This window comes from Devosia honganensis (assembly GCF_042648785.1).
Lineage (GTDB): Bacteria > Pseudomonadota > Alphaproteobacteria > Rhizobiales > Devosiaceae > Devosia > Devosia honganensis.
Genome location: NZ_JBHRYD010000001.1, coordinates 563,015 through 620,188, shown reverse-complemented (window position 1 = coordinate 620,188; position 57,174 = coordinate 563,015). Strand labels below are relative to the sequence as shown.

Below are 57,174 nucleotides of genomic sequence, written 5' to 3'. Positions count from 1 at the left end.
CCGCTGTGGTTCGGCGACAATATCGTGCAGAACTACCGCAATATCGAAGCGGTGTTCCCGCCCTTCCGGCCCATCGTCAATTCGCTGCTGGTGGCCGTGCCCAAGACCGTCGGGCTGGTGCTGGTCAGCGCCATGGCCGGTTATGGGCTGTCGCGCTATGTGCGGGCGACGGGCCATAAATTCATCCTGGTCGCCACCTTCGCCACCCTGTTCTTCCCGCCTTCGCTGGCGCTCATTCCCTTCTTCCTGCAGATGAACGCCTTTGGCTGGCTCAACACCTATTGGCCGCTCATCCTGCCGGCCATGGCCTCGGGCTTCGGGGTGGTCTGGATGTACACCTATATCGGCTCGACCGTGCCGGCCGAGCTTTACGAAGCGGCCGAGATGGATGGGGCCAAAGGCATCGCCACCTTCTTTTTCGTGGTGCTGCCCATCATCCGCCCCGGGCTCGCCGCGCTTGCCGTGTGGACCCTCATCAGCACCTGGAACGATTTTCAGATTCCGCTGGTGGTGCTCAGCGACGGCTCGAAGTTCACCGTGCCGCTGGCGCTCACCACGCTCTCGACCACGCATTATTCCGACATGCCGGCCGTCATGCTCGCCACCCTCATGGGGCTGGTGCCGGTGTTCATCCTGTTCGGGCTTCTGAGCCGCCAGTTCATCGCCGGCCTCACCGCCGGTTCCGTCAAATGACGTATTGCCGGCGCGACCGGCAGGAACACGCAAATGGAGGATTTGCAATGAAGACCATATTGAAGGGCCTTGCCGCCCTGGCGCTGGCCGGCGCCGCCATCACGCCCGTTCTGGCGCAGGAGGCGCCCGACAGTTCGGTCTCGGGCACGATCAACGTGCTGACCTGGCCCAATAACGACCGCACCTTCCAGGCGCTGCTGCCCGCCTTCAACGCCGCCTATCCCGATATCACCGTCAATATCCAGGGCATTCCCACCGCCAATAACGGCTATCTCAACGCCGTGCAGCGCGCCATGCTGGCAGGCGGTGGCACCGATGTGGCGATGATCGAGATCAACATGATGGCCCTGCTGCGCGACAAGCCGCAATGGGTGGATCTGGGGCAGGCCCCCTATAATGCCGGTGAGCTGCTGGAGGATTTCGCGCCCTTCACCGTCGCCAATGTGACCCTGCCGGACGGCAAGATCTCGGCCCTGCCCAAGCATACCGGGCCGGGCGGCATGTTCTACCGCTCCGACATCTTCGCGGAGGCCGGGTTGCCGACCGATCCGGCGGAAGTGAGCGCGCTGTTCGCCGACTGGGATGCCTTCCTTTCCGAAGGCCAGAAGCTGGTGGTGCCCAATCAGCGTTGGGTCATCGGCAATGGCGAGGAGATCGTGCGCGCCATGATGGCGCAGAAGGGCGTCAGCTATTTCGACGCGGAAGGCAATTTCCAGATCGACGATCCGGTGTTCCGCACTGCCTTCGAAACGGTGAAGAAGGCGGCCGATGCGGGCATGATCTCGCCCTTCACCGCCTGGAGCCCGGAATGGCAGGGCGCCTTCGGGCGCGGGCAGCTGGCCACCGTGCTCTATGGAAACTGGTTCGGGGGCCTGCTCAAGCGCGCCTATGCCGCCGATCAGGACGGCAAATGGGCCGTGGCCACGGCGCCGGGCGTCGAGGGCAACCGCTCCTTCAACTCGGGCGGCGACTATATCGGCATCCTGGAGGGCTCGCAGAACAAGGAAGCGGCCTGGGCCTTCGTCAAATGGGTGGTCTCCGATGACGAGAGCCTGAAACAGCAATATCAGAACGACGACCTCTATCCGGCCTATACGCCGGCGGGGCAGGCGGAGTGGATGAATTTCGAGGACCCCTATTATGGCGGCCAGAACGTCAACGAGGTCTTCGCGCCGGTGCAGGCCGAGATGATCCCCTTCACCCTGCATCCGCTCGATCCGGTCGCCGCCACCGCCATGAGCACGGCCGTCAACAATGTCGCCCGGGGCGTGCAGAGCGTTGATGAGGCGCTCGAGGCGGTGCGGGCCGAGGTCGAGGCGCAGATGTAGCCCAGGGCATTGGGGGCGCCCGCCGAGGCGCGCCCCCTTTTCCGTCCCGCGCCACCCCAAAACAAAAAAATTCAGAGGCCAGACATGCTCACCTCCATCCCGCTCGAAGGCGAATGGGCCTTCGCCCTCGATCCCGATAGCCGGGGCGAGGCCGAGCAATGGTTCGCGACCGACCTGCCCGACACGATCAGCCTGCCGGGCAGCGTCGACGAGGCGAAAAAGACCCCGCTCTCGACCGGCAGCACCATGGCCCATCTCAGCCGCCGCCATCCCTATGTCGGCAAGGCCTGGTATGCCCGCAGCTTCGATATCCCCGAGGGCATGGAGGACCATTATTTTCATCTGGCGCTGGAGCGGCCGCATGGGGAGGTCAATGTCTGGATAGACGGCTACAAGCTGGGGCGCGACGAGAGCATGTCCACCGCCGTGCGCATGCTGATCGGCCAGCTCTCCCCCGGCCCGCACCGTCTGGTGATGATGATCGACAATGCCCGCTTCGAGGCGGTGGGCGAGGCCATCATCCGCAGCCATGCGCGCATGGGCGACGTCGCCCATTCCAAGACCGACCACACCCAGACCAACTGGAACGGGGTGGTGGGCTATCTGCGCATCGAGGCGGCCCGCGCCTCCATCGCCCGCCTCGACGTCCATGCCCCCTCGCGCGACATCACCGTCGAGGTGGAGCTGGAAGCCTTCGACCCCGATATCCGCTTCCCCATCTTCTGGACCGGCGAGCACGCTGACGAACTGGTGTTCAATGTGCACGTGGCGGGCACGGATGCAGTGGTCAGTGCTAACGATGTGCTGACGTTCGACAGTGCTTTTGCCAGGATTTTCCGGCGAATCAGCCTGCCGCCCTCCGCGGCGCTATGGGACGAGTTCGATCCCGTGCTGCACCGCCTGAGCGTCGAATGGCGCCGCGACGGGGTGGTGCTGGATCGTCTCGAAACCGATTTCGGCATCCGCTCCTTCGTCCGCGAGGGGCGGCATCTCAAGCTCAATGGGCGAACGGTTTTCCTGCGCGGAACGCTCGATTGCGCCATCTTCCCGCTGACCGGCTATCCGCCGACCGACCATGAAGGATGGGAAAAAGTCTTCGGTACGGCAAAGGCTTACGGCCTCAACCATATCCGCTACCATTCCTGGTGCCCGCCCAAGGCGGCCTTCGAGGTCGCCGACCGGATGGGCCTGCTGCTGCATGTGGAAACCCCGGTCTGGCCGGTTCTCGGCGCCGATCCGGCACTCGACCGCTATATCCATGCCGAGGCCGAGCGCATCGTGCGCGACTATGGCAATCATCCCAGCTTCGTCATGCTCTGCGTCGGCAATGAAGTGCATGGTAACGGCCTGCACGGCTTTCTCGAGCGCTTTCTCGAAAAGTGGAAAAACCAAGACGATAGAAGGGTTTACACGGGCGGTTCCGGTTGGCCAACGGTCAAGCGCGCCGACTATATCTCCAAGCCCGAACCTCGTAACCAGCGCTGGGGCGAGGGGCTGGAAGGCCGCCTCAACGCCCGCGCGCTGGAGACCCGGACCGACTGGACCGAATGGGTCGAGGCGGTGCCGATGGCGCTGGTCAGCCATGAGATCGGCCAGTGGTGCGTCTATCCGGACCTGGCGGAAATCGCCAAATATACCGGCGTGCTGGAAGCACGTAACTTGCTGATGATAAAGGAAGATCTGGACGCCAAGGGGCTGGGCCACCTGGCGCGCGACTATCTCATGGCCAGCGGAGCGCTCCAGACCCAGCTCTATAAGGAGGAGATGGAGGCCGCCCTGCGCACCCCCGACATGGCGGGCGTGCAACTGCTTGGCCTGCAAGACTTTTCCGGGCAAGGCACGGCCCTGGTGGGCGTGGTCGATGCGTTCTGGGACGAGAAGCCCTACGTCACCCCCGCCCGGTTCCGCGAATTCTGCGCCCCGGTGGTGCCGCTCCTGCGTGCCGACCGTTTCGTTCTGGTGGCGGGCGAGACCTTCACCGCCGAGCTGCAGCTTGCCGTGTTCACCGCGCATAATATTGAAAATGCTCGGCTTTCCTGGAGCCTGCGCGATGGCGGCAACACCGTTCTACGCTCCGGCGACCTGGTCTGCGATGGCCTGGCGACGGGCCGCCTTCACGAAGTGGGCGGCATCGCGATCGATACCACGGGGCTTCTCCCTGCGGCGCGCCACGAACTGGTGGTGACGGTGGAGGGCACCGATTATCGCAATCGCTGGGGGGTGTGGGTCATGCCAGAACTGGCGCAACCCATTGACCTGCCAATGGTTTCCGAGCTCGACGGCGCCGCGCTCGATCGCCTCCAGGCGGGCGAGACGCTGATCCTGGCGCCGCCGCCCGACAGGCTCGCGCCCAATGCCGTCCTGGGTCACACCGCCGCCTTCTGGAACACGCTGTGGACCGATGGCCAGGCGCCGCACACAATGGGCTTGCTGATCGATGAGGAGCATCCGCTCTTTGCCCATTTCCCCAGCGCCTCCTACTCGGACTGGCACTGGTGGGAGCTCACCCATCATCGCCGGGCCTTCGACGTCAACGGCTTGAATCAAAAGGCGATTGTGCGGGTCATCGACGACTGGAACAGCAATCGGGACCTGGTCCTTTGTGCCGAATTGCAGGTGGGCCGAGGCCGGCTCGTGCTGCTCGGTTTCGATCTCGAAAAGCTCGAGAATCGGCCGGTCGCCGCAGCGTTCCGGCAGGCGCTCGGCGCCTATCTGGGCAGCGGGAAACAGGTCCGGGCGCCCGAGGCGACGCGGTCCGAACTCGAAAGCTGGTGGCAAGGAGTTGCACGGTGAGCGCCATCGAATTGCGCGGGGTGGAAAAGACCTATGGCAGCACCAGGGTCATCCACGGCATCGACCTGGCGGTCGAGAAGGGCGAATTCGTCGTGTTCGTGGGCCCTTCGGGCTGCGGCAAGTCCACCCTGCTGCGCATGATCGCCGGATTGGAGGACATCACCTCCGGCGAAATCGCGCTCGATGGCGATGTGGTCAACGACGTGGAACCGGCGCGGCGCGGGCTGTCCATGGTGTTCCAGTCCTATGCGCTCTACCCGCACATGACGGTGGCGGGCAATATGAGTTTCGGCCTGCGCATGACCGGCACCTCCAGGGTCGAGACGGAGCGGCGCGTTGCCGAGGCGGCGGAGATTCTGCAACTGGCGCCGCTGCTCAAGCGCAAGCCGAGCCAGCTTTCGGGCGGTCAGCGCCAGCGCGTCGCCATTGGCCGGGCCATTGTACGCCAGCCTCGAGCCTTCCTTTTCGACGAGCCGCTTTCCAATCTCGATGCCGAATTGCGCGTCGCCATGCGGGTTGAAATTTCCAAGCTGCACCAGCAACTTGGCACGACAATGATCTATGTCACCCACGATCAGGTGGAGGCCATGACCCTGGCCGACCGCATCGTGGTGCTGCGCGCCGGGCGCATCGAGCAGGTCGGCACGCCAGCCCGGCTTTATGCCGATCCGGACAATGTCTTCGTCGCCGGGTTCATCGGTTCGCCCCGCATGAACCTGCTGAGAGCGACAAGCGATGGCGAGACCGTAACCCTTGCCGGAATCGGTTTCCGCCCCCGCCTCGCCGCCTTGCCGCAGGGCGCCGTCACGCTGGGCTTGCGCCCGGAGCAGTTCTTCCAGCCGGAAGGCGAAACCGCTTCTCTGGCCGTCGAGGTCGATGTGGTCGAAAATCTGGGGGCCAGCACCATCGCCCATGGGCGCCTCGCCGACGGCCAGCCCATTCTGGTGGAGCGGCGCGGCAAGGACCGTGCTTCCGGCGCAAAACGCCTCGAGGTGCGCTTCGCCCTCGCCGACGCATTGATTTTCGATGCGGACGGGCAGCGGCTGCGGTGAGCCCTACATGCTGTCGTACTCCTTGAAGACCCCTTCGAGCCGCTCGCTGCGCGGCGGGCCGGTATAGCTGCCGCTGAGCCGGTCGATCAGCATCTGCACGGCCCGATGCGCCTGGGTGGCGGGCGGGACGCCGATGCGGGTCAGGCGAGGGCGGAGATAATCCATCTGCGGCTGGTCGCCATAGACGGCGACCGCCATATCCTTCGGGATCGACAGGCCGCGGTCGAACAGGGCCGGAAGCCCGCCCTGCGCCATCAGATGATTGCCGAAGAACAGGGCGCTGGGCAGGTTCTGCCCTTGCGTATCCAAGAGGAAGTTGACGCCGTCGGTGCCCGAGGGGCCGAGGAAGCTCCCCTCGTAGTCGAGGATGTTTTCGGGAGTGACGCCGCCTGAGAGCAGGCCGTCGCGAAACCCGCGGGCGCGGGCCATCGCCTCGGGAAAATAGGCGGGGCCGGTGATCTGCGCCACGCGGCGATGGCCGCGTCCGGCCACATATCGCCCCATGGCGTGGCAGGCGCTTTCGTCGTCGACCCAGACATTGTCGACCGCGCCATTGGGCAGTTTGCCGATAAAAACGGTGGGGATGTCGATGTCCAGCAGGGCGTCGTGCAGGCCGAACAGGGCGAAATCGCCCACGATGAGCCCGTCGACGCGCCGGTTGCGGATGTGGCGCAGATAATCCCGGCCCAATTGCTGGGAATGGCCGCCCGGCACGTCGGTATTGAAGATCAGTGTGTCGCGTCCGGCGGCCTCGAGGTCGGATTGCACCGTCTTGACCAGTTCGGGATAGAAGGGGTTGCGAATGTCCGGGATAAGAACCGCCACCATATTGGTGCGGCCCGTGCGCAGGCTCTGGGCTTGCGGGTTGGGGACATAGCCGAGCTCGGCAATGGCTGCCATCACTCGCTCGCGCAGATGTGGCGACACCCTCTCCGCGTGGTTGAGCACGTGGGACACGGTGGTACGGGACACGCCAGCGCGTTCGGCAACCTTGGAAATCGTCGTCATGGCAATTGGCTAGCACCGCTGTTCCGGCTTGGCAAATTGATTTGTGAATTGATTTGCAAATGCATTCAAAGTGGATATGGTGCGTATGTCGACCGGCAGGAATCGCCGGCGGCCAATGACGAACCATCCATGACGGGCAGCTGCGGGGAGGCAGATGTGAACGTTTTCGACAGTCCGGCCTGAGTCCCGACCCTTTACCCCTTCATGCGGCCCGCCTTGCGGCAGGCGGTGCGACCTTCTTTTTTGCTGTCGATCGGCGCGCCGCCTCATGGCGCGAACGGCGCAGCCCGGCCAATCTGGAGTTTTCATGACCGTCGCTTTTTCCGGCCTCGATCTCAATCTGGGCAATCTCTATCGCCTGTCGAATGCCAGGACCCGTTCCATTTCCCCGGAGAATTTTACCGGCGAGAAGGGCAAGGGCGGCATGGCCACCGAGGGCACGGGCGCCGAATGCGCGCGCGGTCTGGGCCAGGGCTGGAAGATTTCGCCATCGATCCGTATCGAGGCGAACGAGACGCGGGTGCTTGCCGATATCGAAGGCCCGGGGGCCATACAGCAGATCTGGCTGACCAGCGCCAATCTGCGCTGGCGCGATCTGATCCTGAGGATTTATTGGGATGACGAGCAGCATCCCTCGGTCGAGGCGCCGATCGGCGATTTCTTCTGTTCGGGCTGGAACCGGTTCGCCCAGGTGACCTCGCTCGCCGTCTGCGTCAATCCGGGCCGAGCCTTCAATTGCTATTGGCAGATGCCGTTCCGCAAGCGGGCGCGGATCACCATCGAAAACCGCGATCCGGACGATTTCGGCATCATCTATTATCAGGTCAACTACGCGCTGGCCGACGTGCCGGAAGACGCGGCCTATTTCCACGCGCAGTTCCGCCGGACCAATCCGCTGCCGTTCAAGACGGACTACACCATTCTCGATGGAGTGTCCGGCCGCGGTCATTTCGTCGGCACCTACATGGCCTGGGGCGTCAACAATGCCGGCTGGTGGGGCGAGGGCGAAATCAAGTTCTTCATGGATGGGGACGATGCCTTCCCCACCATTTGCGGCACCGGCACCGAAGACTATTTCTGCGGCGCCTATAATTTCGATGGCGGGGTGGTCGACGCCACCATGGAGAACCGCTACCGCGAATTCAACACGCCCTATGCCGGCCTGCCGCAGGTGCTGCGGCCCGACGGCGTCTATCAGAGCCAAATGCGCTTCGGCATGTATCGCTGGCACGTTCACGATCCGATCCGGTTCGAATCCGATCTGCGGGTGACCATGCAGGCGCTGGGCTGGCGAACGGAGAAGCAGAATCGCCGCTATCTGCCGCTGCAGGACGACATCGCCTCGGTCGCCTTCTGGTACCAGACCCTGCCGGCGGCGCCGTTCCCGCAACTGCCCGACCGCGACTATCTCGAGATCATCTGATCATGAATCTGCTCCGCTTCATCGCCGGGCGGCTCGTCGTTTATGCGTTGGTGATCGTCTTTGCGCTCACCGTGCTGTTCTTCGTGCCGCGGCTCGGCCCCACCGATCCGGTGGAGGCCATGCTGGCCAAGGTCGCTTCGCAGGGTGCCTATATGGAGGCGGCGCAGGTGGATGCGCTGCGCCAATCGCTGTCCGACACGTTCGGGCTCAGCGGTTCGCTGCTCGAGCAATATTGGGCCTTTATCAAGCGCATCGTGGTCACGGCGGATTTCGGCCCCTCGCTCTCGATGTATCCGACGCCGGTGATGGAGCTGATCTGGAACGCGCTGCCCTGGACCTTCGGGCTGCTGCTGACCTCGACGCTGATCGCCTGGGTCCTGGGCAATTTCGTCGGCCTGGCGTCGGGGTGGAAGCCCGAGAGCCCGTCGAGCCGCATCATGGAGGGGATCGCCATCTGCCTCTATCCGATCCCCTACTACATTCTGGCGCTCGTGCTCTCGATCCTGTTTTCCTATGTCTGGAAGATCTTTCCGCTTACCACCACCATCCGCGGCGCGCCCTGGAGCTGGGACCTGATCACCAGCATCGTGTGGAATTCGTTCCTGCCGGCGATGTCGATCGTCATCGTGGTGTTCGGCTGGTGGGTCATCAGCGTCAAGGCGCAGACGGCGACCCTCAAGGAAGAAGAATTCATCCGCTATGCGCGGCTCAAGGGATTGGGCGATGGCCGCATTTTGAGCCGCTACGTGCTGCCCAACGCCATCCTGCCGCAGATCACTTTCCTCGCCCTACAGATCGGGCTGATGTTCAATGGCTCGCTGATCACCGAAATCCTCTTCGACTATCCGGGATTGGGCCTGCTGATCTATTCGGCGGTGCTGCAGGGCGATTTCAACCTGCTGATGGGCACGATCAGCCTGTCGGTCATCGCCGTGGCGACAGCCACCATGGTGATCGATCTCATCTATCCCCTTCTCGATCCCCGCATCCGGCACAGGTAGATCCATGCGCAGCTTCTTCGCCCATGCGCCGTTCCGGCTCTATCTCGGCATCCTGCTGGTCGTGCTCTTCATCGTGCTGGGCGGGATCATGCCGTGGTTCGCGCCCACCGATCCGCTGACGTGGTACACGGCGCCACGCAACCAGAATCCAGGTGCCGCCTATTGGCTGGGCACGACCAGCCTCGGCCAGGACGTCTTCTGGCTGCTCACCTATGCCTTGCGCAATTCCCTCATCCTCGGCCTGATCGTTGCGGGACTGTCGACCATTATCGGTGTCTTCCTGGGCCTCGCCGCCGGATATGCGGGGGGATGGCTCGACCGGGTGCTGAGCTTTTTCATGGATGCGCTGCTGTGCATCCCCGTTCTGCCCATCCTCATCCTGATGGCCGCATTGTTTGGCGGGCAATTGGCGCTGCCGATCGTGGGACTGTTGCTGGTGATCTTCAACTGGCCCTATCCGGCGCGACAGGTCCGGGCCGTGGCCCTGACCATGCGGGAGCGCGAATTCATCAATGTCGCCTGGTTCTCGGGGGAATCGAGCGTGCGCATCCTAGTGCGCCACATCTTCCCCTATATCGCCGGCTGGTCGGCTGCCAATTTCATCAACACCGTGCTGGTGGGCATTTCCACTGAAAGTGCGCTGGCGGTGATCGGCCTGTCCAGCGCGCAGCAGGCGACGTTGGGCACCATGATCTACTGGGCCATCAACTATCAGGCGCTGCTGGCGGGCAGATATGTGTGGATCGGCTCGCCGGTCCTGGCCATCGTCCTGCTCTTTATCGGCCTGTTTCTCGTGTCTTCGGGACTGTCCATGCAATCCGCCGCCCGGAGAATGAGCGTATGATCACCATCGACAATGTCACGGTCGGCTATGGCACGGCGGGCTTCATCAAGGCGGTGGACGAGGTCAGCCTCACCATCAACGACAATGAAATCCTGGGCATTGCCGGGGAGTCGGGGTCGGGCAAGTCGACGCTGATGCGCGCGGTCTATGGCGATTTCTCCACCGGCCTGCGCATTCAGAGCGGCAGCGTGACCGGGCGTTTCACCGATGCAAGGACCGGGCGGAGCATCGAGGCGCCCTCGAGCCAGTTCCGCCAATTGTGGTGGGATCAGATCAGCTATATCCCGCAGGGCTCGATGAGCGTTCTCAACCCGCTCATGCGGATCGAAAAACAGGTGGTGGACGGGCTGCCCAGGCGCGAGCGGCGGGGGAGCAGGGCGGAGTTGCGGGGACGGATCGCCCGCTTTTTCGCCGGCTTCGGGCTGGCCGAAAATGTGCTCGACGCCTATCCGCACCAGCTTTCGGGGGGCATGCGCCAGCGCGTGCTGGTGGCGATTGCCGCCTTCGTCAACCCGCGGCTGATCCTCGCGGACGAGCCGACCACGGCGCTCGACGTCGTGGTACAGAAAAAAATCCTGCTGATGATGGTGGAAATCCAGCGCCGTCAGCGCAATTCGCTGGTCCTGGTCAGTCACGATCTGGGGGTGCATTACCAGATCACGGACCGGCTGATCGTCATGCATCGCGGCAAGATCGTGGAGGCGGGCCCGACGGCGGAAATCTTCGCCAATCCCCGGCACGACTACACCAGGAACCTCATCGCTTCGCTGCCGCGCCTCCACGGCAGGCGTGCTGCCGACACCTTGGGAGAAACGGCGTGACCGATACCGCTCCCCTGCTCGAAATGCGCAATGTCAGCCGCACCTATCGCAAGGGCGGCCCGTTTGCCGGGGTGCCGTTCAAGGCGGTGGACGAGGTCTCGTTCACCCTGCCGGCGCACCCGCAGGTCTTTTCCATCGTCGGCGAATCCGGTTCAGGCAAGACCACGCTGGCGCGCATGGTGCTGCGGCTGGTGGAGCCGAGTGCGGGCGAGATCACCCTTCTGGGACGGGCACTGCACGGCAAGGGCAGGGACCGGATCGACAATCTGGAGTTCCGCCGCCTGGTCCAGCCCATCTTCCAGAATCCCTTCGAGGCGTTCAGCGCTTATCTGCCGATCGAGGACTATCTCAAGTCCACCGCGCTCAATCTGAAGGTGGCCGGCAGCAACGCGGAAGCGGAGGCACTGGCGGACCGGACGCTGCGCTCGGTCGGGCTCAGCCTCGAGCGTATAAAGGGCAAATATATCCGTCAGTTCTCGGGCGGCGAATTGCAGCGCATCAGCGTGGCGCGCGCGCTTATCCCGCGTCCGCGGCTCATCGTGGCCGATGAACCGGTATCGATGGTGGATGCCAGCCTGCGCATGAGCATCGTCAATCTGTTTCGTCAGATCGTGGTCGAGCAGGGCGTTTCCTTCATCTACATCACTCACGACCTCTCGACGGCCTACTACCTGTCGGACCAGGTTTCGATCATGAATGCCGGCCGGATCATCGAAAGCGGCGCGCCGACAAAAATCCTCGATCATCCCAGCCAGGACTACACGCGCGAACTGATGGCGGCGATCCCCGGCGTCGATGAGCGCTGGAGCGAACTCGCCGATATCGACCGGCAATATGCCCACCCAAATCCACGGCAAGAGAGTGCGTCAAAACACCTGCCGGGCACCATTTGACAGCAGAAGGAGGAGAACCCATGACCAGATTGTTTCCACGCCGCACGCTCATGGCGCTAGGCACAGCGATGGCGCTGGGCGGCACCATGCTCACCAGTACGGCAGTGCCAGCCTGGGCCCAGCAGATGACGGATGTGGGCACGCCGCGCGCCGAGACCCTGATCGTCGACATGCTCAATGCCCGGGTCGGCAATCCGACCAATATGAACATGTATCAGCAGGGCGTGACCATCAACCACGGCTATCACCAGATGGCCGGGGCGCTGCTCTACGACATCGACACCGCCAAGGGCGTGCAGATACCCGATCTGGCGGCCGAAATGCCGGTCGCCAACGAAGACTTCACCGTCTTCCAGGTGGCGTTGCGGGAAGGCCTGACCTGGAGCGACGGCGAACCCTTCACCGCCGACGACGTGATTTTCACCGATAACATGATCCGCGACACGCCAGCCCTAGGCTATAGCGCCGCCTATGCCGCCCAGATCGCCTCGATGACCAAGATCGACGATCATACGGTGGAGGTGACGACCACCAAGCCCACGCCGCGCCTCGCGATCGTCCTGGGTTCGGTGATCTATGGCAATCCTTTCCATGTCGTGCCCAAGCATGTCTGGGAAAAGGAAGATCCCGCCACCTTCTCGAATTTCCCGCCCGTCAGCATCAGCGCCTATAAATTCAAGGACTACGATCCGAACGGCACCTGGTTCCTGTGGGAGAAGCGGGAGGACTGGCAGAATACCGATGTCGGCCAGATGATCGGCGAACCCAAGCCCCAATATGTGCTGTTCCGCAGCTACGGCACCGAGGAGCGGCGGGTTCTGGCGATGGCCGCCAACGACATGGATATTCTTACCGACATCTCGCCCGAGAGCCTGGATATCCTGCGCGGACAAAATCCCAATGTGCGCGCCTGGTTCTCCGGTTTCCCCTATGCCAATCTCGACGACCCCTGTGAGCGCGGCATCCACTTCAACACCTCCAAGGCGCCCTATGACGATGCCAGGACGCGCTGGGCGCTGGCGCTCGCCATCAATGCCGAGCGGGCCAGCATCGCTACGTTCTCGGGTATGATGCGGGCCTCGCCGCTGGGCATCCCGCCCACGACGGTGCTGATGGACACCTATCACCAGCCGATGGCCGAATGGCTGGGCGAATTCGCCCTCGAGGACGGCTACAAGCCGTTCGATCCGGACTATGCGGTGCGTCTCGGGGAGCGGCTGCGCTCGGAGGGCGTGACGGATATCCCCGAGGACCCCGAGGCGCTGCGTGAGCTTCTGGGCGTGGGCTGGTGGAAGCACGATCCCGACCAGGCGACCAAATTGCTCCTCGATGCCGGCTTCACCAATGACGGCGGCGAATGGAAGAAGCCGGACGGGACGCCCTTCACCATCAACATCCTGGCGCCCGCCGACTTCGAAGTGCAGTCGCAGCGCCTCGCTTTTGCCGTTGCCAATGAATGGAACGAGTTCGGCATTCCCACCCAGGTGCAGCAGATGCAGGCGGGCGCGTTCTTCACCGCCGAAAATACCGGGGACTACGAAACCGGCTCCTATTGGGGTTCTTCCTGCGCCATCACGCCTGACCTGTTCGTGCGCATGGAAGGATGGCACAAGGATTATGTGCGCGAGAACGGGGTGCCTGCCTCGTCCAATCAAGGGCGTTATGTCGATGACGAGCTGAGCGCTCTCATCGATACGCTGCGTGCCGTTCCCGCCGACGATCCGCAGATCGTGTCGCTGGGAACCGATATCCTGAAGGAGCTGGTGGAAGGCCTGCCGGTCATCGAAATGTTCGGCACGTCCAAATTCGTGCCGGTCAACGAGACCTATTGGACCAATTATCCCTCGGCGGACAATTATTACGAGGGTCCCTGGTGGTGGTGGACGAACTTCAAGTTCATCGCCGCACAACTCGAACCCGTGCAGCAGTAACGCGATAAAGAGGCGGGCCGCTCAGGTCCGCCTCGATGCCTGGCACAGGCCCCAAGGTCTTTGCGAAAATGCGTTCCCCGGATTGAATCGCGATGGAAATCGCGCGACGCTGGCATGGCGGGCAGCAAGAAAGCCGCCGGCCTTGTTGTCTCGAGGAGCCGCCATGCCCTTCAACGATCGTTCCAAACATGTCACCCAGGGCGTCGCGCGCTCTCCCAATCGCGCCATGTATTATGCGCTCGGCTATGAGAAGGCCGATTTCGACAAGCCGATGATCGGCATCGCCAACAGCCAGTCCACCATCACGCCCTGCAATGCCGGCTTGCAGCCCCTCGCCGATGCCGCCGCCGCTTCCATCAAATCCGCCGGCGCCAATCCGCAGATGTTCGGGACGCCCACGATCTCGGACGGTATGTCGATGGGCACGGAGGGAATGAAATATTCGCTGATCTCGCGCGAGGTGATCGCCGATTGCATTGAAACCTGCGTGCAGGGCCAATGGATGGATGGCGTGCTGGCCATTGGCGGGTGCGACAAGAACATGCCCGGCGGTATGATCGGCATTCTGCGCGCCAATGCGCCGGCGATCTACGTCTATGGCGGCACCATTAAGCCGGGTAGCTGGAAGGGGCAGGATCTGTCCATCGTCTCCGCCTTCGAGGCGGTGGGGGCCTATATGGCCGGCACTATGAGCGAGGAAGATTTCGAGGGCATCGAGCAAAATGCCTGTCCCTGTAACGGCTCGTGCGGGGGCATGTACACGGCCAATACGATGAGCTCCTCCTTCGAGGCGCTGGGCATGTCCTTGATGTATTCCTCGACCATGGCCAATCCGGATGCGCAAAAGGTCGAAAATGCCGCCGAGGCGGGTCGAGTGCTCGTCGAGGCGGTGAAGAAGAACCTCAAGCCGCGCGACATCGTCACGCGCCGCTCGATCGAGAATGCCGTGGCACTCATCATGGCAGTGGGCGGCTCGACCAATGCGGTGCTGCACTACCTGGCCATTGCCCATGCGGCAGAGATCGACTGGACGCTGGAGGATTTCGAGCGGGTGCGGCGCAAGGTGCCGGTGCTGTGCGACCTCAAGCCCTCGGGGCGGTATATGGCCGTGGACCTGCATGAAGCGGGGGGCGTGCCGCAGGTGCTGAAAATTCTGCTCAATGCGGGATTGCTGCATGGCGACTGCCTCACCATAACCGGCCGCACGCTGGCGGAAGAGCTGGAACACGTGCCCGATGAGCCGGATGCCGGACAGGACGTGATCATGCCGGTGGAAAAGGCCCTTTACCGCGAGGGGCATCTTGCCATCCTCAGAGGCAATCTGGCCGAAGACGGGGCAGTGGCCAAGATCACCGGTCTCAAGAGCCCGGTCATTTCCGGACCCGCCCGGGTGTTCGACGACGAGCAATCGGCCATGGACGCCATTCTGGCGGATCGGATCAGGCCGGGCGATGTGGTCGTTCTTCGCTATCTCGGGCCCAAGGGCGGCCCGGGCATGCCCGAGATGCTGGCACCGACCTCGGCGCTGGTGGGACGGGGTCTGGGAGAGAGCGTGGGGCTGATCACCGATGGCCGGTTTTCCGGCGGCACCTGGGGCATGGTGGTCGGACACGTCGCTCCGGAGGCCTATGTGGGCGGCAATATCGCCCTGATCGAGGATGGCGATATCGTGACCATCGACGCGCACAGGCTGTTATTGCAATTGGAGGTGGACGATGAGGAACTGGCCCGCCGGCGCGCTGCCTGGGCCCCGCCTCCGCCACGTTATACGCGCGGCGTGTTGTCCAAATTCGCCGCCTTGGCTCGCCCCGCCAATGAAGGGGCCGTAACCGGATAGGCGCCACTGTCGCGGTATTCCGGGATCGACCAGGCCTTCCTCGAATGGACCGGGGCGCCAAATCATGGCTCGCGACGAGGTTTTTGCGTGGGTATGCCTTTTCCCCTTTATTTCGTATAGTTCATTCAATAGATACTGAACGAACTGAACAGGAGAATTGAAGATATCGTCGGTGGATCGCTTTATCGAGGAAATGGGCCTGATTGCCCAGGAAGCCGGCGAATCGAGGATTTCCGGCCGCATCGTAGGATTGCTTATCGTTGAAGATCGGGAATTCAGCCTGGCCCAGATCAGCGAGAGGCTGGGAATCAGCCGGGCGAGCGTCAGCACGAATGCTCGCATGCTGGCACGTAGAGGCGTTATTCGCCGGACCGCCCATGCAGGCGACAGGCAGGACTATTACGAGCTTTCGGCGCTTCCTTTTGCCGATAGGCTCGAGGAGATCGCCGGGCAATTCGCCCGGCATGCCCGCACCATCGGCAATTGTCTCGAAGGCATGCGGCATGAAAACACGGCGATGACCGACCGCGTGAAGTCGGTGCAAAGTTTTTTTGAGCAATCCTCGCATATCCTCAAGGGATGGGCGAATTCCCTTGAACATGAAACCGCGTCACGAGAGGACGGCCAATGACCGCTGCGCATGAAAAGCCGGAATGGGCGCAGAGCAAACGTGAAAAAGACAATGCTCAGCGTGTTGCCCAGGGCCTGAAGCCCCGGCGGCGCATTCTGCCGTGGATCGTATTGATCGCAATCGTGCTGGCGGTGGCGGCCTTCTTGCTTTTCCGGCCCGAACCGCCGCCGGCGGAGGAAACGGTCGAGGAAACCGCAGTGGTCCGGCAGATCCGGCAGGCGGAAACCGTCCAGATCGCTCCGGCGACACTGAAGGAAACCGTCAAGGTGACGGGTACGCTGGTGCCGGGCCATCAATCCGACGTGGCTTCGCAGGCCTCGGGGCGCGTCATGGCCGTGCTGGTGCGGCCCGGCGATCCGATCAAGGAGGGCGACGTCTTGGCGCAGATCGATCGCGCGCCGCTGGAATTGCAGCTCAACCAGCAGCGCGCGACCGCCGAGGCCACGCGCGTCCAGCTCCAGTCGTCCCGGCAGCAATTGGAACGGACCGAGCAACTGGCCAGCCAGGGTTTGGCCAGTCCCTCGACCCTGGAGCAGGCGAGATCCTCGACCGCGGCGCTGGAAGCCAATCTGAACGCGCTGGAAATCGCCGTGGAAACGGCGGAACTGGCGCTTGCCAATGCCACGGTTAAATCGCCGCTTACCGGCGTGGTGGCGTCCCGTTCCGTCGAGCCGGGGCAGACCATTTCCGCCGGCACGCCGCTTTTCACCATCGTCAATCTGGAGCAGATGCAGTTCGACGCCGCCGCCTCGGTGAGCTCGAGCGCCATGGTCGCACCGGGCCAGGCTGCCGTCATCACGGTGGCGGGGCTGGAAGGGCAAACCTTCACCGGCGAGGTCACGCGGGTCAATCCGGTCGCCATAAGCGGCACGCGGACCGTGCCCATCTATATTGCCATGGACAATCCGGGCAATGCGTTGCGCGGCGGCATGTTCGCGACCGGCCACATAACCGTGACCGAAAAGCCGGATGCGCATGCCGTGCCGGCCTCAGCCCTGCGCGAGGATCTGGAAGGCCCCTATGTCCTGGCGCTCGAGGATGGCGTATTGGTGCGCCGGGGCGTCGAAATTGTCCGGGAATGGGACCGCGGGCGTCTTGTCGAGGTCTCCGGTCTCGATGACGGCATGCAGATCGTTGCGGCGCCGCTTGTCGAGCTGGAGCCCGATCAGGCCTATTCCCTGGTGGAGGGCTGACCATGTTTCTAACGCGGATCAGCGTCAACCATCCGGTCTTCGCGACCATGATCATGATCGCGATCATGGTCTTTGGCATCTACTCCTATCAAAGGTTGCCGATCGAGCAGTTGCCGGACGTGGATTTCCCCGTCGTCGCGGTCGTCGTCAGCTACCCCGGCGCGTCACCCGAGGCCGTCGAGGCGGATGTGGTCGAGCCGATAGAGGAGGCGGTCAACACCATTGCCGGGCTCGACACCATCCAGTCGACCGCCCAGGCGGGTCAGGCGATGGTGCTGATGATCTTCAACCTAGAGGCGGATTCTCAGCAAAAGGCCCAGGATGTCCGCGACAAGATCGACCCGATCAAGGCTTCGCTGCCGGATGGCGCCGCTGAGCCGCGCGTCCTGCGCTTCGACCCCAGCGCCCTGCCGGTGCTGTCGCTGGCGGTCAGCTCCGACACACTGTCGGCGCGGGACCTCACGGCACTGACCGAGGACGTCATCGTCAAGAGAATCTCCAATATCGATGGGGTGGGCAGTGCAGCCGTCGTCGGCGGCGTGCCCCGTCAGCTCAATATTGAGATCGATCCGGATCGCCTCGCGGCGTTCAATGTCAGTCCCGGCGCCGTGGTGCAGGCGCTGCAGGCCGCCAACAAGGATCTCGCCGCCGGTTCGATCACCGAAGGCAGTATCGTCCAGTCGATCCAGGTGCTGGGCCGGTTGGAGGATGAGCAGGATTTCTATGATGTCACCGTCGGCAATCAGGGAGGGCAGCCGGTTACGCTGCGGGACGTCGCCACCATTGTGGACGGAACAGGTGAAGCGAACAGTCTCGCCATCCTCAACGGAGAGCGGGCGCTCGCCATCGATATCCTCAAGACGCAGGGCGCCAATACGGTCGGCGTCGCCGCGCAGATACGCGCCGCGATAGACAGGCTGCTGGCCAATGAACTGCCGCAGGGGCAGGTCAATATCGAGGTGGTGGTGGACAACGCCAAGCCGGTGGAGAACTCCTTCCACGCCGTGCAGAACATGTTGGTCGAGGGCGCCCTGCTCGCCGTCGTGATCGTGTTCCTCTTCCTCAACTCCTGGCGCTCGACGGTCATCACCGGCCTGACGCTGCCGATCTCCATCATCGGCACCATGGTGGCGCTGAACTTTCTCGGCTTCACCCTCAATATGATGACCTTGCTGGCCCTGTCGCTGGCGGTAGGCATTCTGATCGATGACGCCATCGTGGTCCGCGAGAATATCACCCGCCATCTGCATATGGGCAAATCGCACCGGCAGGCGGCCCTCGACGGCACCAACGAGATTGGCCTCGCCGTCATGGCCACGACGCTGTCCATCGTCGCGGTGTTCCTGCCCGTTGCCTTCATGGATGGCATCATGGGCAGGTTTTTCCTGCAATTCGGCGTGACGGTCTCAGTCGCCGTGCTGATCTCGCTGTTCGTCGCCTTCACACTCGATCCGATGATGTCCAGCGTGTGGTACGATCCGGCGGCGCATCCAGGCGCCAAGCGCGGGCCGATCGGGCGGGTCGTCAATCAGTTCGACCGCTTCTTCGTGTGGGTGACGGGCGGCTACCGGCACCTCATCCGTTGGGGGCTGAAGCACCGCAAGACCGTGTTGTTCATCGCGCTGCTTTCCTTCGTCGGAACCTTTTTCCTCTTTCCTCACGTCGGCGTGGAATTCATTCCAGCCACGGATAACGGCATTTTCACCGTCTCGGCGGAAACGCCTGCCGGTTCGTCCAAGGAAGCCACCGCCGCCAAATTGCGCCAGGCCGAGAACATCATCCGCAGCTTCCCCGAGGTCGAGACCACCTATTCGACGGTGGCGGGCGGGCTGGCGGCGAGCGGCGCCAATAGCGGGACGATGACGGTTACGCTGGTCGACAAGGATAGGCGCGACGTGACGCCCGAAGAGCTCATGCCGCGGGTGCGCCAAGCACTCCAGGCGGTGCCGGGGGCGGAATTCCAGGTTTCGGCCGCATCGGGCCTCGGCACCGGCAGCGCGCCCGTGTCCATCACTCTATATGGCGACAGTTTCGCCGTTCTCGAGCGCCTGGCGCGGCAATTGGAGAGCGAGCTGGGCGCAATTGCCGGCCTCATCAATATTTCCTCGAGCCTCGACGAAGCCCAGCCGGTGGTGGGAGTTCGGATCAATCAGGATCTGGCCGACAATCTGGGCGTGTCGATGAGCCAGATCGCGGCGACGCTGGGTCCGCTTATCAGCGGAGAGGACGTGGCGGACTGGACGGCGCAGAACGGCCAGGTTTATTCGGTGGTCGTGCGGCTGCCTGAATCGCTGCGCAACGATGTGGATGCGATCGGCAACCTGCCCATCGCCCAGTCCGGTGTGACGGGCTCGAGCCAGATGATCACGCTGAGCCAGGTGGCCGAAGTCGTGCAAAGCACGGGGCCGGCGACGATCAACCGGCAGGACCTGCAGCGCGGCGTCACCGTGGAAGCCTATCTCGAAGGGATCGAGCTGGGGGCGGTGACCGCGCAATTGCAGCAGGCCGTCGACCGGCTGGATTTTCCCACCGGCTATAGCAGCAGCTTCGGCGGCGAAGTCGAGCAGATCGCGGAGACGATGGGAGCCGTGGGGTCCGCCCTGCTGCTGGCCGTCATCTTCATCTATCTGGTGCTGGCCAGCCAGTTCGGCAGCTTCCTGCAGCCGATCGCCATCATGGGATCCTTGCCTCTGGCGCTGATCGGCGTGATGGTCGGGCTTCTGGTGGGCGGCTCGTCCCTCAACATGTTCTCGGCCATCGGCTTCATCATGCTGATGGGTCTCGTGGTGAAGAACGCCATTCTCCTGGTCGACAATGCCAACCAGCATGTGCGGGAAGGATGGAATCTCTACGACGCGCTGGTGGAGGCGGGAGAAACCCGGTTCAGGCCGATCATCATGACGACGCTGGCGATGATTTTCGGCATGTTGCCGCTGGCGCTCAACCTGCACGAAGGCAGCGGTGAAAATGCGCCCATGGCGCATGCGGTGATCGGCGGCCTGATCAGCTCGACCATCCTGACCCTGCTGGTCGTGCCGGTGCTGCTCACCTATATCGACGGGTTTAGCCGGTTCACCCGGCGCTTCCTGCCGAAATCGCCGGACGACATGGAGCAGGCCGCGGCCAGCCAAGGTGGTCAATAGCGTCCTATGCTGGCAAGCGCAGACAAGAAAGGCCGGGATTGTACCCGGCCTTTCTCTGTTTATCTCGTGGCGGGAACTCAGCCAGCGGCGCGGGCGGCCTCGAGCCAGCCATCGACAGCGGCGCGGTTGTCCTCGATCCACTGGGCGGCCTGGGCCTCGATATCGTCATCGCCCTCGTTCATCGCCGCATTCTGAGCGTAGATGTCGGTGAGGGGAATTTCGACTTCCTCGAGCAGCGTGCGGACAGCCGGGTTTTCATCGGCGAATGCCGAGTTGATCACCGGAACAATGTCGTTGGCGGGAAAGCCCAGCATGCACGGATCGTTGACGCAGCCCTCGACGCCTTCGAGCGTCGCGGCGTCGGCCAGATCCATCAGGTCTTCGGGCAGGTTGACCTCCGGCACTTCGATCCACATCACGTCCTCGCCCGGAACGAGCTCGTTGACCGTCCAGTTCGGGGTCCAAGTGTAGAACAGGATGTGCTCGCCGGCTTCATAGGCCGCGACGGCATCGGCCATCGAGGCGGAATAGCCGGCCTTGATGAGATTGATATGATCGTGCAGATCATAGGCGTTCATGTGGTGGTCGATATTGATCTCGCAGCCCCAACCCGGCGGGCAGGCGACCATGTCGGCGAGCCCGTCGCCATTGCGGTCGAAGGCGGCCTTCACATCGTCGCGCTTGAAGTCCTCGAGCGAGGTGATGCCGAATTCCTCGACGGCCGCCTTGTCGACCAGATAGCCTTCGAGCGCGCCGCCGCGGGCGACCGCGCCGACGATCTCAGCGCCTTCGCTGAAGACGTTCTCATAGGTGTTGTGCAGCGGAAACCAGCCATCGACCCACAGGGTCACGTCGCCCTGGGCGACCGACTGGTAGAAGGGCGGGTTATCCAGCGTGATGGCCGGAGCGACCTCGTAGCCGAGCTCCTGGAACAACTGACGGTAGATTTCGGTGTGGAACCATCCGGTATCCCAGGTCGGCTGCGCCATGATGATCGAAACGCCTTCGCCGGGATTGTCCTGGGCGAGGGCCGCGACTGGCGCGACGCTTACAAGGGCGGCAGCAGACAGGGTTGCAAGGATGCTTTTGAGACTGAACATGACGTTTTTGTCTCCTTTTCTTCTGGTTCTCAGATGGACGGGACGGACCCGCCATGCGAAGGCCGGCGCGAATAGGCGCGGGCGACAGAAGCGGCGGCAGGTTGCCGCCGCGTCATTGGTATGGGCGGATCAGCCCGCCTTGCGGATCTCGCCTACGGGCTGATGGCTACCCTTTAGACGCAGGAGATTGAGCAGCACCGCGCGCAGCGAGACCGTCTCGGCCTGGTTCTGCTCTCCCAGCCCCTGGGTGATCCGGTCGAGCACGATGGCAAGGATCACGATGCCGACACCGCCGGCGGTCGCGCCGCCCACGTCGAGCCGCCCCAGTCCGGTATTGACCACGAGTCCCAGCCCCCCTGCACCGATCAGCGCGGCGATCACCACCATCGAGAGCGCCAGCATCAGGGTCTGGTTGAGCCCGGCCATGATGGTGCGCAGGGCGAGCGGGATCTGCAGATCGGTCAGCATCTGCCAGCCGGTCGAGCCGAAGGCCTGCGCCGCCTCGATCAAGTCCCCCCGCACATTGCGGATGCCCAGATTGGTCAGCCGGACGATCGGGGGCAGGGCGAAGATGATCGTCGCGATGATCCCCGGTGCCATGCCGACGCCAAACAGCATCACGATGGGCACGAGATAAACGAAGGAGGGGATGGTCTGCATGATGTCGAGGACGGGCCGCAGTACCTTCCATACCATGTCGCTGCGCGCCGCGATGATCCCCGAGGGAATGCCGATCACGGCACAGAACAGCACCGAGGTGATGATCATGGCCAAAGTGGTCATGGTGTGCGGCCACAACCCGATCATGTCGATGAAGGCGAAGCCGATCAGGGTGAAGATGGCCATGGAGCGTCCAGCCCATTTCCAGGCGGCCAGCGCAAACACGCCGGTTGTCAGCAGCATGGGCAAGGCGTTGAAGAAATGGTCCAGCCAGTTGAGGACCAGGGTGATCGGCACTTGCGCCGCGCGGAAGGCGGGGCGGAAATTGGGCACCAGCCAGCCGCGAACGAAATCGTTGACCCAGTCGTCAAAGGGGATGACGAGGAGGTCGCCGGGACTAAGCATGCGCGCTCTCCTTGGATTTGATGGTCTCTCCGGCGGGGGCCGCTGCATCGGTCGTGCCTTCCTCGCCGTTCTCGCTGTCGCCAGAGAGCTGAGCGAAGACCGCTTCGGGCTCGACGACGCCGACCAGCCGGTCGCGCTCGTCGGTGACGGCAATGGGCAACCCGCCGCTCGCCGCTCCATAAAGGGCGTTGAGCTGAGCGTCGGCGTCGACGGTGGGGAACTCGGTAATCAACACCTCCTCGAGCACCGGATTGGGCGTCGCTTCGTCCAGCGTGGCGGCGGCCAGATTCTGATAGGTTACGACGCCGGCGATCTTGTCCTTCTCGTCCACCACGTAAAGTGCGTTGCGGTTGAGGTCTTCCATGGTGCGCATGGCGTCTTCGGAATTGTCGACACCCAGCTTGATGGCGGCTGGATCGTTGGAAACGTCCTTGGCGGTAAAGACCCGGCCCCGGTCGATATCGGCGACGAAGGCCGCCACGTAATCGTCGGCGGGATTGGAGACGATCTCCTGCGCGGTGCCCACCTGCACGAAGCGACCATCCTTCATGATGGCGATCTTGTCGCCGAGCAGCAGGGCTTCGTTGAGGTCGTGGGTGATGAAGATGATGGTCTTCTTAAGCGATTTTTGCAGGATCAGCAGTTCATCCTGCATTTCGCGCCGGATCAGCGGATCGAGGGCGCCGAAGGGCTCGTCCATGAGCAGAACTTCTGGTTCGGTTGCAAGGCCCCGGGCGAGGCCGACACGTTGCTGCATGCCACCCGAAAGCTCGGCCGGCAGACTGTCGGCCCAGGCGGTGAGGCCCACCTGATCGAGCGCCTTGAGCGCCCGTTCGCGTCGTTCGGCGGCTTTTACCCCTTTGACCCGCAATCCATAGGCTGCGTTCTCGGCTACCGTCCAATGCGGGAACAGGGCAAAATGCTGGAACACCATGGCGATCTTCTCGCGCCGGATGTTCCGCAACTGCCGATTTCCGCAACTGGCTACGTCCGTCCCATCGATAAGGATGGAGCCGGAGGTGGGCGCGATCAACCCGTTGAGCATGCGCACCAGGGTGGATTTCCCGGATCCCGAGAGTCCCATGACGACGAAGATTTCACCTTCGCCGACATCGAAGCTCGCATCCTGGACGCCCACCGTGGCGCCTGTGACTTCGAGAATTTCTTCCTTGGTCCGGCCCTGGGCGAGCAGCTTAAGCGCTTCGTCCGTCCTTTCACCGAAGACCTTGAAGACATTTCGTACCGTTAACTTGGCAGGCATGAGCCCCTTTCTTGTCTATTTATCCCCGAACACTGGTAAATATTCTTCAGTATTGAAGAAAAGATAACGGGGCATAAAGCCACCCGCTACGAATTCGTGGTCGAATCCGATCGAGAATGGCTGAATCGTGGCTTGTTGACGCGAGATAATAGGGCGGTGAAGCGCGAAGATCAACCGCCGAAGAGAAAATGGTATCTGTTCTGGGGATTAAATACCGTTTCAGCGACCCGCCATATGCTATGAAGTTGATATGAGGTCGCTGGAAATCACACGCCTTGTATTGGCGGGGACGGTGCGGGGTGAACGCCACTTCGCCCGACAGCCCGGCTTTGCGGAACGGCTGCCGGGTGAGCGGAGTTCTTCCGGCAGGAGAAGACGATGGCCAAGTTCAAGGTCGGTGATCACGTGCGCTGGAATTCCGAGGCGGGTTGGGTGTCGGGAAGGATCGCCAGAATCCATACCGAGGACTTCACCTATAAGGGACATGCCCGGCATGCCTCGAAGGAGAGCCCGCAATATGAGATCGAAAGCGACAAGACCGATCACGTAGCGGCGCATAAAGAGAGCGCGCTTGAAAGAATATGAGTGCGCGCGCGGGCCCTTTATTCACGATCGGGCATTCCAATAGGAGCCTCGAGAGTGTCATTTCGATGCTGCGTGACGCCGGGGCCGATATGGTCGTCGATGTCCGCCGCTTTCCGCTTTCGCGCACCAATCCGCAATTCAACAGCGATGTCCTGCGGACGGAACTGCCAAGTCGACAGATCGGCTATGAGCACTGGCCGGATCTCGGCGGCCGTCGCAAGGCGCAAGCGCAGATCGCGGAAGCAACCAATGCCTATTGGCAGAACCGCAGCTTTCACAACTATGCCGATTACGCCCTGACGGCGCCGTTCCAAGCGGCTATCGCGGATCTTGTCGAATTGGCGCGGGACCGCGCTCCCGCGCTCATGTGCTCCGAGGCGGTCTGGTGGCGGTGCCATCGCCGCATCATTGCCGACTACCTATTGGCGCGGCAGATCGAGGTTCGCCATATCCTGGACTTCGGAAAGATCAGCCCTGCGGGGATGACTCCGGGCGCCAAACCGCTCGCTGACGGCTCGGTGCTCTATCCCGGGGTTGAGGACTGCATGTTCCCCTCGCACCCTGGATCAGGGGGCGGCATGGCCTAATATGAGTAGCTCGAGTCTCTCTTCATCCAGGGGAGAAGCGAAATTGAGTGTTACTTCGCGCTCGGATTCTGCCGGGACGTAATCGAGGGTGACATGACGTATCACCGGGTCCCCATCGATCACGCCAGCCACTTCCACGTCGGCGGCGGTGGCATGTCCGGCATTGCGCACGGCGATCACCACGGCACTGGATTGTTCTTGTTCCACCACGCGAAGTACCTGCAGGCTCAGCACGGGCTCGCTTCCGGTCTTCGTCAGAGCTTCATGGGTGAGAAAGCCGGCCAAGCCGAGGACGATGAGAGTTGAAATGCCGCCCAGCACCCATTCGATGAAATGGGTTTGCCCGTTTTTGCCATTGTTCGACGCCGAGTCCTTTTCCGACATTTTCGTCCCTAAAGAATGAGCCTGGCGGCAGCGGCGCCGACCGAGGCGGGAAAGCCCAGCACGATGACGGCGCCTACCACCTGCCCGAAGGAGAGGCCGTCGAGACGTGAAAAGGTCCAAAGCGCGTAGAGCGAGATGCACAGGCCCAAGACGTAACCGACAAGGGTGAAGCGCAGCAGCAGATGCCACAATGGCGTGCCCCGGGGAACGGCGCTGCTTCCCTTGAATTCGGTGGCATAGACGAAGCCGTGCATGACGAGGATGGAGAGAGCCAAAAGCAGCATGCTCTGCCAGGCCGTCATGCGGTGGGAGATCAGCACCATCTCTTCGGTCGGCGCTATGTTGAGACTGAGAAACAGGGCGCCAACCGCCATGACGCCGAGTTCGCCGCCATAACCTTCATCGGATTGGTCTTTTCCGCTTTCCTGCCCCAACTGACTGCGCGCCAGAAGGGCGCCAAGGGCAGCCGGCACGGCCTGCAGGGCCAGCTTGCCGACAATCTCGGATGGGGACATGCCCGGCTGCAGGATGCTGAGCAGCAGCATCACGACCGTGCTGGCGACCAGCGCTATTCCATAGGCGACCCCGACATCGCGCAAGTCTTCCCGCCATCCCCAGGTACGCTCGAACCCCGAATAATGGGACAGGAACATCAGTGTCGGGAAGCTTAAAAACAGCAGGAGCAGCAGCCGCCAGCGGTCCATGTAAAGGCCAAGTTCCCACATTTCCATGGTCATGAGCATGGGAAGAGAGAAAATCAGGGCACCGGCAAAGGCACGGCCCAGATCGATGGCAAGGGAACGAAGGGTCGAGGCCGCTACCGCCGACATGGTTCACCAAAATTCCGCGTTGCCGGGATATGATTGCGATGGGCATTTCCGGCTTTTTGATTGCCTGTCCTGAACGCACAATGTGCCGGTTTGGCTCCCTTGCGCCTCGGCAACGCACACCGCCTATGCAACGAACGCCCCGCCTCTTTGTCGACAGGACTCCTCGATTTGAGTAGGGTGCGTTTCCTCAGACCTGTCAGGAGATATTCATGTCAGATCAAGGCCCCAACAATTCTCGGGCCCACGGCTCCACTACCGGCGCGGGCGCTCCCGCGCCCAGCGATCGCAATTCGCTGACGATCGGTCCGGATGGTCCGATCCTGCTGCACGATGTGCATTTCCTCGAGCAGATGGCGCATTTCAATCGGGAAAAAGTGCCCGAGCGGCAGCCGCATGCCAAGGGCGCCGGAGCGTTCGGCGTGTTCGAGACCACCGAGGACGTTTCGGCCTATACCAAGGCGGCGCTGTTCCAGAAAGGGGCGTCCACCGAAATGCTGGCGCGGTTCTCCACCGTCGCCGGTGAGATGGGCAGCCCCGATACCTGGCGCGACGTGCGCGGCTTTTCGCTCAAATTCTATACCACTGAGGGCAATTACGACCTCGTGGGCAACAATACGCCGATCTTTTTCGTGCGTGATCCGATGAAGTTCCCCCATTTCATCCGCAGCCAGAAGCGGCTTCCCGATTCGGGCCTGCGCGATAATCACATGCAGTGGGATTTCTGGACCAACAATCCGGAATCCGCGCATCAGGTGACCTATCTGATGGGCGCACGCGGCCTTCCGCGCACCTGGCGGCACATGAATGGCTATGGCTCGCACACCTATATGTGGGTCAACGCCAAGGGTAAAAAGTTCTGGGTCAAGTATCACTTCCACACCGACCAGGGCATGGAATTCTTCAGCAATGCGGAAGCCACTGCCATGTCCGGCACCGACGCCGACTTCCACCGGCGCGACCTGTTCGATGCCATCGAGCGAGGCGAACATCCCAGTTGGACGCTTTCGGTGCAGGTCATGCCCTATGAGGAAGCCAGGACCTACCGGTTCAACCCGTTCGACCTGACCAAGACCTGGCCGCACAAGGACTATCCGCTGATCCGAGTGGGCAAGATGACGCTCAATCGCAATCCGGAGAACTTCTTCGCCCAGATCGAGCAGGCGGCCTTCTCGCCCGGCAATACCGTGCCCGGCATCGGCCTGTCGCCGGACAAGATGCTGCTGGGCCGTGCGTTCGCCTATAACGATGCGCAGCGCAACCGCATCGGCACCAATTTCCATCAGTTGCCGGTGAACCAGCCCAAGGTGCCGACGAACACTTATATGTTCGATGGCAACATGGCCTATCATCACAGCGGCAATGCTCCCGTCTATGCGCCCAACAGCGGCAACCGCCCCTGGGCCGACGAGACCGGGCCGGTCGATGACGGCTGGGAAGCCGATGGCGCGATGGTGCGCAGCGCCTACACGCTGCGTAGCGATGACGACGATTTCATCCAGCCCGGCATTCTCGTCCGCGAGGTGTTCAACGAGCAGCAGCGCTCGGATCTGGTGGATACGGTCGCCGGCAGTCTTCTGGGCGGGGTGCGCGAACCGGTCCTGGGCCGCGCCATCGACTATTGGAAGAGCGTCGATGCGGATGTTGGACGCAGGATCGAAGAGAAGGTCCGCTCGGGCAGCGCCCCGAGGCCGGCCGAAGGCATGGGCGAAGCCTAGCCCTACCGCATATTGCGCGGAAAGAGCACTATATCTTTCCATACAAGACCCCGCCGAGCTATCTCGGCGGGGTCTTTCTATTTCGGCTCCACTCGTGGACATGGCGCACAAGGGTGCGGCATCCTGAGCTGAAACGAATGCGCGGCGATCTAAAGCATGAAGTCGGCCAGATCCGCTTCGCTTTCGGCTATATCCGTAACGCGAGGTGGCGCCGCCTGAGGAAAGAGCTCATCGTGTAGGCGGCGTTCGGCTTCCATGGTGTAATGCTTGCGCAGGTCGGCGAGGATGCTCGGAAGCGTTTCGGACGGCGCTCCTGAATCGGGGGCAGGAGCGAGGGCGGTGAGGGTCAGGGCCAGATCGTCGAGGGTCTCGGCAAGGGCCGATTGACCCGACAGGCCGCGGGCAGCCGTCTCCAAAAGCCCTATTCCCCTTGGACCATCGGTATTGAGGCGCGCAAGTGCGGCGGCGATCCGCTGATCGAGGTCGCCCAGGATATCGAGCGCCAGATTGGCCTGGGTTTCCAACTCGCCGATCTGTCCCACGCCGCTGCCGGAGGCGGCTGCGCCGAAAGCGCCGGCGAGGGTGGAGGATTGGTCGAGTTGAGCCATGGCCGCTTCGGCAGCGATGACGGTCTCGCTGGTCAGTTCGCGCAATTGGGTAGCAATGACGGTAAGCGAGGCGCCTCGCGGGCCGAGCTGGGCGCAGCGGACCGCGGCGTTGAGGCTGACAAGGCGCATATTGGCCTCGATTTCCTGTACTGCCCCCACATGTTCGAGCAGCACCCGCACCGTGTCCTGCACGGCAGTGGCGACTGCTTCCAGCTTGGCCCGCTCGGTCTCGAAATCCTTCAGAATGGCGATGGCCGCCCGTAATTTCCGGCCCAGATCGGCGATAGAAGAACCCTTGCCGTTCCCGCCGGCGTGGAAATCGCGCGCATGGGCCATGATGGTCCTGGCGTCGCTCGCCAGTGCCGCCAAGTCTTGCTCGGCCTGTTCCACCTCCTGAGAAAAAGTGGCAGCGGTTTGGCTGAGCTGGGCCCGCTGGAGATCGGCTATTGCGGCCACGATCATAAGACGTTCTTCGGCCGGGACAATCCTTTCGAACACCCTTTCGCCGGCGACGATGGCCGCGAGACAGGCCAGGCCCGTTTCGACATGCTCGATACGCTGCCGTGTGGCGTCTCCCGCCTGCAAGGCGATTACCGCGCTCCCGATCCTGTTGACGATCTGGCGTGAGACGCGTCCGGTCTCGGCGCTACTTTCCAGCGCCGCCGCCTGTTGCTCTCGTAGCGCTGCGATAGTGCCGGCGAGGCTGCGGGCGAGGTCGGACAGGGTTTGGGCATGAGCCGCTTCGAAACGACTCCGCTGGTTGGCTGCCCGCTCGACCTCCGTGGTGAGCTGACGGTAGACCCGTGCGAAATCCTGGATGGTGCGGTTGGCCGAATCCGACAGGGCGGCGATATCGGTGGTGAAGACATCGAAATCGTCGCTGTCCCCCACAATGCCGGCTGCGGTGACGCGGGCATTGACCGAAACGATCCCCATCATTTTGACGGTGCGCCGGAGATCGGAGATGGGTGCATTGGCGGCTGCGACCACGTCGACGAGCCGAGCCAGGTCGGCCTTTTCCTGCGCAAATGTCTGCGACAGCTCCACGGCTCGGGCGGCGACCGCGTTCAGATGGGCGCTGGCCGCTTCCGCCTCGGCTCCCTGCAGCGCCTCGGGCAGGGCTTCGAACAGCTTGCTCAGGGAATTGAGCAGGGCGGCACCTTCGGTCAGGCGGGTGCCGGCCGCTACGAATGCAGCCTCGATCTCGCAGCGTGGCCGGGCGAGGTCGGCGGCCAGTTGCTGAATTTTCCGGGAATCGGATTTGGCGGTCATGCAGTTCCCCTCGCGACAGTCTTGCGGCCATGGCCGGTGATTTCCGCCGCCATCGCGCCAAGCGGGAGGACACGGGCGGCAGCGCCGCGCTGGATGGCTTCCTTGGGCATTCCGAACACTATCGAGCTAGCTTCGTCCTGCGCGATGGTGGGGCTTCCCATTTCTCGCATTTCCAGCAGGCCGCGCGCACCATCGTCGCCCATGCCGGTCAACAATATGCCCATGGCGTTACGGCCGGCGGCCTGTGCCACGGAGCGAAACAACACATCCACGGAAGGGCGATGGCGCGAAACGTGAGGTCCCTCCTCGATACCGACCGTGAAGCGAGAGCCGTTGCGCATCAGCAGCATGTGGAGATTTCCCGGCGCGATCAGCGCCTGGCCGGGCTGCACGAAGTCGCCGTCCTCGGCCTCCTTGACCCTGATCGAGCAGGTCGCATCGAGGCGTCGGGCGAAGGCGGTGGTGAAGCGTTCGGGCATGTGCTGGACGATGAGGAGCGCCGGGCTGTCGGCGGGCAGAGCCTCCAGCACTTCGCGCAGCGCTTCGGTGCCGCCGGTGGATGCACCGATGGCGACGATGGGCTGGGTCTCGGGCATGCGGGCGGCCAGGCTTTGGCGCCGGCTTTCCGAGAGCGGCGGCAGGATGGCGTCCGCGGTCAGCCTGGCCTCCACCTTGAGATCGGGCACCGGCGCGCGCGCGATCGGAGAGGGTCTTTGCCGGCCGCGCATTCTGGCGTGGGCGGCCGCCTTGGCGGCATCGCAGATGCGCATGCGCGAATCCTGGAGGAACTGCGCGGTGTCGACACGCGGTTTGGCCACAACGTCGACGGCGCCCGCTTCCAGCGCCTGCATGAAGGCGTCCGATCCGTCCTGGGCCAGGCTCGAGCAGATGACCACCGGAATGGGACGCTGCGACATGATCTTGCGGAGAAAGGTGATGCCGTCCATGCGCGGCAATTCGATGTCGAGAAAAATGACGTCGGGCACTTCCTGGCGGATGCGCTCCACCGCGACATAAGGATCGGGGGCCGTGCCCATGACCTCCAGTTCCGGATCGGCGGAGATGATGTCGGCAAGCGTGGTGCGCACCGAAGCGCTGTCATCCACGATAAGAACACGGATTTTCGGACTCATCGCCGGCGCCCTCAGGTCTTCTGGAATACGGCGGGGGCCACCTGCCGCATGGTGATCGAGGTGCCGATCATGGATTCCGAATGCCCAAGAATAAGATAACCGCCTTGCCGCAAATGATCGGCAAGCCGGGAGATGACGGCGCTTTGGTCCCGCTTCTCGAAATATATGAGCACGTTTCTCAAAAAGATGATGTCCACATCGCGATCATAGGGATAGCTGGTGTCCATCAGGTTCAACCGATCGAAGCGGACCAGCCGGCGCAGTTCGGGCACGATGCGTATCTCGGGCCTCACGCCGGCGCGGCGGGCGTGCATCAGGTAGCGTTGCTGCATGCCCGCCGGCACGGGTGCGACCTGTTCGGCGGGATAGACGGCGTGGCGGCCGGCATCGAGCACGTCGGTGGAGATGTCCGTGGCGAGCACGGCGAAGCGGAAATCGCGCCGCTGCGCGGCCAGATCGGCCAGAACCATGGCGATGGTATAGGGCTCGGCACCGGTGGAACTGGCGGCGCTCCAAATCTTGAGCAGCGGCATATGGTTCTTCCGGCCCGAAAGCAGTTCAGGCACCAAACGCCTGTGCAGCAGCTCAAAGTGTTCCGGTTCACGGAAGAAATCGGTCTTGTTGGTAGTGACGGCGTTGATGAGAAAGATCAGCTCGTCATCGATTCCGCCCTGGTGAAACAGGTAATCGCCATAGGCTGCAAAACCGGGCAGATCCAGCGCACGCAGCCGGCGGCGCAGACGCCCCTCGACCATCAGGCGCTTGGCCGGAGGCAGCTTGATGCCGGTCTGGCCGGCGATCAGCGCCGAGATGCGCCGGAAGTCGGCCTCGGCAAGGTGGTCGTCCTCATCGAGGCGGGGAGCTAACGCGGGCAGGGGCAAGAAACAACTCCGGAATGGTGGAGCCGCCGGCAGGCGTGCCGGCGGCTCGGTCGGCTCAGGCAGCGTGATCGGGGGCGAGGGATATGCTGCCCAGCAGGCGATCGAGGTCGAGCACGGTGACGAAATTGCCGTTGCGCCGGCCGATGCCTTCGATGACATTGTCGTTCCAGCCAGCCGAAACGGCTGGCGGGGGATCCAGCGTTTCGTGGTCGAGCAGGGTGACTTCGAAAACGCGGTCGGCCCGCAGGCCGAGCGTCACCACCCCTTTGGCGCCATTGATGGCCATAACCACGATGCGGGTGTTTTCCGTATCGGGTGCCTTCGGCATTCCCAGGGTCAGGCGCAGGTCGATCACCGGCACCCCATCCCCGCGTACGTCAATCATGCCAAGCAGATTGTCCGGAGAGCGTGGCAGGCGGGCAATGGGCCGCATGTCGAGAATCTCGAGGACCTTGGTGACCGGGGCCGCGAAGATTTCCTCCGCGACGCCGATGGTGACATATTGGGCTTGCTCAGCCATGGCGGGCCCCGGTCAGGCGGCGCCGCGGCGGGTGAACTCGCCATCGAGTTCGTCCGTGCCGTCGCCGAGATCCAGATCGAAGCCGCCGGACGCGGCGCGGGAGGCCGCCGGGCGCTGTGCCCTCGTCTTTGCCGCACCCGCCATATGGGGCGCGCCGGCCAGGATGGCATCCTTCAACCCATCCCGCGCGGGCCGGCGGGAGGCTGCGCCATCCAGAGCCGGCATGGCACCGGCTTCGATGCGGAAATAGCTGATGGCGGACTGCAATTGCTCGGCCTGGCTGGCCAGTTCTTCGGAGGTGGCCGACATCTCCTCGGCGGCCGAGGTATTCTGCTGGGTCACCTTGTCGAGCTGCTGGATGGCGGTGTTGATCTGGGCGGCGCCGGCATTCTGCTCACGGCTGCCGGCGGAAATCTCCTCCACCAGTTCGGCCGTGCGCTGGATGTCGGGCACCAGTTTGGACAGCATTTCGCCGGCGGACTGAGCCGCCTTGACCGTCGTGCCCGAAAGGGTGGAAATCTCGGCCGCCGCCGCCTGGCTGCGCTCGGCCAGCTTGCGCACTTCGGAGGCCACGACCGCAAAGCCGCGGCCATGTTCGCCGGCACGAGCGGCTTCCACCGCGGCGTTGAGGGCGAGCAGGTCGGTCTGGCGGGCGATTTCCTGCACGACCATGATCTTTTCGGCAATGGTCTGCATGGCCGAGACGGCGTTCTCGACAGCCTCGCCGGAGGCGATGGCATCGGCCGCCGACTGACGGGCGATCTTTTCGGTCTGGCTCGCATTGTCAGCCGACTGCTTGATGGTGGCGGCCATTTCCTCCATCGAGGCGGATGCCTCTTCCGTCGAGGAGGCCTGCTCGGTGGCGCCCTGGCTCAACTGCTCGGCGGTTGCCGACATTTCCTGGCTGCCGGCCGCGACATTGCGGGTCGCAGCGGTAACCTCGGCCACCACCTCGCGCAGTTTTTGCGTCATGGCGTTGAGGGCCTTGATAAGGTCGCCCACCTCGTCGTTGGACCTGATTTCGGCCGTGGCCGAAAGATTGCCGCCCGCAACCTCGTCGGCGAGGCGCACGGCGCTGGACAGCGCCCGTGAAATGGAGGTGACGATCCAGGTGGCGGCAATGGCGGCGACAAGCACCGATCCCACCAGAAGGGCGATCAGCCAGGCGCGGGAAGTCTCATAAAGGCTCGCCGAATCGGCAACGGCCTGCTGGGCAAGGGCCGAATTGGTGTCGACCACAGCCTTGATGATCGCCAGGGCTTCTTCCTGGAGCGGTTCCATTTCATCGGTGATGAGCTGCGTGGCCACCAGGTCGGTACGAGCGAGGCCGATGGCGTTGCCCTGATTCATGGCGTCTACCATGGTGGCAAAATCTGCTCTGACCGTGCTGGCGAGCCCGATTTCGGATGGCGCCACCTGGCGAGACAGCATCTCGACCTGCGGCGTCATGCGCTCGATGCCGACCAGGAAGTCGTTGTGCCATTCATCCTGCTTGGCCGGATTGTCGGCGGCCAGCAGGATGTTCCGATGTTGCCGGAAGACGTCTGCGACATCCAGGAACAGGGTCGAAACCGTGTCATAAGCCTGAAAGGCGGAGGGATCGCCATTATTGACCCGGTCCTTGACCGCGGCACGCAGCGTGGTCAGGGATTCCTCGATGGCGGTGATCGATGCGCTGCCGATGGATGTCGTGATCTCGAAGGCGCGGGTATCGCCGTTCCGCTGGGCCAGATCGATTACCCGCAGGGCAGTTTCCCAATAGGCGTCCATCCTGGTGATGAAGTCCTGCATCTGCTCGTTGAGATCGGCCCTGGTGAACTGACCGGCCAAAGCTTCGGCAGAGCTGTGCAGCGTCATGTAGTTGGCGGTAGCCTCCTCGGCGAGGCGGGCGATTTCCGCATCATCGGAACTGGCCACCAGGCCGCGCATGTCCGATACCAGGCCCGTCATGCCGCTATCGAGCGCACTTAATGCGAAGGCGCGGGTGATTGGACCGTTTATGGTCTCGCTCATCGAAGCATTGAGCGTGCCCAGCCCTTGTATGCCCAGGAACATTCCCACGCCCGACAGGGCGACGACAGTGGTAAAGACCGCCGCAAGCTTGGTCTTGATGGTAAGTCTCACGATGCAGACCTTTCTTCTGATGCTGCTGCGGACGGGCTTCTGCCGTCCGGTATCTGGAAAATCTGTTCCATGTTGGGAATGATGATGAAGTCGCCATTGCGCTTGCCGATGCCCTTGATGAATTCGGGACGCCAGCGCATGCCGACCTTGGGTGCTTCCTCGATGGAAGCGGCCTCGATGTTGGTGACGTCATGCACCTTGTCGGCGAGGATGCCGGCAATGGTGGGCTCGCCGTCCATGTCCACCTCCATGACGACGATCCGGGTATCCTCATCCGGTTCGGGCCGGTTCATGCCGAATATCACGCGCAGATCGGCCAGGGGCACCACACGCCCGCGCACGTTGATCAGCCCGCCCACGAAGGCAGCGGCGCCAGGCACTTCGGTGATGGGCACCAGGTCGAGAATTTCGCGCACACGGCTTGCCTCCACGGCGAATAATTCGTCGTCGAGGCGAATGGTGAGTGCCGTCATGGATTGGGTCATGCGGCCCTCCCCCCGATATTACGATCCACATAAGCCTGGCCGGAAGCGACCAGATGCGCCGTGTCGAGGATCAGTGCCACGGTGCCGTCGCCCAGAATGGTGGCGCCCGAGAAGGACTTGAGGTTCGAATGGAGCTTGGAGAGCTGCTTGGTCACCGTCTGGTTATTGCCGATGATCTGATCGACCACGAGGCCCACGCGGCCTTCGCCGGAGGAGACGATCACCACCTTCTGGTGCGGCTCGGCCGGCGTTCCGGTGTCGAACACTTCGCGCAGCCGCAGATAGGGAACCAGGGTTCCCCTGATGTCGAGGAAGTTGCGGCCGCTCCCTTGCGCGTCGATGCCCTCCGGCAACTCGACGCACTCTTCGACGGCGGCAAGGGGAATGGTGTAGCGGCCATTGCCCACGCGAACCAGCATGCCATCGATGATGGCGAGCGTCAGGGGGAGGCGCAGCGTCGCTGTCGTGCCGACGCCCGGAACCGTGGCGAGATCGATAGTGCCGCGCAGCCCGTCGATGGTGCGCTTCACCACGTCCATGCCGACGCCGCGTCCTGAGAGCGAGGTCACCGTTCCGGCGGTGGAAAAGCCCGGCGCGAAGATGAGCTGGTAGAGTTCCTGGTCGGTGAGCTTGGTGTCCGGCGTGATCAGGCCGTTTTCCTCTGCCTTGGCACGGATGCGCGCCGCATCGAGCCCGGCGCCGTCATCGGAAATCGAAATGGCGACTTCGGCTCCCGAATAGACCGCCGAGAGCTGCACCTTGCCCTTGGCGGGCTTGCCTTTTGCCAGGCGTTTGTCGGCGCTTTCCAGCCCGTGATCGACGGCATTGCGGATGAGGTGAACCAGCGGGTCGGCAAGCCGCTCGATCATCGTCTTGTCGAGTTCGGTATCCTCGCCGGAGGTAATGAATTCCATGGGCTTGCCCAACTCGCCGGCAAGATCGTGGACGAGGCGACGGAAGCGGTTGAACAGCGTGCCGATGGGCACCATGCGGATTCCCATCGTCGTGTCGCGCAGCCCCGATGAAAGCCGTTCCAGCTCTTCGGCGACGGTCTTGAGCGCGCCGTCCGAGCTCAATCCGGCAATCTGGCTGAGGCGGGCCTGGGCGATTACCAGTTCGCCCACCCGGTCCATCAATTCGTCCAGACGCTCGGCGGGCACACGAAGCGAGGTGGCGGCGGTGCGCTCGACGGTGTCGGATCTGTCATTGTCCGGCCGGCGTGGCGTGGAGGGCCGAGCAGACCGTGGCGACTCCGCCGGTTCGGCGGGCGGTTCATGCGGGATCGAGACGCTGTCCTCCAGTGGAGCGAGCGTCAACTCCATGGTGTCGCGCAGGAACAGGAAGACGTCATCTATCGCGGCGGCGGGATCGTCCGCCTCGATATCGACGCGCCAGCCAATATGGGGGATTTCGGGATCGAGAACGTCGAGGGCCGGGATGCGTCCGGTGAGAGCGGTGACCGATACCGGACCGATCTGGGCCAGCTCCTCCAGGAGCAGCAATGGGTTGGTGCCGTGGAGCAACGCGTCGGGAGGCAGATAGAATTCGAGCCGCCATTTCCTTTCGGCCCCGCTCGCTGGCGGCTCCGGTGTCGCAGCGGCTTCGGCCGGTGCGCTTCCCTCCATGATAGCGTGAAGGGAAGCGAGGATTTTTTCTCCGGCGCCGATTTCCGCATGAGGCGATTCGATCAGCAGATGGATATGATCCTTGGCATCGAGCGCCACCCGGATCAGGGCGGTATCGGCCCGGCTCTGGCCCTTGCGGATACGGTCGAAGGTGGTTTCGAATTCGTGCACGAACTCGGCCACCGCTACGAAGCCGAACATGGCTCCGGAGCCCTTGATGGTGTGCAGCGCCCGGAAGGTGGAGTTGACCAGATCGGCGTTGGAAGGGTCCTGCTCGAGATCGAGCAGCCCGGCCTCGAGCTGGTCGAGCAGTTCGCGGGCCTCCTGTCGGAAGGTCTCGACGGGATCGGGAATATTCATGCGCCGGTGACCTTCCGGATGATGGCCAGCAACTGGTCCTGCTTGAAAGGCTTGACGATCCATCCGGTCGCGCCGGCTTCCTTGGCCTGGCGCTTGAGGTCGTCGTCGGATTCCGTTGTCAGCAGGATGACCGGCACTCCCTTGCTGGAGGGGTGCTGGCGATATTTCCGGATGAACTCGATGCCGTTGAGGACGGGCATGTTGAGATCGGTCAGCACGGCATGGACCGTGCTGGTGGTCGCCTTGTCATAACCCTCGGCTCCGTTTGCGGCCTCGATCACTTCCAGGCCCGCGGCGGTCAGGGTCATCGCCACCATCTGCCGGATGGAGGCGGAATCGTCGATGGTAAGGATGGTCTTGGTCATGCGTCAGATCCTGCTGGCTGGTCGGGCGTGGCGGACCAGAATTCCGCGTCCTCCTGGCCGGGCGCCAGCAAGCCTGCCTGGAGCAGCACGTCGTGCAGCGGCGCGCCGATGGGAGCGAGCATGACCAGCGACCCGCCACGGGCCTGGACCAGGCGTCGCGCGGCGAGCAGCGTCTGCACTGTCGTGATGTCCGCTGCTGAAAGGGCGAGGGTGTCGATGCCGATTACGGAATGCTTGCCGATGGCTTCGTGCAAATCGGCGGCAAGGTTGCCGGCGGATTTGACGCCCACATCCCCCGACAATGAAAATATGGAGTGGGTTCCGGTCATGTGCCGGACCGCGCGCGAGTAACTCGGTATGACATTCTGTCTCCCTACCGTGAGCGGATTGGGGGAATTGGAGGAAGGAACCCGAAGGCCTCAGATCAATGTTGCTTCTGCAATAGCGCTCGTCATTTCCCCATTAGGACTTATAATAACACTGACATTCTTTGTTTAACTGAAGGTTACCCTTCAGCTAGTGATAGTGAAAATTACAAAGTAGTATTGATGTTAATACTTTAAATGATTCTCGCGCCGTCTGTATGGCCTTTGAATCGTCGATCGTTCTTCCTCCTGAAGTCGTGAGTCGTCGGTTTTTGATTCTGAATCATTCCTCAAGAATTCGATTCTTTCTACTTGGTGATTCATTGTGGCCGTCACTGCCGGATGGCGTGCAGGCGCAATGATCCGCCTTCCAGGCAAGATGAAGGACGCGGAGCGAGACCGCGGCAAAATCTTCCGTCGCGAAAAAGCTAGAGGGTTAAAGCGAGCTTGGCCGGGTCCGGCTGCATGACGGCCAGAATCTCGGGCCATTTCGTGCGAAAGGCGGCAACGCAAGTCGGGTCGAAATGCGTGCCGCTGCAATCGAGGATTTCCGACCGGGCCTTGTCGATGGGCCAGGCGGCTTTATAGGGCCGCTCGGAGCAGAGGGCGTCAAAGACATCGGCTATGGCGACGATCCGGGCTTCGATCGGAATGTCGTTTCCCGAGAGGCGATCGGGATAGCCGGTGCCGTCCCAGCGCTCGTGATGGCTTTGGGCGATGAGTTCAGCGGTGCGGATAAGTTCGGAACTGCCCCGCTCCAATATGCGCGCGCCGATGGTGACATGTTCGCGCATCTGGGCCATTTCATCAGAAGTCAGCTTGCCGGGCTTGGACAGGATGGCATCGGCGATGCCGATTTTGCCGATATCGTGCAGCGGGGCCGCCAGATAGATCATCCGGCACCGCTCCGGGGCCAGGCCGATGCCCTCGGCGATAAGCTGGCTGACCTGGGCGACGCGTGAAACATGCTCGCCCGTGTCGCCATCGCGGTATTCGATGGCGCGGGCCAGGCGATAGATGATCTCTTCCTCGCGCGCCAGCAGGTGTGCCGTGGCGCGTTCGACTTCGCGTGCCAGCCATTGGGCGCGATTGGCCAGTTCCACCTGTGCCTGCCGCAGGGCGAGGAGATTGGACGCGCGCGCCTGCAATTCGGTCGGATCGAAAGGTTTGGGCAGGAAATCGGTGGCGCCGGCCCTGATCGCTTCGATCCGTACGGTCTTGTCCAGATCCGAAGTGATCATGATTACCGGCACGGTATGATAAGCGGGACGCGCGCGCAGCAAGGCGGTGAAGGCCACGCCGTCCATCTCGGGCATGACATGGTCGACGATGATCAGATCGAATTGTTGGTCGTCGCATTTTTCGAGGGCTTCGACGGGATTGAGGCAAAGCTCGATTCCGCCGGCGAATGTCTCCCTTATAATGCTCCCGATCAACGCCAGGCTCGAACGGCTGTCGTCGACAATCAGCAAGCGCATCCGTCCGCCCCTCGTCTGAACCGTGGCGATAATAAGACCGAGCCCTTAGATGAAACTTAACATCGACGGCTCTGACGGGGATAACCTCGCTTGGCTTGGGCCAAATCCCTTCATGGTTTAGAGAAGGCGTCTTTTGTTCCCGCGGAAGGAAAATGACTGTGGGCCGTATTGCGATTATTGGCGGCGGGCCTGCGGGCCTGATGGCGGCCGAGGCGGCGGCGGAGGCCGGCGCGGAGGTGACGGTCTTCGAGGCGATGCCGACGATGGGCCGCAAGCTCCTGATGGCCGGCAAGTCCGGTCTCAACATCACTCATTCCGACGACCCCGAGCGCTTTACGACACGCTTCGGCGCAGCTCGGGAAAGACTGCTTCCCGCCTTGGAAGGATTTCCCGCGGCAGCGTTGCGGGAGTGGTGCGCCGCGCTGGGAATAGAGACCTTCATCGGGTCCTCTGGACGGGTCTTTCCAACGGCGATGAAGGCTTCGCCCCTGCTGCGTGCCTGGCTCGCCCGGCTGGCCAGGCAGGGCATCGTCATGCATACGCGGCATAGATGGCTGGGCCTCGAAGGAGACGGCCTGGTTTTCGATACGCCGGGCGGACGGCGGATCCAGCGGTTCGATGCGGCGGTCCTGGCGCTGGGCGGCGCAAGCTGGCCCCGGCTCGGCTCGGATGCGTCGTGGGTGCCATGGCTGGAGCAGGCAGGCGTCGCGGTTCGGCCGTTCCGTCCGGCCAATTGCGGTTTTGACGTGCAGTGGAGCGAGGTCTTTTCCAGCCGCTTTGCCGGCGAGCCGGTCAAGGCGGTGGTGGCGAGCCGCGGCGGACAGAGCCTGCCGGGGGAATTCGTGGTGACCAGTTGGGGCGTGGAAGGCAGCCTCATATATGCGCATTCGGCGGCCTTGCGCGACCTGTGGGAGCAGGAGGGCGCGACAATTCTGACCCTCGATCTGGTGCCGGGCCGCAGCCTGGACCGGCTGACGGGAGACCTGGCGCGGCAACCGGCCAGAGCCAGTTTCGCCAACCGGCTGCGCAAGGGCGCCGGGCTGGCGGGGGTCAAGCTCGGATTGCTGCGTGAAACGACGGCGGATGCCGCCAGGATGGATGCGGCAGATCTGGCACGGCGGATCAAGGCGCTGCCGCTGCGTCTCGAGCGGCCGAGGCCGATCGAAAGGGCGATTTCATCGGCCGGCGGGATCGCCTGGAACAGCGTCGATGAGCACTTGATGCTCAAGGCCGTTCCTGGCGTTTTCGTTGCCGGTGAGATGCTGGATTGGGAAGCCCCGACCGGTGGCTATCTCCTTACGGCGTGCTTCGCGACCGGTCGGGCGGCAGGGAAGGCCGCTGCCGATCACATAAGCCGATCCTAGCGTGCCGGGCAGCCGGCGCAGCCGCCGGACCAGTCGATTTCAACGGTGACGTGGCCGATATGATGTCGCTCCTGCAATGCCTTCTTGACGGAGGCGGTGACCGCCGCCGGATCGGCGCCGGGGCTCAGCGCGATATCCAGGGTCGCCATGGTCTGGCCGGAAGACAGCGACCAGACATGCAGATGCCCCGCTCCGGCAAGGCCCTCTATGCTGTCCTGCAATTCCCGCTGGACGGCCGCGGGGTCGAACCCGTCGGGCGTACCTTCCATGAGGATGTTGAAGGTGCGGCTGAGCAGCGACCAGGCGCTTCTGAGGATGAGCAGGCTGACCAGCACCGACAGGATCGGATCGATGGGCATCCAGCCGGTGAACCAGATGATGAGGGCGGCGGCTATGGCGGCGACCGAGCCGAGCAGGTCGCCAATCACGTGCAGCAGCGCCCCCTTGATGTTCACGTGATCGGAATCGGTGCCGGAGAGGATGCGGAAGACGACGAGATTGACCGCAAGGCCAAGCACAGCGACGGCCAGCATGGGGCCGGCCAGCACGTCCTCGGGCTGGAAGAATCTCTGCAGCGCTTCATAGAAGATCCAGCCCACCAGCGCGAAGAGGCTGATGGCGTTGACAAGACCCGCGAGGACTTCCAGCCGGGAATAGCCGAAGCTGCGGCGCGCATCGGCCGGGCGGCGTCCGAGGCGGAAGCCGAGCCAGGCCAGAAACAGCGCGACGGTATCGGTGAGCATATGGCCGGCATCGGCAATGAGGGCGAGCGAACCCGAGAGCAGCCCGCCGACGATTTCCGCCACCATGAAGCTGCCGGTCAACAGCAGACCAAGCAGCACGGCGCGCTCATTGCCGGCGCTCACCCGGGGAGCATGGTCGTGCCCGTGCCCGTCGTGATGGCCGTGGTCGCCCTGACCATGGGCGTGATCATGCAATGACATCGTGCATCCTCTTCAGGTGCACATGTGAATAAATGTTCATATTAAAATGTCAAGCGAGGGCGCCGGCGCCTCAGGCGTCGTCGTCCTCTGCCGCGTCGTGATCCTCCATCGCATGAGCGACCATATCGGCGAGCATCCGGGCGATGTGATCGTCCGCGGCCTCGTAAAAGACCTGCTTGTTGCGCCTCGTCCCCCGGACCAGCCGGGCGGCCCGCAACAGGCGCAGATGGTGGCTGACCAAGGATTGGGAAGCTCCGGTGGTACGGGCGATGTCGCCCACGGCGATGGGGCCCTCGAGGCAGGTGAGCAGCACTTTGAGCCGCGTCGGGTCGCCCAGCAGCCGATAGGTCTCGGCAATCACGGCGACATGATTTTCTTCTGGCAAGGACATAGGGGCCGTTCCGATGGGTGCTGTTTCTAGGTAGGGCGCTTCAACCAGCTTGGCCAGCCGCGTTCAGCGATAGCCGGCGGCCTGCAATTCGAACAACTCGGCATAGCGCCCGTTTTTCGACACCAATTCCTCGTGCGTACCGGCTTCGAGAATGGCGCCATCATCGAGCACGAGAATGCGGTCGGCCATGCGCACGGTGGAGAAGCGGTGGGAAATGATCACGGCGGTCTTGCCGGCGGCGAGACTCTTGAACCGGGCGAAGACCTCCGCTTCGGCCTTGGCGTCGAGAGCGGCGGTGGGCTCGTCCAGGATGATGAGTTCGGCGTCGCGCATATAGGCGCGGGCAATGGCGATCTTCTGCCATTCGCCCCCGGAAAGGTCGCGTCCCTGACGGAACAGGCGCCCCAATTGCTGGTCGTAGCCCTTGGGCAGGCGGGCGATGACGCCATCGGCGAGGCTCTGCTCGGCTGCCAGGTCGATGCGGTGCTGATCCCGCCGCGCCTCGACGCGGCCTACGCCGATATTGTCGCGGGCGCTGAAGCTGTAGCGGATGAAATCCTGGAAAATCACCCCGACCCGGGCGTGGATATCGGCCGGGGCCATGTCCCGCAGATCCACGCCATCGATGGTGATACGGCCTTCGCTGGGATCGTAGAGCCGGGTCAGGAGCTTCACTATGGTGGTCTTGCCCGCGCCGTTCTCTCCCACGAGGGCCAGCGTTTCACCGGCCAGGAGGGTGAAGGAGAGGTCGCGCACCACCCAGTTGTCGGTCTCGGGATATTTGAAGCCGACCCTGTCGAAGACGATCTTTTGGGTGATCGGCACCGGGAAGGGTTTGGGGGCGGCGGGCGGCAGCACCGTCGGCGCGATCTCGAAGAAGGAAAAGAGATCGTCCAGATACATCGACTGGCCGGCGATTTGGGTAAATCCCAGCAGCAGTTTCTGGAAGAGGCCGTTGAGCCTGAGGAAGGAACCGGAAAGGAAGGCCAGATCGCCCAGGGTGAAGTGGCCGCTGATGGTGCGCCAGACGATGAAGGCATAGGCGGCGTAATAGGTCAGGGTGGCTATGGCGGAAAAGACCGTGCCCCAGGCGGCGCGCAGAGTGGCGACGCGGCGATTCTCGAGGAAAATCTGATGCGCCAGGCCGCGAAACCGCTCGATCAGGTAATCGCCCAGGCCGAACAGCTTCACTTCCTTGGCGGTTTCCGCGCTGGCCCCGACATGGCGCAGATATTCCAGCTCGCGCCGCTCGGGCGTGCGCCAGCGGCTGAGCATGTAGGCCAGCGTATTGAAGCGTGTCTCCCCCCAGACCGAGGGCAGGAAGCTGACGGGCAGCAGCAGGATCAGCCAGGGCGCATAAAAGAACAGGCCGGCCGCAAGGGTCGCGACGGTCAACATGTCCTGCGCCTGTCCGAAAATCTGGCTCAGAAGCGCATTGCGGCCCGCCGCTTGGCGCCGCGCCCGCTCGAGCCGGTCCTGATATTCGGCGGATTCAAAATGCATGAGGTCGAGCCGCGCCGCATGGGCCATCAGTTCGACGCTGACGGTGTTGGAATGGAGTTCGGCCAGGACCGAATCGACCAGGCCCGTGGCGCGGGCGATCACATCGTTGAGCAGAACCAGCCCCAGTTCCAGCAGCAGGAAGGCCAGCACATTGTTGAGCAGGCCCGCATTCCACCAGTCCAAAAGCTCCGGCCCGGGCGGGGCGATGCCGCTCAACCGGACCACTTCATCCACGATCAGCTTGGCGGCGTAGAGCACGGCGATCGGTTGCAGGGCCGCCACCAGCCGCAGGCCGATGCTGGCGGCGGTAAGCCAGCGGCTGGTGCGCCAGATCTGGGCGATGAGACGGCCCAAATGGCCCAGATTGTCCACTTGCTGGCGGAAGGTGGGATTTTCTTCGGGGATTGGCGGCGGGCGCCGGCCAGGGAGATCAGTCATGCCGGACAATGTAGTGCGCCGCTTTGCAGACTAAAATGGGCAGATGACCCGATCCGCGATTTTTCCGATCAGGGCAGGTTGCGCAGGAAGCCGGCGAGATCGTTGGTCACGTGATGGACGTGGGGGCCGCTGGCCTGATCCAGTTCCCAGGCATCGACCTGTTCGTGCGCATAGCCGGCACCGGCAACGACCTGCACCGTGGCCATGCCCACTTCATGGGGCACGACCAGGTTCTTTTCCAGATCGTCGAACATGATGGAGCGGGCCGGATCGATGCCGTGGCGGGCGAAGAAGCCGTCATAGGCCTGCCGATGCGGCTTGGGCACGAAGGTCATCGCCCGGATGTCGTGAACTTCCTCGAACAGTTCGGCGCCCCCCAGGCGCGAGAGGACCGCGCGGGCATGTCCCGTGTCGCCATTGGTGAGGATGAATTTGCGCCCCGGCAGGTCATGGATGGCGGCGATCAGTTCGGGATGGGGCATGACCGGCGAATAGTCTATCGCATGGACCTTGTTGAGGAAGTCGTCGGGATCAATGTCGTGCTGCTGCATCAGCCCGTTCAGCGTGGTGCCGAAGTCCCGGTAATACAGCTTCTGCAAGCGGCGGGCGGCAGTGAAATCCAGCCGCGTCAAATCCATCACGTAATGGGTGATGCGGATGTCGATCTGGGCGAAGAGATTGCACTCGCGCGGATAGAGGGTGTTGTCGAGGTCGAACACCCAGTCGGTGACATGATCGAGGGTGGTTCGGCCGGCCGGAGAAATAATCGTCATGGTCCGATCATGCCAGAAAAACGCGGGGACCGCATCACCCGGATGCGGTTCTATTCAACTGCCTGATTGGCACGCACCGACAGGCCGAGCGCCTGGATGAGGCCGGCGGGATTGGCCGCCGCTGCACCCAGCACCAGCAGGCTGGTGGGCGTGGGCGGCCGGACGGAGATTTCCAGGCTCTGCGGGTCGTCGAGGAAAGCCGAAACCGGAGGCACCACCAGATCGACAAGGGCCGGCACGCCGCCCTGGCCGATCATGGCGGGCAGCGCGGCCTTGAGCCCGGCGACGAAGCTGTCCCGGTCGGCGCCCGACTGGCTTGCGAACATTTCGAGCAGCCTTCCGGCCAGGGAAGCGTCGTCATAGCGGATGGTGGCGCCGGTAATAGTCAGGGCCTGGGCCATTTCCATGCCCGCCATCATCTGCCGGGCCTGGGCCTCCTCGCTCATCGCGTCGGGGCTCTTGGCCTGCATGGCATAGATCTTGTCGAAGATCGCCGGCGTCAGCCCCGAAATGTCGGCGGTAAAATTGAGCGCGCCGAGATCGGCGAAGTCGAGCAGGAATTCGTCGATCACCATATTGCCGGCGCTGCTGGTCCAGCTTGCCAACTGGCTGAATTCACCCTCTATCGTGGTGAGCCCCAGCGCCTCGATGACGGCGCCCGCTTCCGGCTCTTCTTCCGCGACCGTGCGGAGGTCGGCCCTGATTCCGGCGATGACGACACTCGATTCGATGCTTTCGAGCGCATCGTCGTCGTCCAGGGCGAACTCCGATACGACGTCGAGGCTGTCGTAGGCGAGCACCGTTTCGCCATCGCGTGATACCGCCAGCGGGCCGGTGGCCAGATGGCGCACCGTCCGGAGCAGGTTTTCGGCGCCGGTCTCGCCTGCCGGGGGAAGCCACAGACCTTCCGCGACCACGCCGGTCAGGGTAAGGCGGCCTTCGGGTTCGCTGGCGAACACCGTGTCGATGTCGGGCACGCTGAACTGCCGGACCGAATAGCTGCCGTCGTCGTTCTCATGGACCCCGGCAAAGGTGAGTTCGGTATCGAACTCGGTGGGATCCTGGTCGACGCCGACAAAACCCACGGCTACCCCATCCACGATGACGTCATCACCCGCGACGGTGGCTGCGCCGAAGCTCAGCTCGTAGCCCATCACCTTGTAGACCTGCTCGACGCGATCGACGAAAGCCTCGGCATCAAGCGCCGCAACCGGCTGCAGCAAGGCCAGGGAAGCGAGCCCGGTGGCGAGCATGAGGCTGAAAATCCTGGTCGTGCTGATCATCGTGCGATCTGTCCCTTGGCGTTAAATCCGCGCGGCCGGCACATTGGCCCCGCGCGATCGTTGCGGGACATTTCAACCTGATGTCGGCCGAAAAGTCTATTCCAGATCAAGAAACTGCCGATAGGCGGGGTTGTCCGTCTCGTCCCAATAGGGAAAGCCGATGGCATCGATATGGGCGAAGAAATCCGTGCGCGTTCTTTCCGGCACCTCCACGCCCACCAGGACGCGGCCATAGTCCGAGCCGTGATTGCGATAGTGGAACAGCGAAATGTTCCAGGCGTCGTTCAGACCTTCGAGGAATTTGAGCAGGGCGCCGGGGCGTTCGGGGAACTGGAAGCGGAATACCCGTTCCTCGACGAGGCCGGCGACCCGGCCACCCACCATGTGGCGTACATGGAGTTTGGCCACCTCGTTGTCGGTCATGTCGGTCACCGCGAGGCCGTTGGCCTCCAGCATGTCGATGATTTCGCGCTTTTCCGGATCGCCGCGCGAAAGCTTGATGCCCACGAAGATATGAGCGCTGGCGCCAGGAGCGTAGCGATAGTTGAACTCGGTGACGGGACGCCGGCCGATGAGGCGGATGAAGGCCCGGTAGCTGCCAGGCCGCTCGGGGATGGTTACGGCAAGCAGCGCTTCGGCGCGTTCGCCGATCTCGGCCCGTTCGGCCACGTAGCTGAGGCGGTCGAAATTGACATTGGCCCCTGAGTTGATGGCGATCAGCGCGCCTTCGGGAGCGGTGCCGGCTTCCACTTCGCGGCGCAGACCCGCCAGCGCCAGGGCGCCGGCCGGCTCGGTGATGGCGCGGTGATCGTCGAAGATGTCCTTGATGGCGGCGCAGATCTCGTCGGCGGTGACGGTGACGATGCCGTCCAGCAGGTCGCGGCAGAGCCGGAAGGTTTCATCGCCGACCTGCTTGACCGCGACGCCATCGGCAAACAGGCCCACCTCGTCAATGGGCACCGGCTTTCCGGCGGCGATGGCGGCTTTCATGCTGGCCGCCTCTTCCGGCTCCACGCCGATGACGCGGATTTCCGGGCGCAGGAATTTGACGAAGCTGGCGATGCCGGCGGCCAGGCCGCCGCCGCCCACGGGCACGTAGATGGCGCCGATCGGACGGGGATGCTGGCGCATCAACTCGAGGCCGATCGTGCCCTGGCCGGCGATGACGTCGGGATCGTCGAAAGGATGGACGAAGACGTGGCCGTGCCGTTCGGCCAGTTCGTCCGCATGGGCCCGGGCGGCATCGAAGCTGTCGCCAAACAGCACCACCTCGCCGCCCAGCCGGCGCACGGCGTTGACCTTGATCGCCGGGGTGGTGGTGGGCATGACGATGACGGCGCGAATGCCCAGCCGCGTGGCCGAAAGCGCGACGCCCTGCGCATGGTTGCCGGCGGAGGCGCAGATGACGCCGCGGCTGCGCTCCTCCCGGCTCAGATGCGCCATCCGGTTGTGGGCGCCTCTGATCTTGAAGGAAAAGACCGGCTGCAGGTCCTCGCGCTTGACCAGAATGGTATGGCCGAGCCGGGCCGAGAGCAGCTCCATCTTCTCGAGAGGGGTCTGTTCGGCCACCTCGTAAACCGAAGACGACAGGATCTTGCGAATGTAATCGGTCATTTGGTTCGGTTTCCGGCGGCGGGACCAGCTTGTCGGCTGTTTCAGCGCACGATCAGCGTGCCGGCTCCGTGTTCGGTGAACAGCTCGACCAGGACGACGTGGGGAGTCTTGCCGTTGAGGATGACCACGCCCTCGACGCCGTTGTCGAGCGCCTCGAGGCAGGTTTCGACCTTGGGGATCATGCCGCCCGAAATGGTGCCGTCGGCGATCAGCGCCCTGGCCTCGCTCATGGTCAGCTCGGGCATCAGCCTGCCGTTGCGGTCGAGCACACCGGGCACGTCGGTGAGGAACAGCAGGCGCTTGGCCCCCAGCGATCCGGCAATGGCGCCGGCAAAGGTATCGGCATTGATATTGTAGGTGTTACCGTCCCGGCCGGGTGCCACCGGGGCGATCACCGGGATCATCTCGGAGCGGGCCAGAAGGTCGAGCAAGGTCCGATCCACCTCCACCGGCTCGCCGACGAAACCCAGATCGAGCACGCGCTCGATATTGGAATTGGGGTCCTTGACGGTCTTTTCGGCCTTCCTTGCGAACACCATGTTGCCGTCCTTGCCGCACAGGCCGATGGCCCATTCGCCCTCGGCATTGATCAGCGCCACGATCTCCTTGTTGATCGAGCCGGCCAGCACCATCTCGACCACTTCCATGGTGCGCGCATCGGTGACCCGCAGCCCGCCCTCGAACTTGGATTCGATGCCCAGATTCTTGAGCATGGACGCAATCTGCGGGCCGCCGCCATGCACGACGATGGGGTTGACCTTGGACTGCTTCAACAGCGCGATATCGCGCGCGAAAGCCTGGCCGAGCTGGGCGTCCCCCATGGCATGGCCGCCATATTTCACTACGACCGTCTTACCCTCATAGCGCTGCATATAGGGCAGGGCCTGGGCAAGGATGCCGGCATCATGGCTGAACCGGTCGGTGTCGGGGGCTGGGTCTGACATGGATAGGCGGCTCCCTGGCAAGGCCTGCAATGGTGCAAATGGGTCTAGTCCATTTCGAGACGGGTTTAAATCGTTCCGTCCGATAATTTCTTTACGTCTCAGTCGATCAGCAGTTCTACCTTGACGCGGCTGTCGAACGACCACCCTCCCAGCGCCAGCACCTCGCCTCCGGCATTACGCACCAGCGGGGCGGTGCGGATGGCTTCGGCGGGAGCGGTCACGCGGAAGCCGAGAAAATTCTCCAGAACATGCCGCGGCATGAAATCGGCAGGACCGGCGACGAGGCCGGTCTCGTCCGAGATATTGGCGATGCGGAACCGCGCGTCCCAGATCAACTCGCCACCGGGCGGCACGGCTTCGTCGGGGGGCAGGGCGCGGCCGGGCTCACGCGAGACGACGAGATTTTCGCCGCGCAACCGCACCACGGCGCCGAGCAGCGTGGCGGCGCGCGGCAGGTCGCCGGCGGCGATCTGGTCGTAAAGGCGCTCGACCTGGCCCAACGCCCGGGGCTTTTGCCGGCCGCCCACGATATTGAGCACACGCGACAGCACCCGCCGGCCGATGGCCGGGCTGAGGGCATGGAAAGCGGATCGGGGCAGGCTGGCGGCGCCGAAACCGTCCAGCGTCACCAGTTCGGCGAAGGCGGCGTCGGCCAGTTGCGCCAGCGCGGTGTCGGCCTCGGCCATGCGCGCGGCGAAGCGAGCGAGGGCAGCGCCATCCAGGCCTTCTTCGGCCAGGGCCGGCAGCAGGCGGCGCCAGCGCACCCGCTCATAGGCTGGATCGTCATTGGATGGGTCACGGATGGGGACGAGGCCCGCATCGGCGACCAGCGCCGCCAGCGTCGTCGGCTCCACGTCGAGCAGGGGCCGGAACACGGGCACGCCTTCCACCAGCGACAGCGTCGTCATGCCCTTGAGCCCCTCGATGCCGCTGCCATGGGCCATGCGCATCAGGATGGTTTCGGCCTGGTCGGCGCGGTGATGGGCGGTCAGCAGCAGGGTGGCGCCGTCCTCGGCCATGGCGCGGCCGATGAGGCGGTAGCGGGCCCGACGCGCCGCCTCCTGAACTCCGCTGCCAGGCTTGGGGCCGGTCCAGGCCAGCGCCCGCGCGGTGAAGCCGAGCTTGCCGGCCGCATCGAGAACCATGGCGACCTCTTGGGCGGCCTCCGGCCGCAGGCCGTGGTCGAGACTGTAGACGACGATGCGGGGTGGGGCAGGGCGGGCGGCGGCCCAGCGCTGCGCCAACAGCATGAGCGCGAGGCTGTCCGGCCCGCCGGAAACGGCAAGGCCGATGGCTGTTTCGGCAGCGGCCGGCGCGAAGAGCCGCGCCAGCACCGCGGGGTCACCCAGGTCGGGCGTCAGGCCGGCGGGCATTCCGCCTTCGCCCTTTCCTCGGCCAGCCGGGCCTGGAAGGCGGGCACGGTATCGGTATAGCGCTGCTCGACTTCGTTGAAGGTGCGGCAGGCGGTCTCCCGCTCGCCGACCCCGGCGAGCGAAATGCCCAGCTTGAGCAGCAGGTCGGGTGCGCGCGCATGGTCGGGGGCCTTCTGGTAGGCGTCGACCAGGATGTCTGCCGCCTCGGCATAGGCGGAACGTGCCAGCAGCGCCTCGCCCAGCAGGTTGGCGGCGTCGGTCGCCTGCGCATTGTCGGGATAAAGTTCGATGAACTGCCCGAACTGCTGTTCGGCGAATTCGTATTCGCCCTGCATCAGCGCCTCGTATCCCGCCCGGAACTGGGCATCCGCATCGCTATTGCCGGTGCGGGTGCGGGGGGGCGGCAATGCGCCGGTGGCCGAGGCGCGGGGGTCGTAGCTGAGGTCGAGCGGCTGGCCGGTGACGAGGTCGATGCCGCCGGCCTGTCCGGTGCCGACCAGCGGATCGGCGGATTCGCCCAGCGAGCCGTCGTCGAAAGTCGGGTCGAATTCCTGTTCGCCGGGCAGCGGCTGCACGCCCTGTTCGGGAATGTCGGTGAGAGGAACCTGATCGTCGGTCCCGCTTGTGGCCGGGTCCTGCGGCAACGCCTCGGGCCGCGTCTCGCCGCCCGCTTGGGTTGCCGCATCAGTTTTTCCCCCAGCACCGCCTTCCAGCTGCTGGAAGCGGAACTCGCTGTCTTCCTGGAGCCTGTTGAGGATTTCCTGAAGCTGGGTGAGCTGAAAGGTCAGACCTTCCACCTGGCCGTTGAGCAGGCGGATCTGCTCCTCGAGCTGCTGCACCCGCACCATGATCTGGGCGTTGTCGGCCTGGGCCACCAGAATGCGCCCGCCGGCGGGAAGGCCCTGGATCCCGATCTGGCCGGGCGGCAGCGCCGTCTGGGCCTGCGCCGCGGTGGCGCCAAGACCGATGCCGAGCGCGCAAAGCGCCGCCCAGCCCAGTTTCGTCAATGTGGTCAACGTCAAGCCTGCCTCCAAAAATGCACGCAGCCAAGATGGGCGTTCCTGCTCCGCCGATAAAGAGCAATTTTGGTCAAAAGAAAGCGCCCGGGCCTTTTTACGGCTCCGGGCGCTCTTGCCTCCAGTTGCCTGGATCAAGGGGCCGGCGAACCGGCTTGTCGCTATTGCACCACGGTCACGGCGCGGCGGTTCTGGCTCCAGCAGGAAATATCGTTGCAGATGGCCACCGGGCGTTCCTTGCCGAAGGACTGGCTGGTGATGCGCTGGCCATTGACGCCGCGCGACACGAGATAGTTCACCACCACCGAGGCGCGGCGGGCGCCCAGGGCGATATTGTATTCGCGGGTGCCGCGCTCGTCGGCATGGCCTTCGATCATGATGCGGTAGTTCTGGTACTGGTTGAGCCAGGCGGCCTGCTTGTCCAGCGTGGCCATGGCTTCGTTGGTGAGCGAGCTCGAATCGGTCTGGAAGAACACGCGGTCACCCACGGTGACGAGGAATTCCTGCTGGCTGCCGGGGGCGCCGGCGCCGGTATTGCCGACACCGGTAAGGCCGACATTGTCATTGGCGCTGCGCGAACAGGCGGCGATGACGACGACGAACAGCATCATCGCGACTGTGCGCAGGACGGTGTTGAGGGGGGCGGAGATGACCACGGGAGGCTCCTGAGGAAAAGGCTACAATCTTGAGCGCAGCATTTACCGCGCTTAATCTTAAAAGCCGGTGTGCCAACGTGGTTAATCTTTGGCTATTGGGGCGCTGATGTGGCAGGAATCCAGGCTTTTCTGTGACGTTGCCCAAGTGTCACAACAGATGTGATCGGCCTCGTTAAGGTTAAGCGCCGGGCGGCATCACCCCTCGGTCAGCTTGAATTCGATGCGGCGGTTGCGGCGATAGGCTTCGTCGTTGTCGGCCGGATCGAGCGGCGTGAATTCGCCAAAACCGGCCGCGACCAGCCGATTGGGCGATACGCCCCGGCTCACCAGATATTGCGCCACCGAAATGGCGCGGGCCGCGGAAAGCTCCCAGTTGGAGGGGAAGCGGGCGTTGGAAATGGGCCGCTTGTCGGTATGGCCGTCGATGCGCAGTACCCAGTTGATGTCCGGAGGGATTTCGGTCTCGAGCTGCAATATGGCATCGGCCAGCGCGTCGAGGTCGGGGCGGCCGGCAGCGCCGATATCGGCCTGACCGGGATCGAACAGCACTTCGGACTGGAAGACGAAGCGGTCGCCCACCACGCGCACATCGGCGCGGTCCTCGAGAATTTCGCGCAGCCGCCCGAAGAAATCGGAGCGATAGCGCGACAGGTCCTGCACGCGCTGGGCCAGGGCCAGGTTGAGCCGGCGGCCCAGATCGGCGATCTGGGTGCGGCTCTCGGCGTCGCGGGTCTCCGAGGCTTCCAGAGCGGCTTCGAGCGCGCCGATCTGGGTGCGCAAGGCAGCGAGCTGCTGATTGAGCAGCGCCACCTGCGCATTGGCCTCGTCCGAAAGGCGCTCGGCGTCCATGAGCTGGGCTTCGAGCCCGGCGATGGCGGCGTCGCGGTCGCCCAGGCCGGTGCCGATGCCCGCGAGCCGGTCGGAGAGGTTCTGGTTTTCCGCTTCGGCGCCAGCGAGAGTGGCGGTCAGCGCCGACAATTGCGAGGTCAGATCGTCGGAATTGGCCCGCTCAAGCTGCAACAACTCGGTCAGTTCGGCGATCTGGCTGTTGAGCCGGGAGAGAGCGCTGTCGCGTCCCTGGATTTCCTGCCCGAGAAAGAACTGCGTCAGCATGAACAGGCTGAGCATGAAGATGATGACGAGCAGCAGGCTCGAAAGCGCATCGACGAAGCCTGGCCAGTAATTGGTTTCCTGTCGGCGGCGGGCGCGGGCGAAGGCCATGGCCTAGTTCCGCCGCTCGTTGTCGGCTTCGTCGAGCATGGCCTCGATCAGGTCGCGCAGCTTCTTGTTGGTCTCGCCCTGCTCGGTGATGTAGCGCCTCAGATCGTCCTGTTCGGTGCGGATATGCTTGACCAGCCCATCGATGCCTCGTGCCAGCTCGGCCATGGCGCGGATGGCATTCTGCGACGAATTCTGGCTCTGCATGTTGGCGCCGAGCCGCTCGATCATCGCCTGCATGTCGGCGCCGGCCACGCCCATGGAATTGGCCTGCATGGCGGTGACCGGATGGTCGAGCTCGGTCATCGAGGTCATCCAGTCCTCGAGATCGGTGTAGAAGGCGTTCTGCGCCTGGCTGGTCTGCAGGTCGAGAAAGCCCAGCACCAGCGAGCCGGAAAGCCCGAAGAGCGAGGAGGAGAACGCGGTGCCCATGCCGCTGAGCGGCGCCACGAGCCCTTCGCGCAGATTGGTGAACAGAGAGGCCGAGTCGCCGGTGGTCACGTCCAGAGCGTTGATGACGCTGCCCACCGAGGTCACGGTTTCCAGCAGGCCGTAAAAGGTCCCCAGCAGGCCCAGGAACACCAGCAGGCCGGTCAGATAGCGCGAGGTGTCCTTGGCCTCGTCGAGGCGGTTGCCCACCGAATCCAGAATGGACCGCATGGAGGAGGGCGTGATGACCGCTTCCCCGATCCGCTCGCGCAAAATGCCTGCTACCGGGGCCAGCAGCACCGGCGGACGGGTGGCGTTCATATTGCCGTCCTGGAGCGAGTTGACCCATTTCACTTCCGGGAACAGCCGGAATATCTGGCGGAAGCTGAGGAAGATGCCGATCCCCAGGGTCATGAAGATCAGCGAGTTGATGAAGGGGTTGGCCCAGAAGAAGGTGATGATCGTGGAGAACAGGATCGCCGCCACCAGTGCCACCAGCACCAGGAAGATGACGATCTTGACCAGATAAACGGCCGGGCTGGCGAGGTGATAGGGATCGTAACCTTGCGTCATCTTTGCCGAACCTTGACCCTTCCGCCGCAAATCAACTGCCTGCGAGACTAGAGGCGGCGGAAAGGCGTGACAATGGAAAAGGTTAACGGAGCGCCGTGACCACAATGGGGCGGGCCGCCCGCCCGCGGGGCGCCGGTCTATTGAATGGGCTGCAGGGTCTTGAGCAGGGCGCCCTGCAAGGCCTCGTTGCCGGCCACGATCTGGCCGTTCCAGACCGAGCCGGGCTGGCCGGCATAGTCGGTGACGAGGCCGCCGGCCTCGCGCACCATCAGCAGGCCCGGCGCCACGTCCCAGGGCTGGAGGCCGGCTTCCCAGAGCGCGTCGAAGCGGCCGGAGGCCAGCCAGGCCATGTCGATGGCGATCGAGCCGGAACGCCTGATGCCGGCCACGGCGGGGTTGATGGCGGCGAGCTGGCGCAGTTGCAGCGCGTCATTGGCGGTGCCCTGGGTCTTGATACCGGTGGCGACCACCGCGTCGGACAGATGGCGCCGGCCGGCGACGCGGAGGCGCTTGCGGTCCGAAAGCCAGGCGCCGTTGCCCTTCTCGGCGGTATAAAGCTCGTCCATTACGGGGTTGTAGATCACCGCCGCAACGATGTCCTCGCCGCGCTGGAGCGCGATGGCGACGGCAAAGAGTGGGATGGAATGGAGGAAGTTGGTGGTGCCGTCGAGCGGATCGACGATCCAGGTATGCTGGCCGTCGGTGCCCTCCATCACGCCGCCTTCCTCCATCAGGAAGGCATAGGTGGGGCGAGCCTTGCGCAGTTCCTCATAGACGATCTGCTCGGCTCGCAGATCGGCCTTGGAAACGAAATCGGCCGGGCCCTTACGCGAGACCTGCAGGTTCTCCACCTCGTTGAAATCGCGCGACAGCGAACGGCCGGCCTTGATGGCGGCATTGACCATGACGTTGAGAAGGGCGGAACGCGCCATATCTTTATGCTCGCTGGCTCATGCGGCCCGGCCGGCGCCGATATGGCGGCCGACCGGCCAAGGGCGCCACACGGCCCCGCCGCCGGATTGAAGTGTGGCGGGCTTATTGCCCCAGAACCCGCCCCGGTTCAAGGGTCTTGCGGATCGGCGTTCCCGGCATCCGGCGGCGTGTCCGGCTCGGCGGCGGGCGGCTCGTCGGCGTCGTCGGCATTGGGATCCACCACCTGGCTGGGGGCGTTTTCGGGATCGGTGGGGCTGGGCAGCACCGGTCCCTGCACCTCGGGCACCGAAGGCAGGGTGGCGACCGTTTCGATGCTGGGCGGGGTCAAGGGCCAGAAGCGGGCGCGCTCCTCGGCCCGGGCCAGCGCGTCGGGCGGGATGGAGACCAGCAGCCGATCCAGCGCCGGATCGGTCAGGCCCTGGCGCCGCGCCAGGGCTCGCCACATGGCCGCTTCCTCGAGGTCGAGAGGCACCCCCTCGCCCACCGCCAGCAGCTTGGCATAGCGGTTCTGGCCCACGGCGTTGCCGGCTTCGGCCGCCCGTTCATACCAGGCGGCCGCCTCGGCAATGTCCTTCGCGACGCCCTGGCCGAGATAGAGCAGGGTGGCGAAATCGACCTGGGCCTCGGCAAGGCCCTGCTCGGCGGCGAGGCGGATATAGCGGGCGCCCTCCGTCTGGTCCGGCACTACGCCCGCCCCTTCGATGAGCATGGAGCCGTAGTCATATTGCGCCTCGGGCAGTTCGGCATCCGCCGCCTCCCGCATCAGCTCGGCGGCGCGGGTCAGGCTGGGATCGGCATAGATGCCTTCGACATGCAGCAGCGCCATATTGTATTTGGCGGGAACATAACCGGCCTCGGCGGCGCTGGCGAACAGAGCGGCGGCACGCTCCCGGTTCTTGGGCAGGCCGATGCCGTCCTGATAGAGCATGGCGAGCTCGAAGGTCGCCAGCCGGTCGCCGTTATTGGCGGCGAGCTGATACCAGCCCGCGGCCCGCTCGGGACTCTGGGCGACCCCCAGCCCCTTGGCGTAGATTTCGGCGATGAGGGTCTGGGCGGCGGCATCGCCCTGTTCGGCGCGCGGCAGGGCCAGTTCCAGCGCCGTCAGGAAATAGCCGCGCTGAAAGGCGCCGAAGGCATAGTCCACCGGGTGGCGCGGCCCGAAGATGGAGGTGCTGATCGCCTCGGCATCGCCGGTCTGCGCCAAAGCCGGCAGCGGCAGGCAGGCCAGGAGGACGGCGAGGAGGCGGGCAGCGCGGGTCATGCCGGCGTCCGCGCCATGCGATCGAATTCGGCCAGGGCGGCGCCGGGATCGGGCGCCGACCAGAGACTGTCGGACAGGGCGATGAATTCGGCGCCGGACATATCCATGTTGGAAGGCTCCGCCGCCGGATCGGCGTGAACGGCGGGCACCTCGAAGGTCTGGGCCCACCATTGGGCGAGTTCCGCTGCCCGGGCGTCGGCCTCTCCGCCCAGCGGCCCGAACATGAGATAGTCCACTTCCAGCTCGCCAAAGCTCATGGCGTCGTGGCGCGTTCCGATATTGCCTACCCCGACGATGCCATCGGGCTTGATAGAGGCGACCGCTTCCCGGATGGCCTCGATGCCGCCCCTGGTGACATGGACGCCATCGGCGCCGAGACGGCGGGCGAGCGCCGCATCGTCTTCCACCAGCACCGCGGCGCCCGCTGCCTGGCCGATCTGCACCAGGCGCCCGGCCAGCGCTTCATAGGCGCTTTCGTCCAGCTCGCCCCGCCGCACCAGCAGGGCGGCCACTTCCGGGCCGGTCAGCATCGCCATGAGCTGGCGCGGAAACCGCTCAGGGTCCGGGTTCGCGGGAGTGATCAGGTAAAGAAGCGGCGCCATGAAGGTCCCCAGGATGCGAGCACGCTCCCTATGGCGTCATTTTGGCGACAAAGGGACAAGCTTCAATAGGAGATGAGACGGACCGGACGCAATGGCGGGAATGCAAGACGCGCGCCCCGGAGAGGGAGCGCGCGTCGCCACACCTGGGAGTGGCGGGGGAAATCAGGCGGCGCGGTCCATCTCATTGGTCCATTCGCCCTGTGCCGCCAGGGCGTTCATGCGGGCACGATGGGTGAAGGCGGCGCGGGCGGCGTTGAAGTTCTCACGGCGGCCCGCCCAGGTGCGCAGCGCCACGTTCTGCAGGGCCCGTCCATAGGAGAAGGTCAGCGGCCAGGGCTTGCCGCCGATGCGGTTCATCGCCGACAGATGCGCGGTCGCTTCCTCGTCAGTCTGGCCGCCCGAAAGGAAGGCGATTCCCGGCACGGCCGCGGGCACATGGGCCTTGAGCACCTCGACGGTGCGGCGGGCCACTTCCTCCACCGTGGGGCGCTCGCGCGAATTGATCCCGGGCAGCACCATATTGGG

Annotated in this window: 50 protein-coding genes (2 of these 50 only partly in view); 18 read left to right on the top strand and 32 right to left on the bottom strand. The window is 63.8% G+C overall.

Features of this window, described 5'->3' with window-relative positions:
• The 4 genes from ACFOOL_RS02970 to ACFOOL_RS02955 all read left to right on the top strand — a co-directional run.
• Positions 1–693, top strand: partial view of a carbohydrate ABC transporter permease gene (locus ACFOOL_RS02970; protein ID WP_380094722.1) — the 3' portion only. Its footprint begins 159 nt before the window's first position; the window shows 693 of its 852 coding nt (coding positions 160–852); the start codon falls outside the window, past its left edge; its stop codon occupies positions 691–693.
• Between the two features lie 47 nt (positions 694–740).
• Entirely contained in the window at positions 741–2,021 is a 1,281-nt protein-coding gene (locus tag ACFOOL_RS02965; protein ID WP_380094720.1) for an ABC transporter substrate-binding protein, read from the top strand.
• A gap of 84 nt (positions 2,022–2,105) precedes the next feature.
• Positions 2,106–4,814 (top strand): sugar-binding domain-containing protein, encoded by a 2,709-nt coding sequence (locus ACFOOL_RS02960; protein WP_380094718.1) that lies wholly within the window; start codon positions 2,106–2,108, stop codon positions 4,812–4,814.
• Positions 4,811–5,866 carry an ABC transporter ATP-binding protein gene (locus ACFOOL_RS02955; protein WP_380094716.1) on the top strand — a complete coding sequence of 352 codons (1,056 nt, stop codon included), beginning with the start codon at positions 4,811–4,813 and terminating at the stop codon, positions 5,864–5,866. Before ACFOOL_RS02960 ends, ACFOOL_RS02955 begins: the two co-directional genes overlap by 4 nt.
• 3 nt (positions 5,867–5,869) lie before the next feature.
• Here ACFOOL_RS02955 and ACFOOL_RS02950 read toward each other — a convergent pair whose 3' ends face one another.
• Positions 5,870–6,874 (bottom strand): LacI family DNA-binding transcriptional regulator, encoded by a 1,005-nt coding sequence (locus ACFOOL_RS02950; RefSeq protein WP_380094715.1) that lies wholly within the window; start codon positions 6,872–6,874, stop codon positions 5,870–5,872.
• Between the two features lie 307 nt (positions 6,875–7,181).
• Here ACFOOL_RS02950 and ACFOOL_RS02945 point away from each other — a divergent pair, with 307 nt between their 5' ends.
• From ACFOOL_RS02945 to ACFOOL_RS02900, 10 genes are all read left to right on the top strand, one after another.
• On the top strand, positions 7,182–8,297 hold the full coding sequence (locus tag ACFOOL_RS02945; RefSeq protein ID WP_380094713.1) for a glycoside hydrolase family 172 protein: 1,116 nt from the start codon (positions 7,182–7,184) through the stop codon (positions 8,295–8,297).
• A 2-nt stretch (positions 8,298–8,299) separates the two neighbouring features.
• Entirely contained in the window at positions 8,300–9,298 is a 999-nt protein-coding gene (locus ACFOOL_RS02940; RefSeq protein ID WP_380094711.1) for an ABC transporter permease, read from the top strand.
• Positions 9,299–9,302: 4 nt separating this feature from the next.
• Positions 9,303–10,142 carry an ABC transporter permease gene (locus tag ACFOOL_RS02935; protein ID WP_380094709.1) on the top strand — a complete coding sequence of 280 codons (840 nt, stop codon included), beginning with the start codon at positions 9,303–9,305 and terminating at the stop codon, positions 10,140–10,142.
• Positions 10,139–10,963, top strand: coding sequence for an ABC transporter ATP-binding protein (locus ACFOOL_RS02930; RefSeq protein WP_380094706.1), 825 nt, complete (start codon positions 10,139–10,141; stop codon positions 10,961–10,963). Before ACFOOL_RS02935 ends, ACFOOL_RS02930 begins: the two co-directional genes overlap by 4 nt.
• On the top strand, positions 10,960–11,856 hold the full coding sequence (locus ACFOOL_RS02925) for an ABC transporter ATP-binding protein (protein ID WP_380094704.1): 897 nt from the start codon (positions 10,960–10,962) through the stop codon (positions 11,854–11,856). The genes ACFOOL_RS02930 and ACFOOL_RS02925 overlap by 4 nt, the downstream gene beginning before the upstream one ends.
• A 20-nt stretch (positions 11,857–11,876) precedes the next feature.
• Positions 11,877–13,787, top strand: coding sequence for an ABC transporter substrate-binding protein (locus tag ACFOOL_RS02920; RefSeq protein ID WP_380094703.1), 1,911 nt, complete (start codon positions 11,877–11,879; stop codon positions 13,785–13,787).
• Positions 13,788–13,950: 163 nt separating this feature from the next.
• On the top strand, positions 13,951–15,624 hold the full coding sequence (ilvD, locus tag ACFOOL_RS02915; RefSeq protein WP_380094701.1) for a dihydroxy-acid dehydratase: 1,674 nt from the start codon (positions 13,951–13,953) through the stop codon (positions 15,622–15,624).
• A 157-nt stretch (positions 15,625–15,781) separates the two neighbouring features.
• Positions 15,782–16,255, top strand: coding sequence for a GbsR/MarR family transcriptional regulator (locus tag ACFOOL_RS02910; RefSeq protein WP_380094699.1), 474 nt, complete (start codon positions 15,782–15,784; stop codon positions 16,253–16,255).
• Entirely contained in the window at positions 16,252–17,448 is a 1,197-nt protein-coding gene (locus ACFOOL_RS02905; RefSeq protein WP_380094698.1) for an efflux RND transporter periplasmic adaptor subunit, read from the top strand. Before ACFOOL_RS02910 ends, ACFOOL_RS02905 begins: the two co-directional genes overlap by 4 nt.
• 2 nt (positions 17,449–17,450) lie before the next feature.
• Positions 17,451–20,591, top strand: a complete 3,141-nt coding sequence (locus tag ACFOOL_RS02900; RefSeq protein WP_380094696.1) for an efflux RND transporter permease subunit — start codon at positions 17,451–17,453, stop codon at positions 20,589–20,591.
• A 77-nt stretch (positions 20,592–20,668) separates the two neighbouring features.
• Here ACFOOL_RS02900 and proX read toward each other — a convergent pair whose 3' ends face one another.
• From proX to ACFOOL_RS02885, 3 genes are all read right to left on the bottom strand, one after another.
• The gene (gene proX, locus ACFOOL_RS02895; RefSeq protein WP_380094694.1) at positions 20,669–21,691 is read right to left on the bottom strand and encodes a glycine betaine/L-proline ABC transporter substrate-binding protein ProX; all 1,023 of its coding nucleotides are present in this window, start codon (positions 21,689–21,691) and stop codon (positions 20,669–20,671) included.
• A gap of 129 nt (positions 21,692–21,820) precedes the next feature.
• Entirely contained in the window at positions 21,821–22,756 is a 936-nt protein-coding gene (locus tag ACFOOL_RS02890) for an ABC transporter permease (protein WP_380094692.1), read from the bottom strand.
• The gene (locus tag ACFOOL_RS02885) at positions 22,749–24,017 is read right to left on the bottom strand and encodes a quaternary amine ABC transporter ATP-binding protein (RefSeq protein ID WP_380094691.1); all 1,269 of its coding nucleotides are present in this window, start codon (positions 24,015–24,017) and stop codon (positions 22,749–22,751) included. The genes ACFOOL_RS02890 and ACFOOL_RS02885 overlap by 8 nt, the downstream gene beginning before the upstream one ends.
• A gap of 378 nt (positions 24,018–24,395) precedes the next feature.
• Here ACFOOL_RS02885 and ACFOOL_RS02880 point away from each other — a divergent pair, with 378 nt between their 5' ends.
• Positions 24,396–24,602, top strand: coding sequence for a hypervirulence associated TUDOR domain-containing protein (locus ACFOOL_RS02880; RefSeq protein WP_380094690.1), 207 nt, complete (start codon positions 24,396–24,398; stop codon positions 24,600–24,602).
• Positions 24,599–25,189: a DUF488 domain-containing protein gene (locus ACFOOL_RS02875; RefSeq protein WP_380094689.1), complete on the top strand. Its 591-nt coding sequence runs from the start codon at positions 24,599–24,601 to the stop codon at positions 25,187–25,189. The genes ACFOOL_RS02880 and ACFOOL_RS02875 overlap by 4 nt, the downstream gene beginning before the upstream one ends.
• Here the strand turns inward: ACFOOL_RS02875 and ACFOOL_RS02870 are convergent.
• Together ACFOOL_RS02870 and ACFOOL_RS02865 are read right to left on the bottom strand one after the other, a co-directional pair.
• Positions 25,169–25,573, bottom strand: coding sequence for a hypothetical protein (locus ACFOOL_RS02870; protein WP_380094687.1), 405 nt, complete (start codon positions 25,571–25,573; stop codon positions 25,169–25,171). The genes ACFOOL_RS02875 and ACFOOL_RS02870 overlap by 21 nt on opposite strands.
• A gap of 8 nt (positions 25,574–25,581) precedes the next feature.
• Positions 25,582–26,403 carry a TIGR02587 family membrane protein gene (locus ACFOOL_RS02865; RefSeq protein ID WP_380094685.1) on the bottom strand — a complete coding sequence of 274 codons (822 nt, stop codon included), beginning with the start codon at positions 26,401–26,403 and terminating at the stop codon, positions 25,582–25,584.
• A gap of 209 nt (positions 26,404–26,612) precedes the next feature.
• Here ACFOOL_RS02865 and ACFOOL_RS02860 point away from each other — a divergent pair, with 209 nt between their 5' ends.
• Complete coding sequence (locus ACFOOL_RS02860) at positions 26,613–28,118, top strand: catalase (RefSeq protein WP_380094683.1); 1,506 nt, start codon at positions 26,613–26,615, stop codon at positions 28,116–28,118.
• 149 nt (positions 28,119–28,267) lie between these two features.
• On the opposite strand, the gene ACFOOL_RS02855 is transcribed toward ACFOOL_RS02860, so the two are convergent.
• The 10 genes from ACFOOL_RS02855 to ACFOOL_RS02810 all read right to left on the bottom strand — a co-directional run bounded on the left by ACFOOL_RS02855 (position 28,268) and on the right by ACFOOL_RS02810 (position 39,334).
• Entirely contained in the window at positions 28,268–29,998 is a 1,731-nt protein-coding gene (locus tag ACFOOL_RS02855; protein WP_380094682.1) for a hypothetical protein, read from the bottom strand.
• A complete protein-coding gene (locus tag ACFOOL_RS02850) occupies positions 29,995–31,131 on the bottom strand; it encodes a protein-glutamate methylesterase/protein-glutamine glutaminase (RefSeq protein WP_380094679.1) in 1,137 nt (378 codons plus the stop codon). The genes ACFOOL_RS02855 and ACFOOL_RS02850 overlap by 4 nt, the downstream gene beginning before the upstream one ends.
• 11 nt (positions 31,132–31,142) lie before the next feature.
• Entirely contained in the window at positions 31,143–32,171 is a 1,029-nt protein-coding gene (locus ACFOOL_RS02845; protein WP_380094677.1) for a CheR family methyltransferase, read from the bottom strand.
• Positions 32,068–32,532 (bottom strand): chemotaxis protein CheW, encoded by a 465-nt coding sequence (locus ACFOOL_RS02840; protein ID WP_380094676.1) that lies wholly within the window; start codon positions 32,530–32,532, stop codon positions 32,068–32,070. Before ACFOOL_RS02840 ends, ACFOOL_RS02845 begins: the two co-directional genes overlap by 104 nt.
• Positions 32,533–32,544: 12 nt before the next feature.
• Positions 32,545–34,656, bottom strand: coding sequence for a HAMP domain-containing methyl-accepting chemotaxis protein (locus ACFOOL_RS02835; RefSeq protein WP_380094675.1), 2,112 nt, complete (start codon positions 34,654–34,656; stop codon positions 32,545–32,547).
• Positions 34,653–35,141, bottom strand: coding sequence for a chemotaxis protein CheW (locus ACFOOL_RS02830; RefSeq protein ID WP_380094673.1), 489 nt, complete (start codon positions 35,139–35,141; stop codon positions 34,653–34,655). The genes ACFOOL_RS02835 and ACFOOL_RS02830 overlap by 4 nt, the downstream gene beginning before the upstream one ends.
• Positions 35,138–37,126 carry a chemotaxis protein CheA gene (locus ACFOOL_RS02825; RefSeq protein WP_380094671.1) on the bottom strand — a complete coding sequence of 663 codons (1,989 nt, stop codon included), beginning with the start codon at positions 37,124–37,126 and terminating at the stop codon, positions 35,138–35,140. The genes ACFOOL_RS02830 and ACFOOL_RS02825 overlap by 4 nt, the downstream gene beginning before the upstream one ends.
• Positions 37,123–37,491: a response regulator gene (locus ACFOOL_RS02820; RefSeq protein ID WP_380094670.1), complete on the bottom strand. Its 369-nt coding sequence runs from the start codon at positions 37,489–37,491 to the stop codon at positions 37,123–37,125. Before ACFOOL_RS02820 ends, ACFOOL_RS02825 begins: the two co-directional genes overlap by 4 nt.
• Positions 37,488–37,820 (bottom strand): STAS domain-containing protein, encoded by a 333-nt coding sequence (locus ACFOOL_RS02815; RefSeq protein ID WP_380094669.1) that lies wholly within the window; start codon positions 37,818–37,820, stop codon positions 37,488–37,490. Before ACFOOL_RS02815 ends, ACFOOL_RS02820 begins: the two co-directional genes overlap by 4 nt.
• A gap of 464 nt (positions 37,821–38,284) precedes the next feature.
• On the bottom strand, positions 38,285–39,334 hold the full coding sequence (locus ACFOOL_RS02810) for an HD domain-containing phosphohydrolase (RefSeq protein ID WP_380094667.1): 1,050 nt from the start codon (positions 39,332–39,334) through the stop codon (positions 38,285–38,287).
• Between the two features lie 152 nt (positions 39,335–39,486).
• Here ACFOOL_RS02810 and ACFOOL_RS02805 point away from each other — a divergent pair, with 152 nt between their 5' ends.
• Positions 39,487–40,698 carry a TIGR03862 family flavoprotein gene (locus ACFOOL_RS02805; protein WP_380094665.1) on the top strand — a complete coding sequence of 404 codons (1,212 nt, stop codon included), beginning with the start codon at positions 39,487–39,489 and terminating at the stop codon, positions 40,696–40,698.
• Here the strand turns inward: ACFOOL_RS02805 and ACFOOL_RS02800 are convergent.
• The 16 genes from ACFOOL_RS02800 to ACFOOL_RS02725 form a co-directional block, all read right to left on the bottom strand.
• Entirely contained in the window at positions 40,695–41,642 is a 948-nt protein-coding gene (locus ACFOOL_RS02800; protein ID WP_380094663.1) for a cation diffusion facilitator family transporter, read from the bottom strand. The two genes, ACFOOL_RS02805 and ACFOOL_RS02800, sit on opposite strands and share 4 nt — an antisense overlap.
• 70 nt (positions 41,643–41,712) lie before the next feature.
• Positions 41,713–42,033 (bottom strand): ArsR/SmtB family transcription factor, encoded by a 321-nt coding sequence (locus ACFOOL_RS02795; RefSeq protein ID WP_380094662.1) that lies wholly within the window; start codon positions 42,031–42,033, stop codon positions 41,713–41,715.
• A gap of 63 nt (positions 42,034–42,096) precedes the next feature.
• Complete coding sequence (locus ACFOOL_RS02790) at positions 42,097–43,974, bottom strand: ABC transporter ATP-binding protein (protein ID WP_380094659.1); 1,878 nt, start codon at positions 43,972–43,974, stop codon at positions 42,097–42,099.
• Between the two features lie 68 nt (positions 43,975–44,042).
• Positions 44,043–44,747: a pyrimidine 5'-nucleotidase gene (locus ACFOOL_RS02785; protein WP_380094657.1), complete on the bottom strand. Its 705-nt coding sequence runs from the start codon at positions 44,745–44,747 to the stop codon at positions 44,043–44,045.
• Positions 44,748–44,797: 50 nt separating this feature from the next.
• Positions 44,798–46,030, bottom strand: coding sequence for a hypothetical protein (locus ACFOOL_RS02780; protein WP_380094656.1), 1,233 nt, complete (start codon positions 46,028–46,030; stop codon positions 44,798–44,800).
• Positions 46,031–46,126: 96 nt separating this feature from the next.
• Positions 46,127–47,644: a threonine ammonia-lyase, biosynthetic gene (gene ilvA / locus ACFOOL_RS02775; RefSeq protein ID WP_380094654.1), complete on the bottom strand. Its 1,518-nt coding sequence runs from the start codon at positions 47,642–47,644 to the stop codon at positions 46,127–46,129.
• Between the two features lie 41 nt (positions 47,645–47,685).
• Positions 47,686–48,588, bottom strand: a complete 903-nt coding sequence (gene argB / locus ACFOOL_RS02770) for an acetylglutamate kinase (RefSeq protein WP_380094652.1) — start codon at positions 48,586–48,588, stop codon at positions 47,686–47,688.
• A 98-nt stretch (positions 48,589–48,686) separates the two neighbouring features.
• Positions 48,687–49,961 (bottom strand): tRNA lysidine(34) synthetase TilS, encoded by a 1,275-nt coding sequence (gene tilS, locus ACFOOL_RS02765; RefSeq protein ID WP_380094650.1) that lies wholly within the window; start codon positions 49,959–49,961, stop codon positions 48,687–48,689.
• Positions 49,946–50,983, bottom strand: coding sequence for a hypothetical protein (locus ACFOOL_RS02760; RefSeq protein ID WP_380094649.1), 1,038 nt, complete (start codon positions 50,981–50,983; stop codon positions 49,946–49,948). The genes tilS and ACFOOL_RS02760 overlap by 16 nt, the downstream gene beginning before the upstream one ends.
• A gap of 155 nt (positions 50,984–51,138) precedes the next feature.
• The gene (gene pal, locus ACFOOL_RS02755; protein ID WP_380095904.1) at positions 51,139–51,627 is read right to left on the bottom strand and encodes a peptidoglycan-associated lipoprotein Pal; all 489 of its coding nucleotides are present in this window, start codon (positions 51,625–51,627) and stop codon (positions 51,139–51,141) included.
• A gap of 201 nt (positions 51,628–51,828) precedes the next feature.
• Positions 51,829–52,854 carry a peptidoglycan -binding protein gene (locus ACFOOL_RS02750; protein WP_380094647.1) on the bottom strand — a complete coding sequence of 342 codons (1,026 nt, stop codon included), beginning with the start codon at positions 52,852–52,854 and terminating at the stop codon, positions 51,829–51,831.
• Between the two features lie 3 nt (positions 52,855–52,857).
• The gene (locus ACFOOL_RS02745; protein ID WP_380094646.1) at positions 52,858–53,853 is read right to left on the bottom strand and encodes a flagellar motor protein MotA; all 996 of its coding nucleotides are present in this window, start codon (positions 53,851–53,853) and stop codon (positions 52,858–52,860) included.
• A gap of 137 nt (positions 53,854–53,990) precedes the next feature.
• Positions 53,991–54,785, bottom strand: coding sequence for an inositol monophosphatase family protein (locus ACFOOL_RS02740; protein WP_380094644.1), 795 nt, complete (start codon positions 54,783–54,785; stop codon positions 53,991–53,993).
• 128 nt (positions 54,786–54,913) lie between these two features.
• On the bottom strand, positions 54,914–56,047 hold the full coding sequence (locus tag ACFOOL_RS02735; RefSeq protein WP_380094642.1) for a tetratricopeptide repeat protein: 1,134 nt from the start codon (positions 56,045–56,047) through the stop codon (positions 54,914–54,916).
• Entirely contained in the window at positions 56,044–56,649 is a 606-nt protein-coding gene (locus ACFOOL_RS02730; RefSeq protein ID WP_380094640.1) for a thiamine phosphate synthase, read from the bottom strand. Before ACFOOL_RS02730 ends, ACFOOL_RS02735 begins: the two co-directional genes overlap by 4 nt.
• A gap of 162 nt (positions 56,650–56,811) precedes the next feature.
• Positions 56,812–57,174 carry the end of a class I fructose-bisphosphate aldolase gene (locus tag ACFOOL_RS02725; RefSeq protein WP_380094638.1) on the bottom strand. The gene runs 666 nt beyond the window's last position, so the window shows 363 of its 1,029 coding nt (coding positions 667–1,029); the start codon falls outside the window, past its right edge; the stop codon is at positions 56,812–56,814.

Bases quoted from the DNA above. Each gene is read 5' to 3' on its own strand.
- ACFOOL_RS02945 (WP_380094713.1), top strand. From the start codon at position 7,182: ATGACCGTCGCTTTTTCCGGCCTCGATCTCAATCTGGGCAATCTCTAT.
- argB (WP_380094652.1), bottom strand. From the start codon at position 48,588: ATGTCAGACCCAGCCCCCGACACCGACCGGTTCAGCCATGATGCCGGC.
- ACFOOL_RS02920 (WP_380094703.1), top strand. From the start codon at position 11,877: ATGACCAGATTGTTTCCACGCCGCACGCTCATGGCGCTAGGCACAGCG.
- ACFOOL_RS02865 (WP_380094685.1), bottom strand. From the start codon at position 26,403: ATGTCGGCGGTAGCGGCCTCGACCCTTCGTTCCCTTGCCATCGATCTG.
- ACFOOL_RS02785 (WP_380094657.1), bottom strand. From the start codon at position 44,747: ATGACGATTATTTCTCCGGCCGGCCGAACCACCCTCGATCATGTCACC.
- tilS (WP_380094650.1), bottom strand. From the start codon at position 49,961: ATGCCCGCCGGCCTGACGCCCGACCTGGGTGACCCCGCGGTGCTGGCG.
- ACFOOL_RS02750 (WP_380094647.1), bottom strand. From the start codon at position 52,854: ATGGCCTTCGCCCGCGCCCGCCGCCGACAGGAAACCAATTACTGGCCA.
- ACFOOL_RS02805 (WP_380094665.1), top strand. From the start codon at position 39,487: ATGACTGTGGGCCGTATTGCGATTATTGGCGGCGGGCCTGCGGGCCTG.
- ACFOOL_RS02905 (WP_380094698.1), top strand. From the start codon at position 16,252: ATGACCGCTGCGCATGAAAAGCCGGAATGGGCGCAGAGCAAACGTGAA.
- ACFOOL_RS02780 (WP_380094656.1), bottom strand. From the start codon at position 46,030: ATGATCAGCACGACCAGGATTTTCAGCCTCATGCTCGCCACCGGGCTC.
- ACFOOL_RS02890 (WP_380094692.1), bottom strand. From the start codon at position 22,756: ATGCTTAGTCCCGGCGACCTCCTCGTCATCCCCTTTGACGACTGGGTC.
- proX (WP_380094694.1), bottom strand. From the start codon at position 21,691: ATGTTCAGTCTCAAAAGCATCCTTGCAACCCTGTCTGCTGCCGCCCTT.
- ACFOOL_RS02790 (WP_380094659.1), bottom strand. From the start codon at position 43,974: ATGACTGATCTCCCTGGCCGGCGCCCGCCGCCAATCCCCGAAGAAAAT.
- ACFOOL_RS02940 (WP_380094711.1), top strand. From the start codon at position 8,300: ATGAATCTGCTCCGCTTCATCGCCGGGCGGCTCGTCGTTTATGCGTTG.
- ACFOOL_RS02740 (WP_380094644.1), bottom strand. From the start codon at position 54,785: ATGGCGCGTTCCGCCCTTCTCAACGTCATGGTCAATGCCGCCATCAAG.
- ACFOOL_RS02745 (WP_380094646.1), bottom strand. From the start codon at position 53,853: ATGACGCAAGGTTACGATCCCTATCACCTCGCCAGCCCGGCCGTTTAT.
- ACFOOL_RS02855 (WP_380094682.1), bottom strand. From the start codon at position 29,998: ATGACCGCCAAATCCGATTCCCGGAAAATTCAGCAACTGGCCGCCGAC.
- ACFOOL_RS02815 (WP_380094669.1), bottom strand. From the start codon at position 37,820: ATGACCGGAACCCACTCCATATTTTCATTGTCGGGGGATGTGGGCGTC.
- ACFOOL_RS02840 (WP_380094676.1), bottom strand. From the start codon at position 32,532: ATGGCTGAGCAAGCCCAATATGTCACCATCGGCGTCGCGGAGGAAATC.
- ACFOOL_RS02885 (WP_380094691.1), bottom strand. From the start codon at position 24,017: ATGCCTGCCAAGTTAACGGTACGAAATGTCTTCAAGGTCTTCGGTGAA.
- ACFOOL_RS02900 (WP_380094696.1), top strand. From the start codon at position 17,451: ATGTTTCTAACGCGGATCAGCGTCAACCATCCGGTCTTCGCGACCATG.
- ACFOOL_RS02800 (WP_380094663.1), bottom strand. From the start codon at position 41,642: ATGTCATTGCATGATCACGCCCATGGTCAGGGCGACCACGGCCATCAC.
- ACFOOL_RS02860 (WP_380094683.1), top strand. From the start codon at position 26,613: ATGTCAGATCAAGGCCCCAACAATTCTCGGGCCCACGGCTCCACTACC.
- ACFOOL_RS02875 (WP_380094689.1), top strand. From the start codon at position 24,599: ATGAGTGCGCGCGCGGGCCCTTTATTCACGATCGGGCATTCCAATAGG.
- ACFOOL_RS02795 (WP_380094662.1), bottom strand. From the start codon at position 42,033: ATGTCCTTGCCAGAAGAAAATCATGTCGCCGTGATTGCCGAGACCTAT.
- ACFOOL_RS02930 (WP_380094706.1), top strand. From the start codon at position 10,139: ATGATCACCATCGACAATGTCACGGTCGGCTATGGCACGGCGGGCTTC.
- ACFOOL_RS02850 (WP_380094679.1), bottom strand. From the start codon at position 31,131: ATGAGTCCGAAAATCCGTGTTCTTATCGTGGATGACAGCGCTTCGGTG.
- ACFOOL_RS02965 (WP_380094720.1), top strand. From the start codon at position 741: ATGAAGACCATATTGAAGGGCCTTGCCGCCCTGGCGCTGGCCGGCGCC.
- ACFOOL_RS02825 (WP_380094671.1), bottom strand. From the start codon at position 37,126: ATGAATATTCCCGATCCCGTCGAGACCTTCCGACAGGAGGCCCGCGAA.
- ACFOOL_RS02810 (WP_380094667.1), bottom strand. From the start codon at position 39,334: ATGCGCTTGCTGATTGTCGACGACAGCCGTTCGAGCCTGGCGTTGATC.
- ACFOOL_RS02870 (WP_380094687.1), bottom strand. From the start codon at position 25,573: ATGTCGGAAAAGGACTCGGCGTCGAACAATGGCAAAAACGGGCAAACC.
- ACFOOL_RS02880 (WP_380094690.1), top strand. From the start codon at position 24,396: ATGGCCAAGTTCAAGGTCGGTGATCACGTGCGCTGGAATTCCGAGGCG.
- ACFOOL_RS02730 (WP_380094640.1), bottom strand. From the start codon at position 56,649: ATGGCGCCGCTTCTTTACCTGATCACTCCCGCGAACCCGGACCCTGAG.
- ACFOOL_RS02960 (WP_380094718.1), top strand. From the start codon at position 2,106: ATGCTCACCTCCATCCCGCTCGAAGGCGAATGGGCCTTCGCCCTCGAT.
- ACFOOL_RS02830 (WP_380094673.1), bottom strand. From the start codon at position 35,141: ATGACCCAATCCATGACGGCACTCACCATTCGCCTCGACGACGAATTA.
- ilvA (WP_380094654.1), bottom strand. From the start codon at position 47,644: ATGACCGATTACATTCGCAAGATCCTGTCGTCTTCGGTTTACGAGGTG.
- ACFOOL_RS02950 (WP_380094715.1), bottom strand. From the start codon at position 6,874: ATGACGACGATTTCCAAGGTTGCCGAACGCGCTGGCGTGTCCCGTACC.
- ACFOOL_RS02735 (WP_380094642.1), bottom strand. From the start codon at position 56,047: ATGACCCGCGCTGCCCGCCTCCTCGCCGTCCTCCTGGCCTGCCTGCCG.
- ACFOOL_RS02845 (WP_380094677.1), bottom strand. From the start codon at position 32,171: ATGTCATCGAAGGCATCGGCCGGCGCAACGGCAATTTCGTCACCGTGC.
- ACFOOL_RS02820 (WP_380094670.1), bottom strand. From the start codon at position 37,491: ATGACCAAGACCATCCTTACCATCGACGATTCCGCCTCCATCCGGCAG.
- ilvD (WP_380094701.1), top strand. From the start codon at position 13,951: ATGCCCTTCAACGATCGTTCCAAACATGTCACCCAGGGCGTCGCGCGC.
- ACFOOL_RS02935 (WP_380094709.1), top strand. From the start codon at position 9,303: ATGCGCAGCTTCTTCGCCCATGCGCCGTTCCGGCTCTATCTCGGCATC.